Annotated in this window: 58 protein-coding genes and 1 pseudogene (2 of these 59 cut by a window edge); 42 read left to right on the top strand and 17 right to left on the bottom strand. The window is 67.7% G+C overall.

Annotation, left to right across the window (positions count from 1 at the left end; genetic code table 11):
• Positions 1-209, top strand: partial view of an alkyl hydroperoxide reductase AhpD gene (ahpD, locus tag A5650_RS17725; RefSeq protein WP_067294233.1) — the end only. It extends 325 nt beyond the left edge of the window; the window shows 209 of its 534 coding nt (coding positions 326-534); its start codon lies beyond the left edge, outside the window; it ends in the stop codon at positions 207-209.
• A 54-nt stretch (positions 210-263) separates the two neighbouring features.
• Here the strand turns inward: ahpD and A5650_RS17720 are convergent, their stop codons facing one another.
• The gene (locus tag A5650_RS17720) at positions 264-506 is read right to left on the bottom strand and encodes a hypothetical protein (RefSeq protein WP_067294167.1); all 243 of its coding nucleotides are present in this window, start codon (positions 504-506) and stop codon (positions 264-266) included.
• 178 nt (positions 507-684) lie between these two features.
• Here A5650_RS17720 and A5650_RS17715 point away from each other — a divergent pair, with 178 nt between their 5' ends.
• Together A5650_RS17715 and A5650_RS17710 are read left to right on the top strand one after the other, a co-directional pair.
• Positions 685-1,335 carry a response regulator gene (locus tag A5650_RS17715; RefSeq protein WP_197501907.1) on the top strand — a complete coding sequence of 217 codons (651 nt, stop codon included), beginning with the start codon at positions 685-687 and terminating at the stop codon, positions 1,333-1,335.
• A 64-nt stretch (positions 1,336-1,399) separates the two neighbouring features.
• A complete protein-coding gene (locus A5650_RS17710) occupies positions 1,400-2,548 on the top strand; it encodes a sensor histidine kinase (RefSeq protein ID WP_067294224.1) in 1,149 nt (382 codons plus the stop codon).
• A gap of 42 nt (positions 2,549-2,590) precedes the next feature.
• On the opposite strand, the gene A5650_RS17705 is transcribed toward A5650_RS17710, so the two are convergent.
• Both A5650_RS17705 and A5650_RS17700 read right to left on the bottom strand, forming a co-directional pair.
• The gene (locus A5650_RS17705) at positions 2,591-3,730 is read right to left on the bottom strand and encodes an acyl-CoA dehydrogenase family protein (protein WP_067294164.1); all 1,140 of its coding nucleotides are present in this window, start codon (positions 3,728-3,730) and stop codon (positions 2,591-2,593) included.
• A 55-nt stretch (positions 3,731-3,785) separates the two neighbouring features.
• Entirely contained in the window at positions 3,786-4,682 is an 897-nt protein-coding gene (locus A5650_RS17700) for a DUF4436 domain-containing protein (RefSeq protein ID WP_197500504.1), read from the bottom strand.
• A gap of 114 nt (positions 4,683-4,796) precedes the next feature.
• Here A5650_RS17700 and A5650_RS17695 point away from each other — a divergent pair, with 114 nt between their 5' ends.
• The 8 genes from A5650_RS17695 to A5650_RS17665 all read left to right on the top strand — a co-directional run bounded on the left by A5650_RS17695 (position 4,797) and on the right by A5650_RS17665 (position 11,371).
• Positions 4,797-5,909: a Re/Si-specific NAD(P)(+) transhydrogenase subunit alpha gene (locus A5650_RS17695; protein ID WP_067294161.1), complete on the top strand. Its 1,113-nt coding sequence runs from the start codon at positions 4,797-4,799 to the stop codon at positions 5,907-5,909.
• A complete protein-coding gene (locus A5650_RS17690; RefSeq protein ID WP_067080361.1) occupies positions 5,909-6,247 on the top strand; it encodes an NAD(P) transhydrogenase subunit alpha part 2 in 339 nt (112 codons plus the stop codon). Before A5650_RS17695 ends, A5650_RS17690 begins: the two co-directional genes overlap by 1 nt.
• Positions 6,244-7,677: an NAD(P)(+) transhydrogenase (Re/Si-specific) subunit beta gene (locus tag A5650_RS17685; protein WP_067294157.1), complete on the top strand. Its 1,434-nt coding sequence runs from the start codon at positions 6,244-6,246 to the stop codon at positions 7,675-7,677. The genes A5650_RS17690 and A5650_RS17685 overlap by 4 nt, the downstream gene beginning before the upstream one ends.
• Before the next feature lie 101 nt (positions 7,678-7,778).
• Complete coding sequence (locus A5650_RS26925) at positions 7,779-7,937, top strand: hypothetical protein (protein WP_156744182.1); 159 nt, start codon at positions 7,779-7,781, stop codon at positions 7,935-7,937.
• Between the two features lie 197 nt (positions 7,938-8,134).
• Positions 8,135-8,983 (top strand): ABC transporter permease, encoded by an 849-nt coding sequence (locus tag A5650_RS17680; RefSeq protein WP_067294153.1) that lies wholly within the window; start codon positions 8,135-8,137, stop codon positions 8,981-8,983.
• Positions 8,980-10,008 carry a taurine ABC transporter substrate-binding protein gene (locus tag A5650_RS17675; RefSeq protein ID WP_067294149.1) on the top strand — a complete coding sequence of 343 codons (1,029 nt, stop codon included), beginning with the start codon at positions 8,980-8,982 and terminating at the stop codon, positions 10,006-10,008. Before A5650_RS17680 ends, A5650_RS17675 begins: the two co-directional genes overlap by 4 nt.
• Positions 9,992-10,801, top strand: a complete 810-nt coding sequence (locus A5650_RS17670; protein ID WP_067080351.1) for an ABC transporter ATP-binding protein — start codon at positions 9,992-9,994, stop codon at positions 10,799-10,801. The genes A5650_RS17675 and A5650_RS17670 overlap by 17 nt, the downstream gene beginning before the upstream one ends.
• A gap of 42 nt (positions 10,802-10,843) precedes the next feature.
• The gene (locus A5650_RS17665) at positions 10,844-11,371 is read left to right on the top strand and encodes a DUF2231 domain-containing protein (protein WP_067080349.1); all 528 of its coding nucleotides are present in this window, start codon (positions 10,844-10,846) and stop codon (positions 11,369-11,371) included.
• On the opposite strand, the pseudogene A5650_RS27160 reads toward A5650_RS17665, so the two are convergent.
• Positions 11,368-11,481, bottom strand: a pseudogene (locus A5650_RS27160) (CAP domain-containing protein); the annotation flags it as partial. The gene A5650_RS17665 and the pseudogene A5650_RS27160 overlap by 4 nt on opposite strands.
• Before the next feature lie 134 nt (positions 11,482-11,615).
• Between A5650_RS27160 and A5650_RS17660 the strand changes: the two are divergent.
• Both A5650_RS17660 and A5650_RS17655 read left to right on the top strand, forming a co-directional pair.
• Positions 11,616-12,299 (top strand): TetR/AcrR family transcriptional regulator, encoded by a 684-nt coding sequence (locus tag A5650_RS17660; RefSeq protein WP_067294146.1) that lies wholly within the window; start codon positions 11,616-11,618, stop codon positions 12,297-12,299.
• Positions 12,296-14,092 carry an acyl-CoA dehydrogenase gene (locus tag A5650_RS17655; RefSeq protein WP_067294141.1) on the top strand — a complete coding sequence of 599 codons (1,797 nt, stop codon included), beginning with the start codon at positions 12,296-12,298 and terminating at the stop codon, positions 14,090-14,092. Before A5650_RS17660 ends, A5650_RS17655 begins: the two co-directional genes overlap by 4 nt.
• A 3-nt stretch (positions 14,093-14,095) precedes the next feature.
• On the opposite strand, the gene A5650_RS17650 is transcribed toward A5650_RS17655, so the two are convergent.
• Entirely contained in the window at positions 14,096-15,202 is a 1,107-nt protein-coding gene (locus tag A5650_RS17650; RefSeq protein ID WP_067294138.1) for an alcohol dehydrogenase catalytic domain-containing protein, read from the bottom strand.
• Positions 15,203-15,262: 60 nt separating this feature from the next.
• Here A5650_RS17650 and A5650_RS17645 point away from each other — a divergent pair, with 60 nt between their 5' ends.
• Together A5650_RS17645 and A5650_RS17640 are read left to right on the top strand one after the other, a co-directional pair.
• Positions 15,263-15,703: an acyl-CoA thioesterase gene (locus A5650_RS17645; protein WP_067294135.1), complete on the top strand. Its 441-nt coding sequence runs from the start codon at positions 15,263-15,265 to the stop codon at positions 15,701-15,703.
• 13 nt (positions 15,704-15,716) lie between these two features.
• The gene (locus tag A5650_RS17640) at positions 15,717-16,157 is read left to right on the top strand and encodes an SRPBCC family protein (RefSeq protein ID WP_067080334.1); all 441 of its coding nucleotides are present in this window, start codon (positions 15,717-15,719) and stop codon (positions 16,155-16,157) included.
• A gap of 5 nt (positions 16,158-16,162) precedes the next feature.
• On the opposite strand, the gene A5650_RS17635 is transcribed toward A5650_RS17640, so the two are convergent.
• Positions 16,163-16,855: a GntR family transcriptional regulator gene (locus A5650_RS17635; RefSeq protein WP_067294132.1), complete on the bottom strand. Its 693-nt coding sequence runs from the start codon at positions 16,853-16,855 to the stop codon at positions 16,163-16,165.
• A gap of 125 nt (positions 16,856-16,980) precedes the next feature.
• On the opposite strand from A5650_RS17635, the gene fadD5 reads away from it, so the two are divergent.
• The 17 genes from fadD5 (at position 16,981) to A5650_RS27155 (ending at position 36,680) form a co-directional block, all read left to right on the top strand.
• Entirely contained in the window at positions 16,981-18,648 is a 1,668-nt protein-coding gene (gene fadD5 / locus A5650_RS17630) for a fatty-acid--CoA ligase FadD5 (RefSeq protein WP_067294130.1), read from the top strand.
• 212 nt (positions 18,649-18,860) lie between these two features.
• Positions 18,861-19,658 (top strand): MlaE family ABC transporter permease, encoded by a 798-nt coding sequence (locus A5650_RS17625; RefSeq protein WP_067294127.1) that lies wholly within the window; start codon positions 18,861-18,863, stop codon positions 19,656-19,658.
• Between the two features lies 1 nt (position 19,659).
• Positions 19,660-20,529, top strand: coding sequence for an MlaE family ABC transporter permease (locus tag A5650_RS17620; protein ID WP_067080323.1), 870 nt, complete (start codon positions 19,660-19,662; stop codon positions 20,527-20,529).
• Positions 20,530-20,533: 4 nt separating this feature from the next.
• Positions 20,534-21,745 carry an MCE family protein gene (locus A5650_RS17615; protein ID WP_067294124.1) on the top strand — a complete coding sequence of 404 codons (1,212 nt, stop codon included), beginning with the start codon at positions 20,534-20,536 and terminating at the stop codon, positions 21,743-21,745.
• Complete coding sequence (locus A5650_RS17610) at positions 21,742-22,773, top strand: virulence factor Mce family protein (RefSeq protein ID WP_067080318.1); 1,032 nt, start codon at positions 21,742-21,744, stop codon at positions 22,771-22,773. The genes A5650_RS17615 and A5650_RS17610 overlap by 4 nt, the downstream gene beginning before the upstream one ends.
• On the top strand, positions 22,770-24,344 hold the full coding sequence (locus tag A5650_RS17605; protein ID WP_067080315.1) for an MCE family protein: 1,575 nt from the start codon (positions 22,770-22,772) through the stop codon (positions 24,342-24,344). Before A5650_RS17610 ends, A5650_RS17605 begins: the two co-directional genes overlap by 4 nt.
• A 3-nt stretch (positions 24,345-24,347) precedes the next feature.
• Positions 24,348-26,003 (top strand): virulence factor Mce family protein, encoded by a 1,656-nt coding sequence (locus A5650_RS17600; protein WP_067080312.1) that lies wholly within the window; start codon positions 24,348-24,350, stop codon positions 26,001-26,003.
• Positions 26,003-27,154, top strand: coding sequence for an MCE family protein (locus A5650_RS17595; protein ID WP_067080309.1), 1,152 nt, complete (start codon positions 26,003-26,005; stop codon positions 27,152-27,154). The genes A5650_RS17600 and A5650_RS17595 overlap by 1 nt, the downstream gene beginning before the upstream one ends.
• Before the next feature lie 3 nt (positions 27,155-27,157).
• On the top strand, positions 27,158-28,726 hold the full coding sequence (locus A5650_RS17590) for a virulence factor Mce family protein (protein ID WP_067080307.1): 1,569 nt from the start codon (positions 27,158-27,160) through the stop codon (positions 28,724-28,726).
• Positions 28,696-29,340, top strand: coding sequence for an Rv1363c family protein (locus tag A5650_RS17585; protein WP_067080306.1), 645 nt, complete (start codon positions 28,696-28,698; stop codon positions 29,338-29,340). Before A5650_RS17590 ends, A5650_RS17585 begins: the two co-directional genes overlap by 31 nt.
• Complete coding sequence (locus tag A5650_RS17580; RefSeq protein WP_067080303.1) at positions 29,337-30,320, top strand: RDD family protein; 984 nt, start codon at positions 29,337-29,339, stop codon at positions 30,318-30,320. Before A5650_RS17585 ends, A5650_RS17580 begins: the two co-directional genes overlap by 4 nt.
• Entirely contained in the window at positions 30,317-30,868 is a 552-nt protein-coding gene (locus A5650_RS17575) for an Rv1363c family protein (protein ID WP_067080300.1), read from the top strand. The genes A5650_RS17580 and A5650_RS17575 overlap by 4 nt, the downstream gene beginning before the upstream one ends.
• Entirely contained in the window at positions 30,835-31,725 is an 891-nt protein-coding gene (locus A5650_RS17570) for a mammalian cell entry protein (protein ID WP_067294122.1), read from the top strand. Before A5650_RS17575 ends, A5650_RS17570 begins: the two co-directional genes overlap by 34 nt.
• A gap of 15 nt (positions 31,726-31,740) precedes the next feature.
• The gene (locus A5650_RS17565; RefSeq protein WP_067080293.1) at positions 31,741-32,424 is read left to right on the top strand and encodes a YoaK family protein; all 684 of its coding nucleotides are present in this window, start codon (positions 31,741-31,743) and stop codon (positions 32,422-32,424) included.
• Positions 32,425-32,433: 9 nt separating this feature from the next.
• Positions 32,434-33,264, top strand: a complete 831-nt coding sequence (locus tag A5650_RS17560) for an SDR family NAD(P)-dependent oxidoreductase (RefSeq protein ID WP_067080288.1) — start codon at positions 32,434-32,436, stop codon at positions 33,262-33,264.
• A gap of 3 nt (positions 33,265-33,267) precedes the next feature.
• On the top strand, positions 33,268-34,035 hold the full coding sequence (locus A5650_RS17555; protein WP_067080284.1) for a fructosamine kinase family protein: 768 nt from the start codon (positions 33,268-33,270) through the stop codon (positions 34,033-34,035).
• Positions 34,036-34,319: 284 nt separating this feature from the next.
• Complete coding sequence (locus tag A5650_RS27155) at positions 34,320-36,680, top strand: hypothetical protein (protein ID WP_197501906.1); 2,361 nt, start codon at positions 34,320-34,322, stop codon at positions 36,678-36,680.
• On the opposite strand, the gene A5650_RS17545 is transcribed toward A5650_RS27155, so the two are convergent.
• Positions 36,677-37,750, bottom strand: coding sequence for a phosphodiester glycosidase family protein (locus A5650_RS17545; protein ID WP_067080279.1), 1,074 nt, complete (start codon positions 37,748-37,750; stop codon positions 36,677-36,679). The two genes, A5650_RS27155 and A5650_RS17545, sit on opposite strands and share 4 nt — an antisense overlap.
• A 272-nt stretch (positions 37,751-38,022) precedes the next feature.
• Between A5650_RS17545 and A5650_RS17540 the strand changes: the two genes are divergently transcribed.
• Positions 38,023-38,304 (top strand): GlsB/YeaQ/YmgE family stress response membrane protein, encoded by a 282-nt coding sequence (locus tag A5650_RS17540; protein WP_066841950.1) that lies wholly within the window; start codon positions 38,023-38,025, stop codon positions 38,302-38,304.
• Here the strand turns inward: A5650_RS17540 and A5650_RS17535 are convergent.
• Both A5650_RS17535 and A5650_RS17530 read right to left on the bottom strand, forming a co-directional pair.
• Positions 38,301-39,605, bottom strand: coding sequence for a PQQ-dependent sugar dehydrogenase (locus A5650_RS17535; protein ID WP_067080275.1), 1,305 nt, complete (start codon positions 39,603-39,605; stop codon positions 38,301-38,303). The genes A5650_RS17540 and A5650_RS17535 overlap by 4 nt on opposite strands.
• On the bottom strand, positions 39,583-40,374 hold the full coding sequence (locus A5650_RS17530) for a pirin family protein (protein ID WP_067080273.1): 792 nt from the start codon (positions 40,372-40,374) through the stop codon (positions 39,583-39,585). The genes A5650_RS17535 and A5650_RS17530 overlap by 23 nt, the downstream gene beginning before the upstream one ends.
• 67 nt (positions 40,375-40,441) lie before the next feature.
• Between A5650_RS17530 and A5650_RS17525 the strand changes: the two genes are divergently transcribed.
• Entirely contained in the window at positions 40,442-40,906 is a 465-nt protein-coding gene (locus A5650_RS17525; protein ID WP_067080270.1) for a MarR family winged helix-turn-helix transcriptional regulator, read from the top strand.
• On the opposite strand, the gene A5650_RS17520 is transcribed toward A5650_RS17525, so the two are convergent.
• Entirely contained in the window at positions 40,881-42,005 is a 1,125-nt protein-coding gene (locus A5650_RS17520; RefSeq protein ID WP_067080267.1) for an NDMA-dependent alcohol dehydrogenase, read from the bottom strand. The two genes, A5650_RS17525 and A5650_RS17520, sit on opposite strands and share 26 nt — an antisense overlap.
• 153 nt (positions 42,006-42,158) lie before the next feature.
• On the opposite strand from A5650_RS17520, the gene A5650_RS17515 reads away from it, so the two are divergent.
• Positions 42,159-43,079: a DUF8686 domain-containing protein gene (locus A5650_RS17515; RefSeq protein WP_082950806.1), complete on the top strand. Its 921-nt coding sequence runs from the start codon at positions 42,159-42,161 to the stop codon at positions 43,077-43,079.
• Position 43,080: 1 nt separating this feature from the next.
• Here the strand turns inward: A5650_RS17515 and A5650_RS17510 are convergent, their stop codons facing one another.
• A complete protein-coding gene (locus A5650_RS17510) occupies positions 43,081-44,103 on the bottom strand; it encodes a sigma-70 family RNA polymerase sigma factor (RefSeq protein WP_067080262.1) in 1,023 nt (340 codons plus the stop codon).
• Between the two features lie 16 nt (positions 44,104-44,119).
• Here A5650_RS17510 and A5650_RS17505 point away from each other — a divergent pair, with 16 nt between their 5' ends.
• From A5650_RS17505 to A5650_RS17490, 4 genes are read left to right on the top strand one after another with little or no spacing between them, the layout of a single operon-like run.
• Positions 44,120-44,959: an alpha/beta hydrolase gene (locus A5650_RS17505; RefSeq protein ID WP_067080258.1), complete on the top strand. Its 840-nt coding sequence runs from the start codon at positions 44,120-44,122 to the stop codon at positions 44,957-44,959.
• Between the two features lie 26 nt (positions 44,960-44,985).
• The gene (locus tag A5650_RS17500; RefSeq protein ID WP_502687079.1) at positions 44,986-45,948 is read left to right on the top strand and encodes an alpha/beta hydrolase family protein; all 963 of its coding nucleotides are present in this window, start codon (positions 44,986-44,988) and stop codon (positions 45,946-45,948) included.
• Between the two features lie 40 nt (positions 45,949-45,988).
• A complete protein-coding gene (locus tag A5650_RS17495; RefSeq protein WP_067080249.1) occupies positions 45,989-46,765 on the top strand; it encodes a DUF2786 domain-containing protein in 777 nt (258 codons plus the stop codon).
• Positions 46,762-47,256 (top strand): TIGR04338 family metallohydrolase, encoded by a 495-nt coding sequence (locus tag A5650_RS17490; RefSeq protein WP_067294116.1) that lies wholly within the window; start codon positions 46,762-46,764, stop codon positions 47,254-47,256. The genes A5650_RS17495 and A5650_RS17490 overlap by 4 nt, the downstream gene beginning before the upstream one ends.
• Here the strand turns inward: A5650_RS17490 and A5650_RS17485 are convergent.
• The 5 genes from A5650_RS17485 to A5650_RS17465 all read right to left on the bottom strand — a co-directional run bounded on the left by A5650_RS17485 (position 47,253) and on the right by A5650_RS17465 (position 52,516).
• Entirely contained in the window at positions 47,253-47,582 is a 330-nt protein-coding gene (locus A5650_RS17485; protein WP_156613480.1) for a YbaB/EbfC family nucleoid-associated protein, read from the bottom strand. The two genes, A5650_RS17490 and A5650_RS17485, sit on opposite strands and share 4 nt — an antisense overlap.
• Positions 47,579-49,114, bottom strand: coding sequence for a PPE domain-containing protein (locus tag A5650_RS27560; protein WP_067294112.1), 1,536 nt, complete (start codon positions 49,112-49,114; stop codon positions 47,579-47,581). Before A5650_RS27560 ends, A5650_RS17485 begins: the two co-directional genes overlap by 4 nt.
• 26 nt (positions 49,115-49,140) lie before the next feature.
• Entirely contained in the window at positions 49,141-50,538 is a 1,398-nt protein-coding gene (eccE, locus tag A5650_RS17475) for a type VII secretion protein EccE (protein WP_067080236.1), read from the bottom strand.
• Positions 50,535-51,866 carry a type VII secretion-associated serine protease mycosin gene (gene mycP / locus A5650_RS17470; RefSeq protein ID WP_418767586.1) on the bottom strand — a complete coding sequence of 444 codons (1,332 nt, stop codon included), beginning with the start codon at positions 51,864-51,866 and terminating at the stop codon, positions 50,535-50,537. The genes eccE and mycP overlap by 4 nt, the downstream gene beginning before the upstream one ends.
• Positions 51,867-52,114: 248 nt before the next feature.
• The gene (locus A5650_RS17465; protein WP_064395079.1) at positions 52,115-52,516 is read right to left on the bottom strand and encodes a DUF3224 domain-containing protein; all 402 of its coding nucleotides are present in this window, start codon (positions 52,514-52,516) and stop codon (positions 52,115-52,117) included.
• A 222-nt stretch (positions 52,517-52,738) separates the two neighbouring features.
• On the opposite strand from A5650_RS17465, the gene manT reads away from it, so the two are divergent.
• From manT to mmpH, 3 genes are read left to right on the top strand one after another with little or no spacing between them, the layout of a single operon-like run.
• The gene (manT, locus tag A5650_RS17460) at positions 52,739-53,974 is read left to right on the top strand and encodes an MMP alpha-(1->4)-mannosyltransferase (RefSeq protein ID WP_066841919.1); all 1,236 of its coding nucleotides are present in this window, start codon (positions 52,739-52,741) and stop codon (positions 53,972-53,974) included.
• A complete protein-coding gene (locus A5650_RS17455; protein ID WP_067080230.1) occupies positions 53,968-54,699 on the top strand; it encodes a class I SAM-dependent methyltransferase in 732 nt (243 codons plus the stop codon). The genes manT and A5650_RS17455 overlap by 7 nt, the downstream gene beginning before the upstream one ends.
• On the top strand, positions 54,686-55,765 hold the full coding sequence (gene mmpH / locus A5650_RS17450; protein WP_067080433.1) for an MMP endo-(1,4)-3-O-methyl-alpha-D-mannosidase: 1,080 nt from the start codon (positions 54,686-54,688) through the stop codon (positions 55,763-55,765). Before A5650_RS17455 ends, mmpH begins: the two co-directional genes overlap by 14 nt.
• Here mmpH and A5650_RS17445 read toward each other — a convergent pair.
• A protein-coding gene (locus A5650_RS17445) for a class I SAM-dependent methyltransferase (RefSeq protein WP_067080226.1) crosses the window boundary here: on the bottom strand, positions 55,762-56,177 show its 3' portion. 235 nt of this gene lie beyond the right edge of the window; 416 of the gene's 651 nt are visible here — the last part of the coding sequence; its start codon lies off the right edge, out of view; the stop codon is at positions 55,762-55,764. The two genes, mmpH and A5650_RS17445, sit on opposite strands and share 4 nt — an antisense overlap.

The raw sequence follows: 56,177 nt of genomic DNA, 5'->3' as shown, positions 1-56,177 counted from the left end.
ATCCCGGTGTGGCCAAGGAGGATTTCGAGCTGTGGTCGCTGGCGGTGTCGGCGATCAACGGATGCGGCCACTGCCTCGCGGCGCACGAGAAGACGCTGCGTGACGCGCAGGTGTCGCGGACGGTGATCTTCGAAGCGATCCGGCTTGCCTCGATCGTCTCGGGTGTGGCCCAGGCGCTGCAGACCGCCGACGTGCTGACGACCGTTTGACCGAACACGAAGAAGCGGGGGCACCGAATCGGTGCCCCCGCTCTCGTATCCGCGTCAGCGATGCCAGGTCGGCTGCTCGAACTCGATGTGATCGATGCGGTGACCGTGGGTCCCGGACTGGACTCCCGGCGCATGGATCTCGGGCGTCGCGACGATGCCCGGCCGCGGCGTCGGATCCTGCGTGTAGGTCCCGGCGCTGGCCGCACCGGCGAAACCGAGTGCCCCGGCGAGGATTCCGGCCGAGAGGACCGGCAGCGCGAAGAAGCGGGCGAAGCGGCGAGTGGTGTTGGTGTTCATCTGAATCTCCTTTGATGCTTCCCTTTTTGGTTTGACCGACCGGGCTGTTCCGGCGATGACTCAAGAGTGCTGCACCGCGACCTCGCTGTATGTCCGGCGAACGGCGGTCGAACCGGATGAATCTCGTGTCCTCCAAATGGGGGAAGCGAACGCGCCGCTGTGCCAAGCTGATCGCGTGGTGAGCAGCACAACCGGTGACAGGGTCCGCGTGGTGGTGGGCGACGATCACCCGATGTTTCGCGACGGCGTCGTCCGAGCCCTGGTCTCCAGCGGGCAGATCGACGTGGTCGCGGAGGCCGATGACGGGGTGACGGCGCTCGCCGCGATCCGTGAGCACAACCCGCAAGTGGCGCTGCTGGACTACCGGATGCCGGGGATGGACGGCTCGGAGGTGGCCGCCGCGGTGGTCCGCGACGAACTGCCCACCCGCGTGCTGTTGATCTCCGCACACGACGAATCCGCGATCGTCTATCAGGCGTTGCAGAACGGCGCCTCGGGCTTCCTGCCCAAGGAGTCCACCCGCTCCGAGCTCGTCAACGCCGTGCTCGACTGCGCCAAGGGCCGAGACATCGTCGCCCCGAGCCTGGCCGCCGGCCTCGCCGGTGAGATCCGCAAGCGCGCCGAGCCCGACGGTCCGACGCTCAGCCCACGCGAGCGCGAGGTGCTCAAGCTCATCGCGTCCGGCAGCAGCATCCCCGCGATGGCCAAACAACTCTTCCTCGCGCCCTCGACGGTGAAGACCCACGTGCAGCGGCTATACGAGAAGCTCGGGGTCAACGACCGCGGCGCCGCCGTCGCCGAGGCGATGCGCCGCAAGCTGTTGGACTGACGTCGCCGTGCTGGGTCGGATCGCGAACTTCTTCGCCACGGAACCCGTGCGCGTCTCCGCCGTGATGCGGCTGCCGTTGCTCGCACTGGTCGCGGTGCTGGTGCTGATCTGGGAGGTCGATCACTGGCTGCCACAGCTCTACGCAGTGGTGCTGGGAACGTGGGCGGTGGCGGCCGTGGTCTGGCTCGTCGCGGTGTTGCGTGGCCCGGTGCCCCGGTGGGGAGATTGGGCGTCCACCGGTGTCGACGTCCTGATGATCCTGGTGCTGTGTCTGGTGTCGGGAGGCGCCACGGCGGCGCTGCTCCCGGTCTTCTTCCTGCTGCCGATCGCGGTGGCGTTCCAGGACCGGCCGATGCTGACAGCGCTGCTCGGAGTCGGCACGGCGTGCGCCTATCTCGGGGCGTGGATCGTGTACTCGAAGCGGGACGACTCGGTCGGGTTGCCGGACGTCGTCTACACGCACTTCGGCTTTCTGCTGTGGGGCGCGGTGGCGATGACCGCACTGTGCGTCGTGCTGGTCCGCCGACAGGCACGCGTCGCGAGACTCCAGGCGGTGCGGCGCCAACTGGTGTCCGAGGCGATGCAGGCCGACGAGCGGCACAACCGCGAGGTCGCCGAGCACCTGCACGACGGACCGCTGCAGACGCTGCTCGCGGCGCGCCTCGACCTCGACGAGTTGCAGGAGAACAACGACGATCCGGCGCTGGAGGCGGTGCGCGAAGCGCTGCAGCAGACCGCCGCCGCGCTGCGCTCGACGGTGACCGAACTGCACCCGCAGGTGCTCGCACAACTGGGCCTCACACCGGCGGTGCGAGAGCTGGTGCGGCAGTTCGAATCCCGCGGCGGCTACGAGGTACACGCGGACCTCGACGAGGTCGGAAAGCCCGAATCACAGCAGCTGCTCTATCGCGCGGCTCGGGAACTGCTCGCCAACATCTACAAGCACGCCGGCGCGACGACCGTGCGGGTGGCGCTGACGCGGCAGGGGGATCGGGTCGTGCTGACGGTCTCCGACGACGGCAAGGGGTTCGACCCGGCAATCATCGAAAAGTATGTCGCCGACGGCCATATCGGACTGGGTTCGCTGCTGGCCCGATTCGACGCCATGGGCGGTTCGATGAAGGTGAACTCCGCCGACGGCGACGGCACGCAGGTCACGGTCACCTCGCCGCCGGAGCCGCCCCCGTCAACCGCCGAGCAGACGCAAAGCTGACCATTCCGCCGCGAAAATGGGCAGTTTGCCGTCTGCTCGCGGTCAGGAAGTGAGGCCGCGGGCGATGACGAGACGTTGAATCTGGTTGGTGCCCTCGAAGATCTGGGTGATCTTCGCTTCACGCATGTATCGCTCGACGCGGTAGTCGCGGGTGTAGCCGGCGCCGCCGAACACCTGCACCGCGTCGGTCGTCACCTTCATCGCGGCGTCGGTTGCGACCAGCTTGGCCACGCTGGCCTGCTGTGAGTACGGCCGGTCCTGATCACGCCGTCGGGCCGCGTCCAGGTACGTCGCCCTGGCCGTCGCCACGGCGGCCGCCATGTCGGCGAGCAAGAACCCGAGGCCCTGATGGTCGATGATCTTGCGCCCGAACGTGGTTCGTTCGTTCGCATAGGCGACGGCCTCGTCGAGCGCGGCCTGCGCCAACCCGGTGGCCACCGCGGCGATGCCCAACCGCCCGGAATCCAGTGCGGAGAAAGCGATCTGCAGGCCCTGACCCTCGCCGCCGATCAGCCGATCCGCCTCGATGTCGGCGTCTTCGTAGAACGCCGACGTCGTCGGAATCGCGTGCAGGCCCATCTTCTCCTCGGGCTTGCCGAAGGTCAGCCCCGGAAGGTCGCCGGGCACCAAGAAACACGAAATGCCCCGCGAGCCTTCGCCCGTCCGCGCGAACAATGTGTAGAAGTCGGCGCGCCCACCGTGGGTGATCCAAGACTTGGAGCCGTTGAGCCGGTATCCGCCATCGGTTTTGGTGGCCGCGCAGCGCAGCGCGGCCGCGTCGGAACCGGCCTGGGGTTCGGACAGGCTGTACGCGCCGATCTGCTCACCGGACAACATCCCGGGCAGCCAACGCCGCTTCTGCTCGTCGGTGCCGAAGGTCAGCAGGGGATGTGACGACAGGCTGTGCACGCTGACGGCCACCGCGACGGCCGCCCAGCGCGCCGCCAGTTCCTCGAGCACCTGCAGATAGACCTCATACGGCTGTCCACCGCCGCCCCATTCCTCGGGCTGGGGCAGGCTCAGCAGCCCGGCCGCGCCCAGCTGCGCCATCACGCCTTCTGGATAGCGCTCCGCCTTCTCGTGATCGTCGACGATCGGGTCGAGCACCTTGTCGGCGATCTCGCGGGTCAGCGCGATCAGGTCCTCGGCGTCCGGGGTGGGCAGCAGCCGGTCGACAGCCATCCGATGGCCTCCTGGTTGTGCGGGTCGAGACAACCATAGGCGGGCGCTGGCGCCGTCAGTCGCTGCGTCTCCACCAGGCGGTGAAGTACAGCACCATGGCCCCCGTCATCGCCAGCAGCACCCACAGGACGAGCACCTGGTCGATCCACGCGCCGGGCGGCGGAGCGCCGGGCATGAAGTTGCGGATCGGGATGATCGCGAACAACGACGCGGCATACCAGGTACCGAACGGCGGCAGGAAGTTGCGTCGTCCGCGCAGCATCTCGATGGACACGAAGAGCGCCAGCGCGGGCAGCGTGATCAACACCAGGCACAGGCCCACGTCGAACGCGAGCGGGCCCTTGGCTCGCCTCAACGTCACCGTCTCGTAGTCACCGTCCTTGGCCGACTGGGTGGCCGGGCCGCTGCGCGTGCTCGAGACGTCCCAGCCGTCCAGTCCGCCGGTCACCACCACCCGTGCGGGCTCGAACGTGCGGGCGTCACCGCTGCCGACGAGGATGTCGGCCCCCAGCGCGCCCAGCCTGTACGAGTCGAACGGCCACTTGTCGGCGTCGCCGCTGGCGGTGAGCGTGGTGCTGATCTCGGCGGGCAGCTGGCCCTTCGGTGTCTGCAGATCGTCGACGTCGATGTTGACCTCGTCGATGAACAGGCGCACCGCGATATCGGTGTTGACCACGTTGAGGTCGTCGTTCATGTGATCGTCGGACGGGAAGACGACGACTTTGACGTCGATCTGGTTGGCGACCGTGTGCAGCTCCGACAAGGTCACGCGCACGATGTTGTCGTCGTCGGTGCCGAGGTCGGGCGAACCGAGCGTCGAGGCCTGCCCGGAGAGGTAGTGATAGCCGACCAGCGAGGCGGCGTAGATCACCAGGATGATCAGGACGGTGGCTATGTCGTTCAACCGTGAGCGTCTGCGGCTGCGCAACCTCGACGGTTCTTCTTCCCCCACCACGCGGATGCTAGTTGCAGCGGCGCTGGATTCCGGCGCGCCGTGCCGGTGGAAATCCGCGACGACCCGTATCGATTTAGCTGTGACCAGCGGTAGCGGTTAAGGTGTTCCGTCATGACGGAGCACACGCATGCTGATGTCGCCGCCGCGGCGGCTCCGACGGTCGGGGTGGTCCGCGAATCCGGGGCGGACGAGCGCCGCGTCGCGCTGGTGCCGAAGGCCGTCGCGTCGCTGGTGAACAGCGGCGTCGCCGTCGTCGTGGAATCCGGGGCGGGCGAGCGGGCGCTGCTGCCCGACGATCTCTACACCGCTGCAGGCGCGACGATCGGCGACGCCTGGAGCGCCGACGTCGTGGTCAAGGTGGCGCCGCCGAGCGCCGACGAGGTGTCCAGGCTCAAGAGCGGGCAGACGCTGATCGGCTTCCTCGCACCGCGCAACGCGGACAACCAGATCGCGGCGCTGAAGGCTGCGGGCGTGCAGGCGTTCGCCGTGGAGGCGATCCCGCGCATCTCGCGCGCCCAGGTGATGGACGCGCTGTCGTCTCAGGCCAACGTCGCGGGCTACAAGGCCGTACTGCTGGCGGCTTCGGAGTCGACGCGGTTCTTCCCGATGCTCACCACCGCGGCCGGTACCGTGAAGCCGGCATCGGTGCTGGTGCTCGGCGTGGGTGTGGCCGGACTGCAGGCGCTCGCCACCGCCAAGCGGTTGGGCGCGCGCACCACCGGGTACGACGTGCGTCCCGAGGTGGCCGATCAGGTCCGCTCGGTCGGTGCGCAGTGGCTCGAACTGGGAATCGAGGCCGCGGGTGAGGGCGGCTACGCCCGGGAGCTCTCCGAGGAGGAGCGCGCACAGCAGCAGAAGGAGCTGGAACGCGCGATCACCGGGTTCGACGTCGTGATCACCACCGCCCTGGTCCCGGGACGCCCAGCGCCCCGGCTGGTGACGGCGGTCGCCGTCGAGGGGATGAAGCCGGGCAGCGTCGTCGTCGACCTCGCGGGTGAGACGGGCGGTAACTGCGAGCTGACCGAACCGGGGCAGACCGTCGTCAAGCACGGCGTCACCATCGCCTCGCCGCTGAACCTGCCCGCGACCATGCCCGAGCACGCCAGCGAGCTGTACTCGAAGAACCTGACCTCGCTGCTGGACCTGCTGATCACCGACGGTGCGCTGGCACCAGACTTCGACGACGAGGTCGTGGCGGCCTCCTGCGTCACCCGGGAGGGATGATGTACGACAATCTGTTGGCCAATCTCGCGATCCTGGTGCTCGCCGGGTTCGTCGGGTTCGCCGTCATCTCCAAGGTGCCCAACACCTTGCACACACCGCTGATGTCGGGCACCAACGCCATCCACGGCATCGTGGTGCTCGGTGCGCTGATCGTGCTGGGGGACCTGCCCGCCGACGCCCACTGGGGTGTGCGTGCGATCGCGTTCGTGGCCCTGATCTTCGGCACGCTCAACGTGATCGGCGGCTTCCTGGTCACCGACCGGATGCTGGGCATGTTCAAGTCCCGCAAGCCGGAACCGAAATCTATCGAGACGACGGAAGCGGCGGCCGACAAGTGAACTACCTCGTCACCGTCCTCTACATCGTCGCGTTCGCGCTGTTCATCCTCGGCCTCTCGGGGCTGACCGGGCCCAAGACCGCGGTGCGGGGCAACTGGATCGCCGCCACCGGTATGGCCATCGCCGTGATCGCCACCCTGATCAAGGTGCGTGACACCGCGCCGATCAACTGGATCCTGATCGTCGCCGGGTTGGCGCTGGGTGTGATTCTCGGTGTGCCGCCGGCCAAAAAGACCAAGATGACCGCGATGCCCCAGCTGGTGGCGCTGTTCAATGGCGTCGGCGGCGGCACCGTGGCGCTGATCGCGTGGGCGGAGTTCATCGAGACCGACGGCTTCGGACACTTCACCCCGGACCAGCACCCGACGGTGGCGCTGGTAGCCGGTTCGCTGTTCGCCGCGATCATCGGCTCGGTGTCGTTCTGGGGTTCTCTGGTGGCGTTCCTGAAACTTCAGGAATCGATACCCAAGAACGTCGAGAAGCGACTTGTCGCCTCGGCCAAGCTCTTTCAGGCCGCCAACGTGGTGCTGCTGCTCGGCGCGACCGCAGCGGCGATCTACATCGGGCTGAACGCCGGTACGGGCAGCCCGGACTGGACGATCGCGGTGGTGCTCGTGCTGGCCGGCCTGATGGGCCTGTTCGTGGTGTTCCCGATCGGCGGCGCCGACATGCCGGTCGTCATCTCGCTGCTCAACGCGCTGACCGGATTATCCGCGGCCGCAGCGGGTCTGGCGCTGAACAACACCGCGATGATCGTCGCGGGCATGATCGTCGGCGCATCGGGCTCGATCCTGACCAACCTGATGGCGGTGGCGATGAACCGGTCGATCCCGGCGATCGTGTTCGGCTCCTTCGGCGGTGGCGCCGCCGCGGCGGTCGGGCCCGGTGGGGACCAGGGCACCGTCAAGGCCACCTCGGCCGCGGACGCCGCGATCCAGATGGCCTATGCCAACCAGGTGATCGTCGTCCCGGGCTACGGACTGGCCGTCGCGCAGGCCCAGCACACCGTCAAGGAGATGGCCGATCTGCTGGAAAGCAAAGGCGTCGAGGTCAAGTACGCGATCCATCCCGTCGCCGGCCGCATGCCGGGGCACATGAACGTGCTGCTGGCCGAGGCCGACGTCGAGTACGACGCGATGAAGGAAATGGACGACATCAACGGCGAATTCGGCCGTACGGACGTCACGCTGGTCATCGGTGCCAACGACGTCACCAACCCGGCCGCGCGCAACGACCCGTCCAGCCCGATCCACGGCATGCCGATCCTCAACGTCGACGAGTCGCGGTCGGTGATCGTGCTCAAGCGTTCGATGAACGCCGGCTACGCCGGCATCGAGAACCCGCTGTTCTTCCTCGACCAGACTTCGATGCTGTTCGGCGACGCCAAGAAGTCGGTCACCTCCGTGATCGAGGAACTCAAGGCGCTCTAGCGATTACCTGCTAGCCGGTAGTGGGTTCTGCTGTCAGCGCCATTGGCGCGTGGTCGCGCCCGCGGTGAGATCGAAGCAACAGATTTCACCAAGGAGGCGGCATGTCCGGTCAGAACACTTCGAAGGCCGGCGTGCTGGCCACCGTGGCCGTCGCGATCGGGATGGTCGACCAGGCCGCCCAGGTCGCGGCCGCCCGGGTGACCGCCGCGCCGGTCCCGCCCGCCGCACAGCTCGCGTCGAACGTAAGCTCGGGCGGGTGACGGAGCGACGCTCGCCGTTCGAGGGGCTGCCGCGCGCCGCCTGAGCCGCTCGCGGAATTTCGCTCGCGCTGATCGCAGATATTCACCCCTTGCGCCAGCACCCGGTACGAATACCCGGGTGAGCGCGACACTGCCTGCCGACTGCTGCTGTCGCTGAACCCTTCTCGCCTCACTTCAGCCACAGAAAGCCGCAGACCGTGTCCGTATTCGTTGACATCGTGCCCGACGAGCCGATCGTCGAGACGCCCACTGGGAGGTGGCGCGGCCGTCTGACCCGTGCGGTGTTGCCGGTCTTGTCGGTGCTGGTGTTCTTCGCCGTCTGGCAGCTCGCCGCCGCGAGCGGGGTCTGGAACCAGACGTTCGTGCCCTATCCGAGCACGGTGTGGCGGGCGTTCGTCGACATCTCCACCACCCACGACGGGGTCCGCGGGTATGCGGGGTATCTGTTGTGGGAGCACCTCTACATGACGTTGCGCCGGGTGCTGGCCGGCGTCGCGATCGGGGTGGCCCTCGGCGTGCTGCTTGGCCTGGTGATGGGTTCAATCGGCTGGGTGCGCAGCGTCCTCGAACCGTGGCTGACATTCCTGCGCGCGCTGCCGCCGCTGGCGTACTTCTTCCTGCTGGTGATCTGGCTCGGCATCGACGAGGCCCCGAAGATCACCCTGCTGGCGCTGGCGGCCCTGCCGCCCGCCGCCGTCGCCACCACCGCTGCCGTGCTCGCCGCGCCGGTCGGATTACAGGAAGCCGCACGGGCATTGGGCGCGTCGCGGCGCGAGGTGATCCGCGACGTCGTCGTCCCGTCCGCACTGCCCGAAACGTTCACCGGCATCCGGCTCGCGGTGGGCATGGCCTACTCGTCGGTGGTCGCCGCCGAACTGTTCAACGGCATTCCGGGCATCGGCGGTCTGGTCAAGGACGCGAGCAACTACAACAACACCCCCGTCGTGCTGGTCGGCATCTTCGCCATCGGCATCTCCGGCCTGCTGATCGACGGTCTGCTTCGGGCGGCCGAACGGCGCGCCGTCCCGTGGAGAGGAAAGATATGAGAACCAAAGCTCTTCTGATAGCGCTTCTTTCGGCCGTCCTGGCCCTTGCCGGCTGCTCGGTGGACAAGTCCGACCAGGTGGCCGGCAAACCGACGATCCGGATCGGCTACCAGACCTTCCCGAGCGGCGACCTGATCGTCAAGAACAACCGCTGGCTCGAAGAGGCGCTGCCCGATTACAACATCAAGTGGACCAAGTTCGACTCCGGTGCCGACGTCAACACCGCGTTCATCGCGAAGGAACTCGACTTCGGCGCGCTGGGCTCGAGCCCCGTCGCGCGCGGCCTGTCCGCTCCGCTGAACATCCCCTACAAGGTCGCGTTCGTGCTCGACGTCGCGGGCGACAACGAGGCGCTGGTGGCCCGCAACGGCAGCGGTGTGAACACCATCGCCGACCTGCGCGGTAAGCGGGTGGGCACGCCGTTCGCCTCCACCGCGCACTACAGCCTGCTCGCCGCGTTGGCCCAGAACGGGCTGTCCGCCAACGACGTTGCGCTCGTCGACCTGCAACCGCAGGCCATTCTTGCGGCCTTCGACCGCGGCGACATCGACGCCGGGTACTCCTGGTTGCCGACGTTGGATCAGCTGCGCAAGAACGGCAAGGACCTCATCACCAGCCGGCAACTGGCCGAGGCGGGCAAGCCCACCCTCGACCTCGCCGTGGTGGCCGACGAATTCGCCGACGCACATCCCGACGTCGTCGACACCTGGCGCCAGCAGCAGGCCCGCGCGCTCGACGTCCTCCACAACGATCCCGACGCCGCGGCCAAGGCCATCGCTGCCGAAATCGGGCTCACTCCATCGGAAGTCGCCGGACAGCTCAAGCAGACGGTGTACCTGACCCCGCGGGAAGTCGCGTCCGCCGAATGGCTCGGCTCCGACGGCGAACCCGGCAACCTGGCCGTCAACCTGCAGAGCGCCTCGCAGTTCCTCGCCGACCAGAAGCAGATTCCCGAAGCCGCACCGCTGTCGACGTTCCAGGCCGCGCTCTACACCAAGGGTCTGCCGGGTGTCCTCACTTCGTGACGTCGAAACCGTTGCACAGCAACGGAACACCGACGGTATCCGGATCAGCGGCGTCTCACACCGGTACGGCCGCGGAGGCGACGCCGTGACCGCACTCGGCCCCGTCGACCTCACCGTGGAACCCGGGGCATTCCTGGTCCTGGTCGGGGCGTCGGGCTGCGGAAAGAGCACGCTGCTGCGGCTGCTGGCCGGGTTCGAGGCGCCGAGCGAGGGCTCGGTCCGGGTGGCGGGCGCCCCGCCTACGCCGGGCGTCACCGCGGGCGTCGTCTTCCAGCAGCCGCGGCTGTTCCCGTGGCGCACGGTCGGGGGAAACGTCGACCTGGCGCTGCGATACGCGGGAGTGCCGCGCGAGCGTCGCACCGATCGGCGCGACGAACTGCTGCGCCGGGTCGGGCTCGAAGGTACGGCGGGCCGCAAGATCTGGGAGATCAGCGGCGGGCAGCAGCAGCGGGTCGCGATCGCCAGGGCGCTGGCGGCCGAGACCCCGCTGTTCCTGCTCGACGAACCGTTCGCCGCGCTCGACGCCCTGACACGTGAGCTGCTGCAGGAGGACGTCCGCGCGGTCAGTGCCGAGACCGGGCGCACGACGGTGTTCGTCACGCACAGCGCCGACGAGGCCGCGTTCCTCGGCTCACGCATCGTGGTGCTCACCCGGCGGCCCGGCCAGGTGGCCTTGGACATTCCCGTCGACCTCCCCCGCACCGGCATCGACCCCGACGAGTTGCGGCGCTCGCCGGAGTACGCGGAACTGCGCGCGGAGGTGGGGGCAGCGGTGAAGGCGGCCGCGGCCTGACCTTGGGCGGTTCAGCCGACGGCGGTCGGGTAATCCGACGTCATGGACATGCACGCCCTTCTTCAGATCCCCGAATCGGCCGGCTCTCTCGACGCGGTCGCGGACCGGACGGCCGACGCGGTCGATCGGGTCCTCGGCGACGGCGCGTTGGCGCAGGGACTGCGCGGCTCCTGGCTCGGCCACCCGACGCATCCGTTGATGATCACGCTTCCGATAGGCGCATGGATGTCGTCGATGGTGCTGGACCTGATCTTCAAGGACCGCGACGCCGCGCGCCAGCTCATCGCGATCGGGTTGGCCGCGACGCCACCCGCGGTACTCGCGGGGCTTGCGGAGTTCCCGACGCTGGGAACGCGGCAGCGGCGGGTCGGGCTCGTGCACGCGGCAGGCAACACCGTCGCGGCGCTGGCGTTCTGGATGGCCTATCGGAAGTACAAGAGGGGGAAGCTGGGCGCGGCGCGCACGTTCAGCGTGCTCGGGTTGACCGCGGTTTCAGTGGGCGGTGCGCTCGGCGGGCACCTGTCCTATGCCCAAGGCGCAGGGGTACACCGCTGGCAGTTGACGGGTTAGACCGGCGGATAGGCGGGCGGCGGGTAGACCCCACGCAGAATCCAGGCGAACCAGTTCACGCCGTATTCCAGCTCGTCGCTCGCGTCATAGTCCGGATTCGGATCCATGGGGTCACCTCTCGAGTGCGGCCGGTAATGACCGAAGTCTAGACCCGCCCTGCGGAGTGCGACACCCCCAACACCTACACTTCCAACCAGTTGATTGACCGCCGGACGCGCTTCCGGCCTGCATATAGTGAGTCGCCATGCCCTCTTCGGACGCCGCCACCCAGAACGGGAGGACCCGTCGCGACGAGTTGTTGGCCGTAGCCACCAAGCTCTTCGCCGCGCGCGGCTACCACGGCACCCGGATGGACGATGTCGCCGACGCGGTCGGCCTGAACAAGGCGACCGTCTACCACTACTACTCCAGCAAGTCGCTGATCCTCTACGACATCTACAAGGGCGCGGCGGACTTCACGGTCGACGCGCTGCACGACGACCCCACGGCGTCGGCCCGCGAGACGATCTACCACTTCACCAGGCGCCTGCTCGTCGGCATCGCCAGCGACATCGAACGTGCGGCCGTGTACTTCCAGGAGGGCCCTTACATCGGCGAGTGGTTCACCGAGGAGCAGGTGGCCTACATCCGCGAGAAGGAGACGCAGGTCTACGAGCACGTGCGCGACGTCATCGACCGTGGCATCGCCAGCGGCGAGTTCTACGACTGCGACTCACACGTGCTGGCGCTGGGCTACATCGGCATGACGCTGGGCGCGTACCGCTGGCTGCGGCCCCACGGCAGGCGCACCGCCCAGGAGATCGCCGTCGAGTTCAGCACGGCGTTACTGCGCGGCCTGATCCGCGACGAGTCCGTGCGGGCGGAGTCCCCGCTGGGCATCGAGGTCGACGCGCTACCCGGCGAACCGGACACCGCGACCGCACCGTGAAGTCGCTGCTGCTGTCGCGTCGCGACCTCGACTTCCTGCTCTATGAGTGGCTGCGCGTCGAGCAGCTGACCGAACGCGAACGGTTCGCCGAGCATTCGCGCGAGACCTTCGACGCGGTGCTGGAACTCTGCGAGCAGCTGGCGACGCGGTACTTCGCGCCGCACAACAAGACCAGCGACGCCAACGAACCGACCTTCGATGGCGAGAAGGTCACCGTCATCCCCGAGGTCAAGGAGGCGTGGGATGCGTTCGCCGCCGCCGACCTGATCGCGATGTCGATGGAGCACCGTCTCGGCGGCGCGCAGCTGCCCGCGGCGGTGGCGCAGGCCGCATTCGCCTGGTTCTCGGCGGCCAACCTCAGCACGACCGGCTACCTCATGCTGACCATGGCCAACGCCAACCTGCTGGCCCGCTTCGGCACCGACCAGCAGATCGAGGGGTTCGTCAAACCGATGCTGGCGGGGCGGTTCTCGGGCACCATGGCGCTGTCGGAGACACAGGCGGGTTCGTCGCTGGCCGACATCACCACCCGCGCCGAACCCCGAGAAGACGGCACCTACCGGCTGTTCGGGTCGAAGATGTGGATCTCCGGCGCCGAACACGAACTGACCGACAACATCGTCAACCTGGTGCTCGCCAAGATTCCCGGTGGGCCACCGGGAACCAAGGGCATCTCGTTGTTCATCGTGCCCAAATACCTGCCCGGTGGCGACGGCGCGGTCGGCGAGCGAAACGACATCGTGCTGGCGGGGCTGAACCACAAGATGGGCCAGCGGGGCATCACGAACACGGTGCTCAACCTCGGCGAGGGCACGTACACGCCGGGCGGAAAGCCCGGAGCGGTCGGCTATCTCGTCGGCGAACCACACCGCGGCATCGCCTACATGTTCACCATGATGAACGAGGCCCGACTCGGCGTCGGGATGGGCGCGGTGGCGCTCGGCTACACCGGCTATCTCAAATCAGTGCAGTACGCCCGCGAGCGCCCGCAGGGCCGCCCGGTCAGCGCCAAGGATCCGTCGACGCCGCAGGTACCGATCATCGAGCACGCCGACGTCAAGCGGATGTTGTTGGCGCAGAAAGCGTATGCCGAGGGCGGGCTGGCGTTGCTGCTGTACTGCGCGAAGCTGGTCGACCTGCAGCACAGCGCGGTGTCGGACGAGGAGCGCGACGCAACCACCCTGCTGCTCGAGATGCTGACGCCCGTCGGCAAGAGTTGGCCGTCGCAGTGGTGTCTGGAGGCCAACAGCTTGGCGATCCAGGTGCACGGCGGATACGGCTACACCCGCGAGTATGACGTCGAACAGCACTACCGCGACAACCGGCTCAACCCGATCCACGAAGGCACGCACGGAATCCAGAGCCTGGACCTGTTGGGCCGCAAGGTCCCTGCGCGCGGCGGTGCGGGCCTGGCGGCGTTGGAAACCGCGATCGGGAAGACGGTCGTCGAGGCAGCCGCACTCGGGGGTCGGCCCGCCGAACACGCGAGCCTTCTGGACGCGGCGTGGCAACGCCTGACCGCCGTCACCGCCGACATGTTCGGCTCCGGTGACGTCGACGCGGCCATGGCCAACAGCGTGATCTACCTCGAGGCGTTCGGCCACATCGTCGTCGCCTGGATATGGCTACAGCAGGAGATCGCCGCGCACGGCCATACCGGCGATTTCTACGACGGCAAGCGCCAGGCCTCCCGCTACTTCTTCCGATACGAATTGCCCAGGACCGCACCGCAACTCGACCTGCTGGCCAGCCTGGATCGCACGACACTGGAGATGCGAGACGGCTGGTTCTGACGCCTAGTCGAACCGGATGACCTGCCGCACCGCCCGGCCGTCGGCCAACTCGTCCATACCGGAGTTGATCTCGTCGAGCGAGATCGTCGACGACACCAGCGATTCGACAGGCAACCGCCCCGCGCGCCACAGCTCGACGAACTGCGGAATCTCGCGCGACGGCACCGCCGAACCGAGATAGCTGCCGATCAGCGAACGACCCTCGGCGACAAAACCCAACGGAGACAGTGTCACTCGCGCATCGGGCCGGGGGAGACCCACCGTCACAGTGCGCCCACCCGCGGCGGTGAGATCGACCGCGGTCTCCAGTGCGCTCGGATGCCCGACGGCTTCGATCACGATGTGCGCCTTGACGCCGTTCTCGCGGGCGTCTTCCGGTGAGTAGGTGTCGTGCACCCCGAGACCGCGTGCCCGCTCGAGCTTTTCGGGAAGCCGATCGACGCCGACCACGCGGACGTCGTCCTGGGCCAGCGCCGTGAGCGCTGCGGCCATGCCCACCCCGCCGAGGCCGACGACGGCGACGGTGTCGCCCGGGCGGGGCCGCCCGGCGTTGACCACCGCACCGCCGCCGGTCAGCACGGCGCAGCCGAGAAGCGACGCCACCACCGCGGGCACGTCGTCGGGCACCGGCACGACAGACCGGCGGTCGACCACCGCGTGGGTCGCGAAACCGGAGACGCCGAGGTGGTGGTGCACGGGCTGCCCGTCGCGCGAGAGCCGGCGCTCGCCGGTCAACAGCGTGCCCGCGCCGTTGGCCGCGGAACCCGGCTCGCAGGGGGTGAGGCCGTCCGTCGCGCATGCCGCGCATTCGCCGCAGCGCGGCAGGAAGGTCATCACCACGCGGGTGCCGACTCCGATGTCGGATTCGCCGGGGCCGATCTCTTCGACCACGCCGGCCGCCTCATGGCCGAGGAGCATGGGCACCGGCCGGACGCGGTTGCCGTCGACCACCGACAGGTCCGAGTGGCACAGCCCCGCGGCCTCCACCCGCACGAGCAGTTCCCCGGACCCCGGCGCGGCGAGGTCGAGCTCGCCGACCGTCAGGGGTCGGGAGTCGGCATACGGCCGGTCGCGGCCGATCTCCTCCAGTACCGCTCCGCGAATCCTCATGGGACCAGCCTGCCGTCGCACCGCCCGAACCGGCAATCGCACGCCTGCCAGACTTGCGTCATGACCGAACGCGAGGCGGTCCCGGTCGCGGCCGATTTCCCGGTGCGCTGGCCGGTGACTACGCGGTGGGCCGACAACGACATGTTCGGACACCTCAACAATGCGGTGTACTACGCGCTTTTCGATTCGGCGATCAACGGATGGATCAACACCAGCCTCGGGCTCGACCCGCTGACCGCGCCCTGGCTGGGCGTGGTGGCCGAGTCCGGCTGCCGGTACCTGGCCGAGCTGCGCTTCCCGGATCCGCTGACGGTCGGCCTCGCGGTCACCCGGCTGGGCAACAGCAGCGTCACGTACCGGCTGGGGCTGTGGCAGCAGGACGGTCCGACCGCCGCCGTCGGGCACTGGGTACACGTCTACGTCGACCGGGCGGGACGCAAGCCGGTGCCGATCCCCGATGCGATCCGCGCACTGCTGGAAAAGGCCCGCACCGACCAATAGATATGCTCGTCGGATGCCGCTCGTGAGCAAGACAGTCGAGGTGGCGGCCTCCGCCGAAGCGATCATGGGGATCGTCGCGGACTTCGAGGCCTACCCCGAATGGAACGAGGAGATCAAGGGGTGCTGGGTGCTGGCCCGGTACAACGACGGCCGGCCCAGCCAGCTGCGACTCGACGTCGTGGTGCAGGGCCAGGCGGGCACCTTCATCACCGCGGTCTACTACCCCGGCGAGAACCAGATCTTCACCGTCCTGCAGCAGGGCGATCACTTCGAGAAACAGGAACAGAAGTTCTCCGTCGTGCCGCTGGGCGCGACCTCGCTGCTGACGGTCGACCTCGACGTCGAGACCAAGCTGCCCATCCCGAAGCCGATGGTGAAGAAGGCCATCGGTGACACGCTCGACTATCTGGCCGACAACCTCAAGGCCCGCGCCGAACAACTGGCTGCCACGTAGAGGGGTCAGCTCCACAACCCTGTTTCGTCGAGGCGCGCGATCAGGCGCTGGGCCCCGTCGGTGAACTCGCCGGCGGTCAGCGCGACGACGGTGTCGACGTCGCGGCGGCGCAGGGCGGCGATGAGCTCGCGGTGGCTGGCCACCGCGGCGACCCCCCACTGCGGGTCGCCGGCGTAGATCTGGCCCGGCAGGTAGCGGGCGACGTGGAGCAGGAACCAGGCCAGCTTGATGCGGCCGGTCGACCGGTTGAACGCTCGGTGGAACGCGAACTCCGCGGCGGCGATCTCGGCGATGTCGTGGTGGGCGACCGCGGTTTCCAACTCATCATTGAGCCGGTCCAACTCGTCGATCTCGGCGTCGGTGATGCGGGCGGTGGCCGTCGCCGCCAGCTCACGGGCGATAGCGGCCTGCAGCCAGAAGATGTCCTCGACGTCGGCGCGCGTCAGCGGCACCACCACGTGGCCGCGGTGCGGCTCGAGCTGGACCATGCCTTCGCCGCGCAGGGTGCGCAGCGCCTCGCGCACGGGCGTGATGCTGACCCCGAGCGCGGCGGCGGTCTCATCGAGCCGGATGAAGGTGCCCGGCCGCAGCACGCCGGTCATGATGTCGGCGCGCAACCGCGCCGCGACCTCGTCGGACAGCTGTTCGCGCCGCACGCTCCGGCGCGGCTTCGAGAGCCGTGCGGTCGGTGCGTTCACTGCGTTCTCCCGGTGCGATCCGGCCTTCGTTGACGAGGGCTTGTACCCGAGCGGCCGAGGCCATAGTGTGACCGGGGCAACACCATGTTTGATCAAATGTCAAACGCGCGCAACCCCGAGATCCGATGGAGCAACAAGTCTTGATCGAGCCGGACCCCACCGCCCAGCCCTATCTCGCTCGCAGACAGAACTGGACCAACCAGCTGGCCCGCCACGCACTGATGCAGCCGGACGCCACCGCGCTGCGCTACCTCGGCAAGACGACCACCTGGCGGGAGCTCGACGAGCGGGTCGGCGCCCTGGCCGGGGCGTTGAGCCGGCGCGGAGTGGGCTTCGGCGACCGGGTGCTGATCCTGATGCTCAACCGCACCGAGTACATCGAGTCGTTCCTCGCGGTCAACAAGCTCGGTGCGATCGCGGTCCCGGTCAACTTCCGCATGACCCCGCCCGAGATCGCCTTCCTGGTCAGCGACTGTCAGGCCGAGGTGGTCATCACCGAGGCGGTGCTGGCCGGCGTGGCCACCGCGGTGCGTGACATCGACCCGACGCTGACCACCGTCGTCGTAGCCGGCGGCAGCACCGAGAACGACCTGATCGGTTACGACGACCTGATCTCCGAGGCCGGCGCACCGGCGGCGGTCGTGGACATACCCAACGACTCCCCAGCGCTGATCATGTACACCTCGGGCACCACGGGCAGGCCGAAGGGCGCGGTGCTCACCCACACCAACATCGCCGGGCAGGCGCTGACCTTCCTGTTCACCAACGGCGCCGACATCAACAGCGACGTCGGCTTCATCGGTGTGCCGCTGTTCCACATCGCCGGGATCGGCAACATGATCCCCGGCCTGCTGCTGGGGCGGCCGACGGTCGTCTATCCGTTGGGCGCGTTCAACCCCGACGAGCTGCTCGACGTGCTCGAGGCCGAGCAGGTCACCGGCATCTTCCTGGTGCCCGCCCAGTGGCAGGCGGTGTGCGCGGCACAGCAGGCCCGCCCCCGCGATCTGCGGCTGCGCGTGCTGTCCTGGGGCGCGGCGCCCGCGTCGGACACGCTGCTGCGCCAGATGGCCGAGACGTTCCCCGGCACCCAGATCCTGGCCGCGTTCGGCCAGACCGAGATGTCACCGGTGACCTGCATGCTGTTGGGCGAGGACGCGATCCGCAAGCTCGGATCGGTCGGCAAGGTGATCCCCACCGTCGCGGCCCGCGTCGTCGACGAGGACATGAACGACGTCCCAATAGGACAGGTCGGTGAGATCGTCTATCGCGCACCGACTTTGATGGCCGGTTACTGGAACAACCCGAAGGCCACCGCGGAAGCGTTCGCCGGCGGTTGGTTCCACTCCGGCGACCTCGTCCGTCAGGACGAGGAGGGCTACGTCTGGGTGGTCGACCGCAAGAAGGACATGATCATCTCCGGCGGCGAGAACATCTACTGCGCCGAGGTCGAGAACGCGCTCGCGGCGCACCCGGCGATCGCCGAGGTCGCCGTGATCGGACGTCCCGACCAGAAGTGGGGCGAGGTGCCGGTGGCCGTCGTGGCGTTGGATGCCGCCCTCGGCGCGGCCGATCAGACCGATCTTGACCTGCGAGAGCTTGACGCTTTCCTCGACGAACGGCTGGCGCGGTACAAGCACCCGAAGGCCGTCGAGGTCGTTGATGCGTTGCCGCGCAACCCCGCCGGCAAAGTCCTCAAGACCGAACTGCGCGCACGATTTGGGGCTGCAAACCAGGTTGACGCCGGTGAAAGTTCTGCCGGCGCCGCGGTTTCCGCTGCGCCGCAGAGGAATTAGAGAACGGAATCGGGTTTGCTAACGGTTACAGGCACAATCCGGCCGATGCCCTGCACGGCGGGAATCGCATCGGGTACATTCCTGTGGTCTGTCTTACTACCGACCGGTAGCGAGACGGGGATAACAACAATCAGGTCGGGGCAAGGAGGGGTCGTGCGACAGGGGCTGCCGGTGCACCGCGACAGTCGCCGTTGCGCCACGGGAGCACACTGGTGACGGCGTCGACCGGCGTTGTCGGTTACGTACGCGATCAGGTCAGACCCGGCCTGGAAGCGGTCGGCGGCTTCGTGCGCATGTGCGTTCTCGTCGGTAAAGCACTGCTCAGGCCGCCGTTCCAGTGGCGCGAGTTCATTCTGCAGAGCTGGTTTCTGATGCGGGTGGCGTTCCTGCCGACGCTGGCGGTCTCCATCCCGCTGACCGTGCTCCTGATCTTCACGCTCAACATCCTGCTGGCCGAGTTCGGCGCCGCCGACGTCTCCGGTGCGGGGGCGGCGATCGGCGCCGTCACGCAGCTCGGGCCATTGGTCACGGTGCTCGTGGTCGCCGGGGCGGGCTCGACCGCCATCTGCGCAGACCTGGGAGCACGCACCATCCGCGAGGAGATCGACGCGCTCGAGGTCCTCGGCATCGACCCGATCCACCGCCTGGTGGTGCCTCGCGTCGTCGCCTCCACCTTCGTCGCGCTGCTGCTCAACGGCGCGGTGATCACGGTCGGCCTGGTTGGCGGCTTCATCTTCGGCGTCTACCTGCAGAACGTCTCGGCGGGCGCGTACGTCTCGACGCTGACCCTGATCACCGGACTGCCCGAGGTCGTCATCTCGATCATCAAAGCCATGACGTTCGGCCTGATCGCCGGCCTGGTCGGCTGCTACCGCGGCCTGACCGTCGCGGGCGGCGCGAAGGGCGTCGGCACCGCGGTCAACGAGACCCTGGTGCTCTGCGTCATCGCGCTGTTCGCGGTCAACGTGGTCCTGACCACGATCGGTGTCCGGTTCGGAACAGGGAGCTGACGTGTCGACGACAACGGTCCTGCGTTCTCGGTTTCCGCGGGCGTACGAGCGCACCAAAGGTGTGGCCAGCGCACCCGCACGGTTCCTCGACAGCGTCGGGCACGTCGCGTGGTTCGTCATCACCGCGGTCGGTTCGATCGGCCACGCACTGCGCTACTACCGCAAGGAGACGCTGCGCCTGATCGCCGAGATCGGCATGGGCACGGGCGCGATGGCCGTGATCGGCGGCACGGTCGCCATCGTCGGCTTCGTGACACTGTCCGGTTCGTCGCTGGTCGCGATCCAGGGCTTCGCCTCGCTCGGCAACATCGGTGTCGAGGCGTTCACCGGCTTCTTCGCCGCGCTGATCAATGTGCGCATCGCCGCGCCGGTCGTCGCGGGTCAGGCGCTGGCCGCCACCGTCGGCGCGGGCGCCACCGCCGAGTTGGGCGCCATGCGCATCAGCGAGGAGATCGACGCGCTCGAGGTGATGGGCATCAAGTCGATCTCGTACCTGGTGTCGACCCGGATCATGGCGGGCTTCATCGTGATCATCCCGCTGTACGCGATGGCGATCATCATGAGCTTCCTGTCCGCACAGGTGACCACCACGTTCTTCTACGGCCAGTCGATCGGCACCTACGAGCACTACTTCCGAACGTTCCTGCGTCCCGACGACGTCTTCTGGTCGTTCATCCAGGCAGTGATCATCTCGGTCATCGTGATGCTCAACCACTGCTACTACGGCTACTTCGCCAGCGGCGGCCCGGTCGGCGTCGGCGAGGCCGTCGGTCGCTCGATGCGCGCATCGCTGGTGGCGATCGTCTGTGTGGTCCTGTTCGCCTCGTTGGCGCTCTACGGCGTCGACCCGAACTTCAACCTGACGGTGTAGCGCCATGACCGCCCCACTGAACAATCCCCGCACCCCGCCGTACAAGCTGGCCGGTTTGGTGCTGAGCCTGCTGGCAGTCGTCGGGCTGGTGCTGGTGTACATGCAGTTCCGCGGCGACTTCCTGCCGCGCGAACAGCTGACGATCATCTCCGCGCGGTCGGGCCTGTCCATGGATCCCGGCGCCAAGGTCACCTACAACGGCGTCGAGATCGGCCGGGTGGCGGACGTGGAAGCGGTCAACGTCGGCGGTGAGCCGAGGGCCAAGATCCTCCTCGACGTGGATCCGAAGTACCTCGAGCTGATCCCGAAGAACGTCGATGCCAGCATCGATGCGACCACCGTCTTCGGCAACAAGTACATCAACTTCTCGTCACCGGAAAACCCGACACCGCAACGCATCACGTCGTCGGACGTGATCGACGTGACCACGGTGACAACGGAGTTCAACACCTTGTTCGAAACGGTCGTGTCGCTCTCCGAGCAGGTCGACCCGATCAAGCTGAACCAGACTCTGAGCGCAACGGCGGAGGCGCTCGACGGGCTGGGCGATCGCTTCGGCCAGTCGATCATCAACGGCAACGAGATCCTCACCGACGTCAACGCCAGGATGCCCGAACTCGCGCGGGACAACCGCCTGCTGGCCGACCTCGGCGAGGTGTACGCCGACGCGGCGCCCGACCTGTTCGACGGACTGGAGAACGCGGTCACCACCGCCCGCACGCTCAACGAGCAGCAGGGCAACATCGACCAGGCACTGATGGCGGCCGTCGGATTCGGCAACACCGGTGCGGACATCTTCGAGCGCAGTGCGCCGTACCTGATTCGCGGCACCGAAGACCTTCTGACGACATCGAAGACGCTCGACGAGTACAGCCCTGCGCTGTTCTGCACCATTCGAAATTTTCACGACGTGGAGCCAAAAGTCGCTGCATCCCTTGGCGGCAACGGGTATTCGCTGCAGACCCTGTCCACCATTGAAGGCGCCGGTAACCCCTATGTGTATCCGGACAACCTGCCGCGGGTGAACGCGCGCGGTGGCCCCGAGGGCCGGCCGGGCTGCTGGCAGCCGATCACGCGCGACCTGTATCCCGCGCCGTATCTTGTGGCGGACACGGGTGTTTCGATCGCGCCGTACAACCACTTCGAGTTGGGCCAGCCGATCCTGATCGAGTACGTCTGGGGTCGCCAGGTCGGGGAGAACACGATCAACCCATGAAAATCACCGGTACCGCCATCAAGCTCGGCGCCTTCTCAGTGGTGCTGCTGCTGTTCACCGCGATTATCGTGGTGGTGTTCGGACAGATGCGCTTCGACCGCACCACCAGCTACTCGGCGATCTTCTCGAGCGCCAGCGGGCTACGCGCCGGCCAGTTCGTCCGCGCGTCGGGCGTCGAGGTCGGCAAGGTTGACAGCGTCGAGTTGGTCAACGGCGGATCGCAGGCGAAGGTCGAATTCAATGTCGACCGATCGCTGCCGATGTTCGAGGGCACCACCGCCTCGGTGCGGTACCTGAACCTCATCGGCGACCGCTATCTGGAACTCAAGCGGGGTGACAGCGACAAGCGGCTGCCCAGCGGCGCAACGATCCCGCTCGAGCAGACCCAGCCCGCACTGGATCTCGACGCGCTGATCGGCGGCTTCCGGCCGGTGTTCCGCGCGCTGGACCCGGAGAAGGTCAACACCATCGCCGAGTCGATCATCACGGTCTTCCAGGGCCAGGGCGGCACGATCAACGACATCCTGGACCAGACCGCCTCGCTCACATCGGCGCTGGCCGACCGCGACCAGGCGATCGGCGAGGTGATCCGCAACCTGAACACCGTGCTGGACACCACGGTCAAGCATCAGGCCGAGTTCGACCAGACCGTGCAGGATTTCGAGAAGCTGATCACCGGCTTGAAGAACCGCGCGGATCCGATCGCCACCTCGGTCGGGGATATCAGCGACGCGGCGGGCACGGTCGCCGACCTGCTCGCCGACAACCGGCCGCTGCTGCAGAGCACCGTCGGACATCTCGAGGTCATCCAGCAACCGCTGATCGATCAGAAGGACGAGCTCAACGACTTGCTCACCAGGCTGCCCACCGCGTTCAAGATCATCGGCAGGGCCGGCGGTATCTACGGCGACTTCTTCAACTTCTACGCCTGCGATATCTCCTTGCGGCTCAACGGCCTTCAGCCGGGTGGGCCGGTCCGGACCGTCAAACTCTTCAGTCAGCCGTCGGGTAGGTGCACACCGCAATGAGGACGCTCGAAGGGTCGAACCGGGTCCGTGGCGGGTTGATGGGAATCATCATCCTGATCATCGTCATCGGCGTGGGACAGAGCTTCGCCAGTGTCCCGATGCTTTTCGCATCGCCCACCTACTATGCGTACTTCTCTGACACCGGTGGCATCGGCACGGGCGACAAGGTGCGCATCGCTGGCGTGGACGTCGGCGATGTGCGCAGCATGGAGATCGAGGGCGACAAGGTCAAGATCGGCTTCGGGCTTGGCGGGACGCAGATCGGCACCGACAGCCGCGCCGCCATCCGCACCGACACCATTCTCGGACGCCGCACCATGGAGATCGAGCCACGCGGTTCGGATCCGTTGCGCGCGAACGGCGTTCTGCCACTCGGCCAGACGACGACGCCGTACCAGATCTACGACGCGTTCTTCGACGTGACGAAGGCCGCCTCGGATTGGGACACCCAGACCGTGAAGCGTTCGCTGAACGTGCTCTCGGAGACCATCGACCAGACCTATCCACACCTGAGCGCCGCGCTCGACGGGGTGGCCCGGTTCTCCGACACCATCGGCAAGCGCGACGAGGACATCAAGAAGCTGCTGAGCAACGCCAACAAAATCGCGGGCATCCTGGGCAGCCGCAGTGAACAGATCAACCAATTGCTGGTCAACGCCCAGACCTTGCTCGGCGCGATCAATGAGCGCCAGTACGCGGTGAGCATGCTGCTCGAGCGCGTCGGCTCGTTCTCCGAACAGGTCAAGGGCTTGATCGACGACAACCCGAACCTCAACCGGGTGCTCGAACAACTCCGCGTGGTCAGCGGCGTGCTGGTCGACCGCAAGTACGACCTGATGGACACCCTGACCACGGTCGCAAGCTTCGTGGCGTCGCTCGGTGAAGCGGTCGCTTCGGGCCCGTACTTCAAGGTCATGCTGGTCAACCTGCTGCCGGGCCAGATCCTGCAGCCGTTCGTGGACGCCGCCTTCAAGAAGCGCGGTATCGACCCGCAGAAGTTCTGGCGCGACGCGGGCCTGCCCGCCTGGCGGTTCCCGGACCCGAACGCGCAGGGCTTCGAGAACGGCGCCCCGCCGCCGGGACCGGCCGTGCTCGAAGGCACCCCCGAGAACCCGGGACCCGGTGTGCTGAAGGGCTCACCGTGCTCGTACACGCCGCCGGCCGACGGTCTGCCGACACCAGGCGACCCGCTGCCCTGCGCGGATCTGTCCGTGGGGCCGTTCGGCGGTCCCGCGTACGGGCCACCCAATGTGGCGACCTCTGACCCGAATGTGCACGGCCCGCAGCCGTCTCCGGGCGTGCCGGCCGCGGCGATTCCGGGTCAGATCTCGCCGCCGGTGCCGGGTGCGGACATGCCGCTGCCGCCGGCCCCGCCAGGAGCGCGCACAGTGCCGGTCGGGCCGCAACCGCCGCTGCCGCCGGATTTCACGCCGGGCATCGCACCGTTGCCACCGGCGTTGCCCGCGCCGGCGGTCCCGGGCCCCGGTCAGCAGCTGCCACCCGCCAACACGCCACCGCTGCCGGGGAACCCACCGTTCCTGCCGCCACTCTCTCAGGGACAGGGGGGCTGATCGATGACAACGATCTTCAACATCCGAAACCTGAAGTTGCCCAAGGTTTCCCGGGTGACCGTCATCATCGGCGCGCTGGTCGTGGTGCTGGCGTTGGTGGCCGCCTTCGTCGGGTACAACCTGTACAAGAAGCTGACCACCAACACCGTCGTCGCCTATTTCACCGACACGCTGGCGCTGTATCCCGGCGACAAGGTGCAGATCATGGGGGTGAAGGTCGGCTCGATCGACGCGATCGAACCGGCCGGCGACAAGATGAAGGTCACCTTCCACTACGAGAACAAGTACAAGGTGCCCGCCAACGCCACCGCGTCGATCCTGAACCCGAGCCTGGTGGCGTCGCGCACCATCCAGCTGTCGCCGCCGTACACCGGCGGGCCGGTGATGGAGGACGGTGCGGTCATCCCGCTGGAGCGTACGCAGGTGCCGGTCGAGTACGACGAGCTGCGTGACTCGATCAACCGGATCCTGACCGATCTGGGGCCGACGCCGGAGCAGCCCATGGGCCCGTTCGGCGACATCATCGAATCCGCGGCCGACGGCTTCGCGGGCAAGGGCAAGCAGCTCAACGAGACGTTGAACAACCTGTCGGAGGCACTGTTCGCGCTCAACGAGGGCCGCGACGACTTCTTCAGCGTGGTGAAAAGCCTGGCGCTGTTCGTCAACGCGCTGCACCAGAGCGATCAGCAGTTCGTCGCGCTGAACGACGATCTCGCCGAGTTCACCAACGCGTTCACCAACACCGACCGCGAGGTCGCGAACGCACTGCAGGACCTCAACCAGCTGTTGACGACCACCCGCGGGTTCCTCGACGAGAACGCCGAGGTGCTCACCACCGACGTCAACAACCTGGCCGAAGCGACCACCGCGATCCTGCAACCAGAGCCGCGCAACGGTCTGGAGACCGCCCTACACGTGTTCCCGAATCTCGGCGCGAATCTCGTGAATATTGCTTCTCCGGTCACCGGTGGCATAAACAGCTACGCCGTCATAAACAACTTCGCCAATCCGCTGCAGTTTGTGTGCAGTGCAATCCAGGCGGGCAGCCGGCTGGGTTATCAGGAGTCGGCCGAGATGTGCGCGCAGTACCTAGCGCCGATCCTGGACGCGATCAAGTTCAACTTCCCGCCGTTCGGGATCAACCAGTTCAGCTCGGCGATGACGCTGCCCAAGCAGATCGCCTACTCCGAGCCGCGGCTGCAGCCGCCGCCGGGCTACAAGGACACGACCGTGCCGGGCATCTGGTCACGCGACACCTTGTTCTCGCACGGCAACCACGAACCGGGCTGGGTCGCCGCGCCGGGTATGCAGGGTGTCGACGTGCAACCGTTCACGGCGAACATGATGACCCCGGAGTGCCTGGCGGAACTGTTGGGCGGACCCAACTGTGTGGTCCCCGCGGCACCGCCGGCGTTCGGCACGACGCGCAACGGCAATCTGCCCGGTCCGCCGAATGCCTTCGACCAGAACAACCCGCTGCCGCCGCCGTGGTACCCGCAGCCGGGCCCGCCGCCGCCGCCGGCGCCGGGTGTGATCCCGGGCGATCCGGGCGGAGCGGCGATGGCCGGCCCGCTGCCGGCTCCCGGCCCGGGACCGGGGCCCGCTCCGGCCGCGCCCGCCCCGGCAGGGCCGCCGCTACCAGCAGAGGCAGGTCGGTGATGAGCGTTCGTAGGTGGAGCAGGTTCGCGCAGCGAGCCGTCGCGCTGGGCGCGGTCGCGCTCGTGCTGAGTTCCTGCGGTAACTGGAAGGGCATCGCGAACGTGCCGTTGCCGGGCGGTCCGGGCACGGGGCCGAACGCGACGACGATCTATGTGCAGATGCCGGACACCTTGGCGCTCAACGTGAACAGCCGGGTGCGGGTCGCCGACGTCTATGTCGGCCGGGTGCGCGCCATCGAGCTGAAGAACTGGGTCGCGACGCTGACGCTGGATCTGCAGCCCGACATCGAACTGCCCAGGAACGCCCTAGCCCGCATCGGCCAGACCAGCTTGTTGGGTTCACAGCATGTGGAGCTGGAGCCGCCGCCGAACCCGTCGCCGGAGCCGCTGCAAAGCGGTGACACGATCCCGCTCGCGAACTCGTCGGCCTACCCGAGCACCGAGCGGGTGCTGGCGAGCATCGCCACCATCCTGCAGGGCGGCGGGGTGCAGAACCTCGAGGTCATCCAGACCGAGATCTTCAACGTGCTCAACGGCCGGGCCGATGAGATCCGCGAGTTTTTCAACAAGCTGGACACGTTCACCGCCGAATTGAACCAGCAGCGCCAGGACATCACGCGCGCAATCGATTCCACCGACCGGCTACTCACGATCGTCGCGGAGCGCAACAACACGCTGGACCGGGTGTTGACCGAGTTCCCGCCGCTGATCAAGCATTTCGCGGAGACGCGCGATCTGTTCGCCGACGCGGTGGAGGCCGTCGGCCGGATCAGCCGGGCCGCAGACAACGCGTTGGCGCCGGCCAGCGACAATCTGCACACCAACCTGCAGAACCTGCAGCGGCCGCTCAAGCAGCTCGGGCGGGCGTCGCCGTACCTGATCGGCGCCCTCAAGCTCATGCTCACCGCGCCGTTCTCGATTGAGAACGTGCCGAAGGTGATCCGCGGCGACTACCTCAACGCGTCACTGATGGTGGACTTGACACTTTCGTCGCTCGACAATGCAGTACTGACGGGCACGGGCCTTTCCGGGATGCTGCGCGCGCTGGAGCAGGCGTGGGGTCGCGACCCGGCGACGATGATCCCGGATGTGCGGTTCGTGCCGAACGCGCACAACGCACCGAACGGCCCGCTGGTGGAAAGGGGTGAGTGAGCTGTGCTGACCAGGTTCATCAGGATCCAGCTGGTGCTGTTCACCATCCTGACGATCGTCGCGCTGGTGGTGCTGGGGTGGTACTACCTGCGCATCCCGAGCCTCGTCGGTATCGGCCAGTACGAGTTGAAGGCCGAACTCCCCCGCTCGGGCGGTCTGTACGCGACGGCCAACGTCACCTACCGCGGCACGCAGATCGGCAAGGTCACCTCGGTCGAGCCGACCCAGCGGGGCGCGCTCGCGGTGATGAGCATCGATGACCGCTACAAGATTCCCGCCGACGCGACGGCGAACGTGCACTCGGTGTCGGCGATCGGCGAGCAGTATCTGGACCTGGTGTCGACGGGCGACGCGGACCAGTACCTGTCGCCGGGTTCGACGATCACCGAGAGCACCGTGCCCAGCGAGGTCGGCCCGGCGCTGGACGCCGCGAACAGGGGTCTGGCGGTGCTGCCCAAGGAGAAGATCGACGCGCTGCTCACCGAGACGTCACAGGCGGTCGGCGGGCTGGGCCCGGCGCTGCAACGGCTGGTGGATTCGACGACCAACATCGCGCAGGGCTTCAAGGACCATCTGCCGCAGGTCAACGACATCATCGTCAACGCAGGCCCGATCCTGGACAGCCAGGTGCAGTCCGGCGACAACATCGAGCAGTGGTCGCGCAACCTGAACGTGATCGCCGCGCAGTCGGCCGAGCAGGATGCGGCGCTGCGGAGCGGCCTCCAGCAGGCCGCTCCGACAGCCGACCAGCTCAACGCAGTGTTCGGCGGGGTGCGCGAGTCGTTGCCGCAGACGCTAGCGAACCTCGCGATCGTCACCGACATGCTCAAGCGCTACAACAAGGGCCTCGAGCAGTCGCTAGTTCTCTTACCGCAGGGCGCGGCGGTGGCGCAAGCGGGCACGTTGTTTGAGGGCTACGGCCAACTGCCGCTCGCGTTAGGTGCACTCAACCAGCCGCCGCCATGTCTGACCGGCTTCCTGCCCGCGTCCGAGTGGCGCTCGCCGGCCGACACCAGCATGGCGCCGCTGCCGCGGGGCACCTACTGCAAGATCCCGAAGGACTACCAGGGCAACGTCGTTCGCGGCGCCCGCAACTATCCCTGCGTCGACGTCCCGGGCAAGCGGGCGGCGACGCCGATGGAGTGCCGCAGCGATGAGCCGTACGTTCCGCTGGGCACCAACCCGTGGTACGGCGACCCAAACCAGATCCTGTCCTGCCCGGCCCCTGGCGCGCGCTGCGATCAGGGCGTCAACCCGGGCCGCGGCGTCATCCAGGCGCCGTCGGTCAACAGCGGGATGAATCCTGCACCCGCGAGCGACCTGCCGCCGCCGAACTCGACGGCGCCGGTCAGCGATCCGCTGAGCCCGCCCGGACAGGGCAGCGTGACCTGCAGTGGACAACAACCCAACCCCTGCATCTACACTCCGGCACCAGGGCCACCCGGCTCCACGGCGGTGTACAGCCCGAGCAGCGGCCAGGTGGTCGGACCCGACGGCGTGAAATACAACGTCAGCAACTCGAGTAACCCAGGAGACGACGGATGGAAGGAGATGCTGGCACCCGCCAGCTGAACCCCACCGATGCTGATGAGACGCCCGACGAGTCGTTAGCAGTATCCCCAGGCCCAGCGCCCGCCGAGGATCCGGACACCACAGAAGAACAGGTTTCGGCCGATCCCCGCCGACCGTCGCGGATCGGTCGCGGCCTGGCTGTCAGTATCTGCGCGGCGCTGCTCGCGCTCGCCGTCGCCGGGGGTGTCGCGGGATTCCTGCTCTTCAAAAATGACCAACGGGTCGCGGCCAGCGAGCGCGCCGAAGCGGCGGCACTGCAGGCGGCGAAGGATTGTGTGGCCGCGACGCACGCGCCCGACACCGCCGCCATGACCGCGGCGCAGACCAAGATCATCGATTGCTCGACCGGCGACTTCGCCGTGCAGTCCTCGCTGTACGCAGGGGTGCTGGTCGACGCGTACCAGGCCGCCGACGTGCGGGTGCAGGTTTCGGATATGCGCGCGGCGGTGGAGAAGCACAACGACGACGGGTCTTTCGACATCCTGGTCGCGGTGCGGGTCAAGGTCACCAACTCCGACACCGCCGATGAGGAGCAGGGCTACCGGCTGCGGGTGCGGATGGCACCGGACGAAGGGACCTACAAGGTCGCCGAGTTGGATCAGGTCACATCGTGACATCGTCCACCCTGACACTCGACACGACCCCGGATTCGCCGGCCACCGACCAGGCCACCGTGGAGCCGGTGGCGTCGTGGCCGGCCAGGGCCGGCGCGTTCGCCGTCGACGTCCTGATCGGGCTCGCCGTGCTGGTGACGCTGGCATTGGTTTCGCTGACCGCGCCGCTGCGCAGTCCGCTGTGGTGGTGCTACATCGCCGCGGTGGTCGTCGTGGTGTTGGTGATCGCGGTCAATCGCCTCGTACTGCCTGGCATCGTCGGCTTCTCGCTGGGACGCGCCGTTTTCGGCATCGCGGTCAGGAAGCGGGACGGCTCACCGGTCGGAGTGTGGCGGCTGCTGATTCGTGACGGCGCGCACGTGCTCGACACCGCGGCGTTGTTCATCGGATGGCTATGGCCACTGTGGGATCGGCGCCACCGCACCTTCGCCGACCTTCTGCTGCGCACCGAGGTACGTCCGGTGCCGCCGCCCGAGCGCAACGTCAGCACGCTGACCGCCGTCGTGCTCATCGTCGCCACGGTGGCCTGCGCGGCGGCCGTCGCAGTGAACTACTGGGTGGTGTACCGGCACGAGCGCGCGGTCGAGGAGACCAGAGAACAGATCGCCGAACAGGGCCCGCGGATCGTCGAGCAGATGCTGAGCTTCAAGAGCGACACCATGCAGGAGGATTTCGCGCGGGCACAGTCGCTGGCCACCGACGGTTACCGGCAGCAGTTGATCGACCAGCAGAAGGCCGGACAGAGCGCGGGTGTCAGCTCCAACGAGTACTGGGCGGTCAGCAGCGCGGTGCTCGAAGCGACGCCGGACACCGCGGAGATGCTGCTGGCGCTGCAGGGCCAGCGGGGCGATGACCCCAACGAGCTGAAGTTCATCACCGCCACCGTGCAGGTCGAGTTGGCGAAATCCGGCGACGGCCAGTGGCGCGTCGCCAATCTCACCGTGCTGAAGCGACCCCAGATGAATACGCAGGGCCGATGAGTCCGCGGCGCAGAGTCGACGCCGATGAGCGAGACTTCTTCGAGGTGGAACCGAGGCCACCGCGCCGCTGGGGGCTTCCGATCATCGCCGCCGCGGCGTCACTTCTGATGGCGGCCGCGATCGCGGCGGGATCGCTGATGTTGGTCAGCCACGAGAACAACCGCCGCACGGTCGCCAATGACCACGCCGCGCTGGTGTACGTCAGCGAATTCATGACCGACTACACGTCGTTGGACCCCTTCAACGCCAACGCCTATGTGGACCGGATCCTGGCGCAGGGGACGGGTGATTTCGCGAAGATGTTCAAGGAGAAGCAGAACGAGATACTGATCCAGGTCGCGCAGGCTGAGCCCACCAGTGGAGCCGTGCTGGCCGCGGGTGTGCAGCGGTGGAACGACAACGGCAGCGCCGACATCCTGGTCGCGACCAAGGTCTCCACGAAAGGGCCGGACGGCAAATCGACAGTCGAGAGTGGAAGTCGTTGGATAGCAACGGCTATCAAGGAGGGACAGCAGTGGAAGATCAGCCAGCTGATCCAGGTGATCTGACCACCGGACCCCCGGCGGAATCCACCCCGGCGCCGAGCCGGCGTCGGTGGTCCTTCCTTCGGCGTCGGCAGAAGGAATCGGCGGAAGCCGCCCCGGATTCCGCCACGGCGGAGACGCCGGAGGCGGCACCCGCAGCGGATACGCCCGCGCGTCGGCCGGTCGGCAAGGCGAAACGCCAGGGCAGGACGCGCGTCGAGGAGGCCGACGACGACACCGTCGACGCCGCGGCGCAGGACGCAGCCGCCTCGGAACCCAAAGAGGCCGAAGCCGGGGCCGTCGAGCCTGACCCCACGGACGAGTCCGCCGTCGTGCCGCAGGAAGTGCGGTTCGTACCGCACCGGCCAGCAGGCAAGCGGCTCGTCGGGGCGATGGCGGCGGCCGCCGTGCTGTTCGTCGGTGCAGCCGCGTTCGCCGCGTCGACCCTGCAGCCCTACCTGTCGGAGCGAGCCGAGATCGACACCAAACTCGACGTGGCTCGCACCGCGGCCAGTGCGATCTCCACACTGTGGACCTACACGCCGGACAACATGGAGACGTTGCCGGACCGGTCGGCGGCGTTCCTCGGTGGCGACTTCGCCTATGAGTACCGCAAGTACATCGACGCGATCGTCGCGACGAACAAACAAGCGCAGGTCACCAACACCACGCAGGTGCTGGGCGCGGCGGTGGAAACCCTGACCCCCGACGAGGCCACCGCGATCGTCTACACCAACTCGGTGGCGACCAGCCCGATGAGCAAGAACATCCCTTCGCTGCGCTACCTGTCCTACCGGTTGACGATGGAACGCCGCGATGCCAAGTGGCTGATCACGAATATGTCGACCATCACGTCGCTGGACCTGACACCACAGCTGTAGTCGGGGAGCTGGCGCATGGCGGTCGAATCGCCTGTCTCGCAACGGTTGACGATCACCTGCCTGCTGTTGTTGACGTTCGCGACCGGCTTGGTCGATGCGGTCAGCGTGCTGAAGCTCGGTCACGTGTTCGTGGCGAACATGACCGGGAACGTGATCTTCCTGGGTTTCTGGCTGGTGCCGAACTCCGGGGTGGACGTGACCGCCGCGCTCGTCGCGTTCGCCGGCTTCGTCGCGGGTGCGGTGGTCAGTGGCCGGTTCACCCGCCACATCGGCACCGATGTCCGCCGGTGGCTGGCGATCACGCTGACGTTCGAGGTCGTGTTGCTCGCGGCCCTGTCGGTGCTTGCCGGGACCGGCGTGCTCGACTATCAGGACAACACCAAACTGCTGCTCATCGCCGGCCTGGCTGTGGCGTTCGGCGTCCAGAACTCCAGCGCCCAGCAGTTCGGCATCCAGGAGTTGTCGACCACGGTGTTGACGACGACGATCGTGCGGATCGGCTTCGACAGCCGGTTGGCCGGTGGCACCGGTGAGCGGGAGAAGTTGCGCTACAGCGTGGTTCTGACGATGTGCGGTGGGGCGGTCGTGGGGGCGACGATGAGCCGTTTCACCGTCGCGCCGATCATCGGCATCGCCGCGGCAATGGTGGCGCTGTCCGGAGTCTTGTTCTGGGTCGGGGACAGGCGCGGCCGAGGCTAGTCTTGCCGTATGCCTTCGGTACTCGTCACCGATGCGTCACGGGGAATTGGCCGGGCGATCGCCGTGCACCTGGCCGCGCGTGGATGGCAGGTGATTGCCGGTGTCCGCACGGAGCAGGATGCCGAGGCGGTCACCGGGCTGGATCCGGACCGTATCTCGGCGGTACTCCTCGACGTCACCGACGCCGGCCACATCGCCGCGTTGGCCGACGTCCTGCCTCCGCGACTGGACGCGGTGGTCAACAACGCCGGTGTGGTCGTCACCGGGCCCATGGAGACGGTGACATCGGATGAATGGCGAAAGCAGTTGGAGATCAATGTGATCGGCCAGCTCGCCGTCACCAGGGCGATACTGCCGCGGATGCGGGCAGCCCGCGGCCGGATCGTGTTCATCTCCAGCGTCAACGGTCGGATGTCGATGCCGTTGCTCGGAGCGTATGCCGCGAGCAAGTTCGCGCTCGAGGCCGCGGCCGATGCGTTGCGTATGGAGTTGCGGCCCTGGCAGATACCGGTTGTCGTCGTCGAGCCGGCGCAGACCGACACCGACATGTGGCGTACCGCCGACACCATGGTGGTCGAAGCCGAGGCCGCCCTTTCCCCGGAGCACCGCGCGCTGTACGCCGAACACATCGCGGGGATGAAGAAGATGGTGCCCGTCGCGCAACGAATGGCTGTCCCGACCGCGAAAGTCTCCGCCGTGGTCGAGGAGGCGCTCACCGCGCGCAGACCACGAGCTCGTTATGTGGTCGGGGTGGGGCCCAAACTGCAGGTTGCCGTGGTGCCGAAGTTGCCGACCCGCGTGCGCGACGCCGTGTTGCGCCGGGTGTCCGGCCAACCCTGACCGATGGGCGAGTTCGTCAAGCGCAACGCCTCCGCACCCCCAGGCTTCTTCGCCTGTGAAGCCGCTGGGCTGCAGTGGCTTTCGGCGGCCGACGGAGGGGTTCCGTGCGCGGCCGTGCTCGATTACGACGACCGCAGCCTCACCCTGGAACGGCTGCGAAGCGTTGGACCCAGCCGATCCGCCGCGCGCGAGTTCGGGTGCCGACTCGCTCGTACGCACGACGCCGGAGCCGGGGCGTTCGGAGCCCCGCCCGACGGATGGGAAGGGCCCGGGTTCTTCGGGCCGCTCCACGATCCGCTGCCCATGTCGTTGAGGGGACACGAGCGCTGGGGCGCCTTCTACGCGCGCGAGAGATTGGCCCCGATGGCGCGCGCAGCGGCCGATCGACTGGACGCGGAGTGCCGCGCTGCCATCGACACGGCGATGGTGAAGTGCGAAGAAGGCGATTTCGACGACGACGACCCACCCGCCCGCCTGCACGGCGACCTGTGGAGTGGCAACGTTATGTGGACACCGGGTGAAGTGGTGCTGATCGACCCGGCCGCCCACGGCGGCCACCGCGAGACCGATCTGGCCATGCTTGCACTGTTCGGCTGCCCCTACTTCGACGAGGTGATCGACGGCTACCAATCCGCGCGGACGTTGCGGGCGGGCTGGCGCGGCCGGGTCGGTCTGCATCAGCTCTATCCGCTGTTAGCCCACGTCGTCCTGTTCGGTGGCGGTTATGTACGGCAAACATCGGCGGCGGCGCGCAGCGTCCTCGTCGGGTGATCGAAACGATTCCGCTGGCTATGCGTCGGGTTCGATAAGTTAACTTATTTACCGTGCAAAGAAATTTGCTCAAACTGTGCTCTCGTGAGAGTCTGCCTGTTACGGTCACGTAAATTGCTGTTTCGTTCGAAAGGACCGGATCAGTGGCTGGCAGACGCGGCAGGCATGGCAAACGCAGCCGGAGCTCCAACAAAATCGCGGCGATCGGCGCGGTAACTGCGACAGCGACGGCGCTCACCATCGGTGCGGCACCCCTTCCGGAGCCCAGCGACGATGCGAAGGCTGTGGTAGATACCGACGTCAGCCTGGCCGCGGCGGTGAATCAGTGGCCCGGGCCCGACGAGATCCCCGACCTGACATTCGGCCTCGGCTCGGCGGTCTACGACCTCGGCCAGGTCGCCGCCGAGGTGCTGATCCGACTGGTGGTCGAGAATTTCAACCTGGCCGTGCTGGCGCAGGCGGCCGGCGCGGACCCGGAGTCGGTGCTCAACAACCTGCTCGGCGGGGTCCTGGGTGAGATTCCACCAGGTTTGCTCGAAGATGTGGTCGGCGCGATCCCGGTCGATGTACCCGGTGTCGTCGGTGCGCTGATCGATCCCCTCGGGGTACTCGCCCCCGACGTAGAGCAGCAGATCAGCAACCTATTGGCTGGCTCACTACCCGAAACCCTCGGTGGTCTGCTCGGACTGCTCGGCCTCGACCTCAGCGATCCGTTCAACCTCTCCAACCTCCCCGGCCCGGTCAACGTGATAACTGCGGGCCCGGTATTCACCCTGCTCAAGCTGTTGGGAGTCGACCTGGGCTGGGTGCCCGGCTTGCCGCGCGCCATCGCCGAGGAGGTCAACAAGACCCCGTACCTCGACGCTGAAGTCAGCCTCGAGTCAGTGCTTCGCGAGCTCGAGATCTTGAACCCGGTGCTGGACCTGCTCAACATTCCCATCCCCGACATCGACGCCGTCGAGGTCCGGGTCCCGGTGGTTCTGAGCATGGGGCTCGGTGCCTTCTCCGCCGGCGCGGCATACGAGCGAATCGTTGCCGATCTGGTGAATCAACCGGGCGGGGAGAACGCCGACGAGCATCCGCTCCTGGGCAGCATCACCATCCTCCCGATGATCCTGCTGCGTAATCCCGGACGGGCCAACGGCGGAATGTTCGCCCGCTTCTATCCCCTCTTCGGGCTTGCGGGCATCAAGACGGTCACGCCGGAGACCGAAGCCTCCTACAGCGGGGGCCTCCCGGTGCCCGGCACCGGCCTTTCCGTCGGCGGCGCGAACCTGATCCCGATCAAGCTCGACGCGACGGTCCAGTACGACCTGCTGAGCGACTTCGCCGCATGGCCGAACCCGTTCTCGTTGGCCAACAACCTCTTTGCGGGGCTGCTCCCCACCTACATGCTTCGCGGCGTCACGCTCGACCCCCAGCAGCTGCTGCAGCTCGACGATCTTGCGCAGCGCATCGCGAACGGCGACCCGCTCGCGGTCAACCTCTATCTCACGCTGCGCTCGGCGACCCTGCCTCTGCTCGAGCCACTGTATCTGGCCGCAGACGTGCTCAACCTTGTCACGCTCGGAGGCGTCGCGCGCTACAACCCGTTCAGCATGGTGGCCAACGCGCTTGCCCCGGCGTTGACCAGCCTGGTGAACCTCGGCTACACCGACGTCTACTACAACCCGCAGACGGGCGGTTACGAGCGGACACTGGACGAGGCCGGCGACCCGACGCCGTTCATGTCCTTTCCGAACGTCGACTGGGCCCAGGCGCCGGGCGTCATCCTCAACCAGTTGGTCCAGGGCATCTTCAAGGAGTTCTTCAGCGGCAACCCGACCGCAGGCACACCGAACGTCCTGACCAGTCTGCTCCGGTTCCTCACCGGCGGATCCCTGTGGGGCACAACGCCGACCAGTGTGCTGACCGGCATCGTCGATGAGGCCTTGGAACAGGCTACCGAAGGCATCCTCCCGGGCGCCACGCAGGAGGAGAGCGAACTTCCCTCGCCGACGGACCTGCCCGAATCCGGTGCGCGGATGCTCACCCTCGTGACGGGCGAACCGGGTGAGGAGCCCACCGACGAGATCGGCTCCCACGTCATCGACGAAGTCGTTACGGACAAGGCCGGCGACGAAGTCGTCGCAGACAAACTCGAGGGCGAAACCGTCGCGCAGACGCCCGACGGGCAGACGATTGTCACCGAAGAGACCGCGACCGGGGACGTGAAGGCCGACGAAGCTCCGGTGCGCGAGACCGAGGTCACCCAGACCAAGACCGGTGACACCAAGACCGGTGACACCAACACCGGTGACACCAACACCGGCGAAACGAAGACCGGCGACACCAACACCGGCGAAACGAAGACCGGCGACACGAAGACCGGCGACCCGAAGACCGGGGAAGCCAAGACCGGCACCGACAAGGACGGTGACACCGTCTCGTCGAAGAAGGGCTACAAGCCGGGCAACAAGTTCAGCCCGAACACGGGAGCCAAGTCCGGCCCGAAGCACGCCAAGCCGGACAACGGCGAACCGGTCAGCGCGATACCGGGATCGTCACCGCGACATGCCAAGCCGGACAACGACTCCTCGGCCACCAGCACCGGCGATACCGCCGGCGGCACATCCGGCGAAGGCTCCGACAGCGCCGCCGCCTAGTTGAATGCGAGCCAGCTCGGCAATCCGCGTTCGCGCGAATCGCAGAGCACCTGCCGTGTGTCACAGGATCCGCGGGGCACACCCGCACCGGTCCACATGCCGCCGGTGTCGCGACGCAGCACGATCGACGACGAACCGCCGCCGTCGAGCAGAATGGCGGTGTCACTGCCCAACCCGCGGAACAGATCCTGGATCTGGTCCGGGGTGTAGCTGCCGCCCTGGAAGACGTACATCTCGTCCTTGTCCTTGGCGTATGCCAGCGCGGTGCGCGCCGCGCTCGGCCCACCGTCGTTGAGCTGCCCGGTGTCCCCGGGGGCGAGCAGGCCGATGCCTGCGACCGCCACGAACCGCACGCCCTCGTCGACCAGCCGTTGCACCACCGGTGACGCCGCGTCGTAGTCGTCGGGGCTGGCAGGCGGCACCACGTACGGCGCTCCGCCCACCGGGAGAATCATGGTGGACAACGCTTTCCAGTGCTCGTTGCCGCCGGACAACCCCTGCTTACCCGCATAGGCGACGGTGCCGGTCACCGCCACGTTCGCCTTACCCTGGCCACGGGTGTTGTCGACATAGGCGCCCAGCGGTGAACTGCATCCAGTCGACTTCCACGAACCGCCTCGCTGACCGCGCACGTCGAAGAAGTTGGCGTTGATCGCGATCGTCGGCTGTCCGAGCGCCTGCCAGGCCTGCAGCGGAGTGAAGATCTCCGACGCCTGCAACAGCCCCTCCCCGGTGCGGGCGCGGGGATCGCGCTCGCAACGCGCTTGATAACCCCGGTGCGAGTCGACCAGCAGCCGCGGCGCAAGCCGGGTGGAGGCCGCCTTGATGATCATCAGACGCCCGCCGCTGGTGGTCTCGTACCAGCCGCCGCCCGCGTTGAGCATCGGGGCGGGATGGCCACCGCCGAAGTTGTAGACGAGATAGGACCCGCGGGTGTTGGCGATCGCGTTGGCGAGTTTCTCGCGTGCGCCGGCGGCATTGGCGGCAGGGGCCGTCGACAGCACCGCGCACAGCAACAGCGCCGCAGCCGAGGCCGCGAAGCGTTTGATGTTTGCTGTTCGCGCCGACACGTGAGGCTCCTTTGGCGTTGACTGCGGAACGAATGCCACATTATTCACAACAATCCCACTGTCAACATATGTCGCAGTTACATCACAGTTGAGTTGCTGGGAGGTCGCGATTCGATGCTCCGGCGCCGCTTGAGGTCCCGCAGGAGTCAAATCATTGTGTGCGACCACGCACCAGGAGACGAGTGGGAGGCCGAATCAAGGGGTTACGAACCGCTCAAGACGGGCACTGTGTGCTTAGCGGCACATAGTGCCGCCAACTGAAGGAGTCACATATGTGGACGATCATTGTTGCGCTCGTCGTCGGCGCAATCCTCGGCGCACTGGCGCGCCTGATTCTGCCCGGTAAGCAGAACGTCGGTGTTCTCATCACCGTGCTGCTCGGTGCAGTGGGAGCCCTGCTCGGCTCGTGGATTTCGAATGAGATGTTCGGCACCGGGGACAAGATGTTCTCCCCGATCCCATTCGTCATCGGGCTGGTAGTGGCCATCATCCTCATCGGCATCTACGTAGCGATCACCGGACGGCGGGGCACGGGAGCGCCGAGAACGCGCTAACGCTCCGGCGGGGCCAACCGGTAAACCGCGTCGGCGTAGTCATCGGTGATGTAGACGGCGCCGTCGGGCCCGACGACCGCGGCGACCGGGCGGCCCCACCGTGAGCCGTCTTCGGACTGGAACCCGCCGACCAGCGTCTGCTTGTCGGCGAGTTCTCCGTTGCGCCAGCCGAAGAACGCCACCTCGGGGGCATACGGCGGCTCCCGGTTCCACGACCCGTGCACGCCGACGAGCGCACCGCTCGAGTACGGAGCAGGTAACGCGCCGTCGGTGAAGCTCATCCCGAGCGGGGCGGCATGCGCGCCGAGGCTCTGTTCGATCGGCGGCAGGGCCGCACAGTCGAGGCGGCTGCCGTCGGCGTTGGTCTGCACGTCGCGGATCAACGGCAGCCGCGCCGGGCCACCCTCGGGATTGCAGAAGGGCCAGCCCAGTTCGCGGCCGGGCGTCAGTCGCGCCACCGATTCCGGCGGATGCAGGCTGACGTAGTCCTGGCGGACCTCGCCGGTGCGCGGGTCGGCGACGTTGTCGCGGTTGTTGACGGCGGTCCACACCGCTCCGTCCGGCGCGATCGCCAGGCCGGTCCCGTTGCGGACCCCGGTCGCGAACGGCTCGGCGGGGCCACCTCCCGGCGGGACCCGCATGATCGTGGCGCGCGGCGGATCGGCGTCGCGATCGGCGGCAGTGATGTTGCCCGTCGAACCGATCGAGAAGTAGACGCTGCCATCAGAGCCGATCGCGACGGATTTGAGGGCGTGGGCATACGCGCCGCGCAGGTCCGGACTTCCCGCGTCGGGCAGATCCCCCGCGACGGTGCGCCGAACGGTGGCCGCGCCGTTGGCGTAGGCGTAGGCGTCGACCTGGTCGCTTTCGGCGACGTAGAGCGTGTCGCCTTCGAACGCCAGCCCGTGCGGCTGGTCAAGTCCTGACAGCAGGGTCGACTGGCGGGGTTGCGCATCGCTGGGCTGCAGGCGCAACACCTCGCCCGTGCTCGGCTGCGACACGAGGAGCGCACCGTCGGGTGCCCACGCGGCCAGCCTCGCCTTCGGGATGCGCGCCCACACCGACATCGACCAACCGGCGGGAACGAGCGCCTGACGCGGCTCGTCGAACGGCGCCTGCGCCAGGGCCGGGTCGACGGCGACGGTCACCTCGGACAGGTCCGAGGTCGCTTCCGCGGTGGTCGAGGGTTCGCTCGTGGACGGGTCCGGCGCAGGCGCGCTCCCGGAATCCGACGAGCAGCCCGTCGCCAGCATCACACCTGCGATGCAGGCGATCGCGTTATGCCGCAGCCAAACTCGCATGCATCTCCCAGACCAGAATTTCGGCCGACGTCGTGGCGGTGACGCGCTGGCCACCCGCACCCGTGAAACGAACGGCGTCGCCCTCACCCAAGGGGCCCGCGCCCTCGAGCGTGACCTCGCCGCGGGGCACGAACAGGTGGAGATACGGGGCGTGCGGCAACTCGACGCTGTCACCGGGCTGCATGCGCGCTCCGTGTAGGGCGGCGTACTTGTTGCGGATGAAGATCGCGGTCTGGTCCCGGTGTGCGGGCATACCGCTGGCGATCGTGATCAGACCGCCGCGCAGCAGTTCGTCATCGATTTCGAGCTGCTGGTAGCCGGGGTCGATTCCGGACTCGTCGGGGACCACCCACATCTGGACGAAATGCACCGGCTCGTCCCCCTGCCCTTCGGGCGGGAGGTGCCCCCAGCGGGATTCGGCGCCCGTCAGCGTCCACGAGTCGTTCTTTTCCGAGTGCAAGATGCCGCGGCCGGCCGACATCCGTTGCGCCAGGCCGGGATAGATCACGCCGGAGTGGCCGGTGGAGTCCTGGTGCACCAGCGATCCGCGCAGCACCCAGGTGACGATCTCCATGTCCCGGTGCGGATGGGTGTCGAACCCCGTACCCGGTTTGACGATGTCGTCGTTGTTGACGAGCAGCAGGCCGTGATGGGTGTTGTCCGGCTCGTAGTGGCTGCCGAAGGAGAACGAGTGCTTGGAGTCCAGCCAGGAGATCGCGGTCTTCGCGCGATCGTCTGCCCGGCGGATGTCGACGGTGGGGGCGGTCATGGCTTACCTCTCGCTCGGCGCCCAGCCTAAATGGGGCTACTGGACGCGACAACATAGATGATGTGTCATGTATTCCGTGTGGCTGACGAGGCACGAACAAGAGGTCTGGCGGAAGTTCCTGACGGTCACGAGCCGTCTGCAGACGGCCATGCACCGGCAACTACAACGTGACTGCGAGTTGTCGCTGGCGGACTACGAGGTCCTCGTGGCGCTGAACGAGCGCGGTCCGCAGCGCATCAACGACCTGGCCGAGACGCTCGGGTGGGAGCAGAGCAGGTTGTCACACCAGCTGCGGCGGATGCGCGGGCGCGCACTGCTCGAGCGGCACGGCAGCGACGACGACCGGCGGGGCGCCAGCGTCTCGATCACCGACGGTGGGCTCGAAGCGCTGCAGAGGGCTGCTCCCGGGCACGCAGAACTCGTGCGCAGCACGGTGTTCGAGGGGTTGACACCACAACAGCTTCAGGCGTTCGACGAGGTTTTGGACGCGGTGCTGGACCGGCTGGCTACCAGTCCGCCTCGTCGTAGGTGACGACGCCGCGGATGTTCTTGCCGTCGAGCATGTCCGCATAGCCGGAATTGATGTCCTCGAGGCGGTAGGTCCTGGTGACCATGTCGTCGATGTTCAGCAAGCCCGCCTTGTACAGGCCGACCAGTTTCGGGGTCTCGATGTGCGAACTGCCGCCGCCGAAAATGTTGCCCTTCAACGTCTTCTGCAACATCGTGAACAAGAACAGGTTGAGCTTGACGTCGACGTCCATCATCGAGCCCATGCCCGTCACGACGCAGGTGCCGGTCTTGGTGGTCAGCGTCAGCGCCTCTTCGATGTACTCGCCCTTCATATCGCCGACGGCGATGATCGTCTTGTCGGCCATCACGCCGTGGGTGAGGTCGATGACGGGTGCGATCGCCTCGGCCATCGACGGGTAGACGTGGGTGGCGCCGAACTTGATCGCCTGTTCGCGCTTCCACTCGTTCGGGTCGATCGCGACGACGTGGCGGGCCCCGGCGATGACCGCTCCCTGCAGTGCGCTCATGCCGATACCGCCGACGCCGACGATCACGACGGTCTCGCCCGGGTTCACCTCGGCCACGTTGGTGGCCGACCCGAAGCCCGTCGGGACCGCGCAGCCCAGCAGGGCCGCCGACTCGAACGGAATGTCTTTGTCGATCTTGACGACGGAGTCCTTGTGCACCGTCATGTGCGGCGCGAACGTGCCGAGCAGGTTCATCGGCGAGACCTCGGTGCTACCGGCATGCACGCGGGAGGTGCCGTCGGCGATCGCCTTGCCGCCGAGCAGTACCGCGCCGCGGTCGCACAGCGAGCGATAACCCTTGAGGCATGGTGCGCATTGCCCGCACGCCGGGATGAACGCGAGGATGACGTGGTCGCCCTCCTCGAGGCCGGTGACGTTCCTGCCGACCTTCGTGATCACGCCGGCGCCCTCGTGTCCGCCGAGCGCAGGCAGCCCGATCGGGGTGGCGCCGGTGGTCAGGTGGTAGTCCGAATGGCACATGCCCGCGGCGTGCATTCGGATCTGTACCTCGTCGGCGACGGGGTCACCGATCTCTATCTCGTCGATGCGGAACGGTGAGTTGAGCTCCCACAGCAGCGCGCCCTTGGTCTTCATGGCCGCTGACTATAGAACACGTTGCAGAACAGGTGTCAAGTCCGCCTTGAACTGCGTAGATAGGGGCTTCGGGCCGTCGCAGGCACCGCTGTCGGCCAGCCACCTGCGCGTCGAGCCGCTTTTGCGCGCCCCCCTCGTAATACGCTGCCCGCGATGAGCACACCTTCGCCGCGATGGCGCGCTGTGCGGGCGCTTGCCGTCTTCGCTGTGGCACTTGTGCTGCTGATGGCGGGCAACCTCGCGCTGTATGCATCCAGCAGGCACTGGGCTGAGGACGGTCTGCAACTCGGCGACTTCGACAAGCCCGACCGGATCGACCTCACCGTGTGGGTGAACCGGGTCGACACCGAGACGACGACGGTGGCGGCGACGATCACCGACATCGAGGCCAACGGGAAGTACGCCGATGAAAGCGGCCATCTCAACCTGGACACCAAGCTGCTGAGCAATTCCTTCACAAATCCCTCGGTGAACCTGCCGAGCGGAGAGACGGTGCCCGTCATCGAGCAGAAATTCGGGATGGTCGGGATCCCGACCGACTACCCCTTCGATCGCTACACCGCCTTCCTCGGGCTCAACATCGCGGCCGACGACGGCACCGCGCTGCCCACCACGCTCACCGTGTTCAACAACGACTCGTTCTTCCGGGTCGCGCTGGGGCCCGACCCGGATGTCGAAGGCGACAGCGTCGACGCGGATCTCTACCTGCACCGCAGCGCCCCGACGCTGGTGTTCGCCGTGTTCGTGATGCTGCTCATGCTCGGGTTGGCCGCGGCGGCCGTCACGGCGTCCTACTACGCGCTGCGGTGGCGCAGAGGTCTTGTCCTGCCGGCCTGCTCGATGATGGCTGCGATCCTGTTCGCACTGATTCCTCTTCGCAACGCCGTGCCCGGCGGCCCGCCGATCGGCTCGCTCATCGACTTTGCGGCGTTCTTCATCGCTGAGGGCGTCATCTCGATCGCGTTGATCACCAGCGTCGTGCTCGGCTACCGGCACGACATCGCCTATGAGCGCGCCGAAGCGGAAAGGGCGGGCCTGAGCATCGACGAGTACGCGCTGGGCCGCAAGCCGTAGGTCAGGCGGTATCGGCGAGCCCGAACGGGGCAAAGGTCGAGGCGTGGAACGCCACGACATGCGCGATGCCGCCGGCCGTCACGTCGAGCACATGGAGTTGAAAGGCCTCGTGAACGCCGGTCTCCCGGTTGAGCATGTACAACGCCGCGGCCGGCTGACCGTTGGCCGTGGTCCGGATGAACCGCATATCCCCGGGCCCCTCGGCGGGGCAGTGGGTCTTCGACAATTGCACGATGTTCTCCGGGCCCTGGTACCAGCCGTCGAACGGCGGCATTTCCCACACGGCATCCGCGGTGAACAACTCGACGAGCTTGTCGATGTCGTAGCTCTCGAACGCGGCGATATAGCGCGTCAGCAGGTCCTGGGCCTCCGGGGACTCCGGCGGGCGCAGCTCGTCGTCCTCGCTCGGGCCGACGGCATCCAGCTGCGCACGCGCACGCTGCAGCAGGCTGTTCACCGCTGCCGTCGACGCGCCGACCGCGTCGGCGACCTCGGACGCCTTCCACTGCAGCACGTCGCGCATCACCAGTACGGCGCGTTGCCGCGGTGAGAGGTGCTGAAGTGCCGCGACGAACGCCAGCCGCACCGATTCGCGTGAGCCCACGATGACTGACGGGTCGGCCGGGTCATCCGCCTGATCGGGCAGCGGCTCGAGCCACGGCACTTCCTCGCGGGCGACGATGTCGTCGAGCGGATCGGAACTCGGGGCCCCGAGGCCCGTCGGCAGCGGCCTGCGCTGCCTGCTCTCCAGCGCCGTCAGGCAGGTGTTGGTGGCGATCCGGTACAGCCACGTGCGCACCGACGATTTGCCCTCGAAGCCTTTGTACGACTTCCACGCCCGCAGATAGGTTTCCTGCACCAGATCCTCGGCGTCGTGCAGGGAACCGGTCATCCGGTAGCAGTGCGCGAGCAGTTCACGGCGATACCGCTGGGCATCGGCCAGGAAGGCATCCTCAGCGCTGCTGTCGTCGAGATCGTGGGCCAGGACCGTCACTCCGCCGAGCTTAATCAGTGGGTCCGACAACGGATAGTCTCGCTGCGTGGCCACGACCCGCAGCGAACGCAGCTTCGACGGTATCGGCGGTGTGCGCATCGTCTACGACGTCTGGACTCCCGAGCGCGATCCGCGCGGCGTGGTCGTGCTGTGCCACGGATACGCCGAGCACGCCCGCCGGTACGACCACGTCGCGCAGCGGTTCGGCGAGGCCGGCCTGCTCACCTATGCGCTGGACCTACGCGGCCACGGGCGCTCCGGCGGCAAACGGGTTTATCTGCGTCACATCGGCGAGTACACCGGCGACTTCGGAACCCTGGTGACGATCGCCGCCGACGAGCACCCGCGGCTGCCGCGCATCGTTCTCGGCCACAGCATGGGCGGCGGCGTCGTCTTCACCTACGGCGTCGAGCACCCCGACGACTACACCGCGATGGTGCTGTCGGGGCCCGCGGTCTACGCCCAGGACGCGGTGTCTCCGGTCATGATCACGGTCGCCAAGGTCCTCGGCAGCATCCTGCCGGGCCTGCCCGTTGAGCAACTGCCCACCGAAGCGGTGTCGCGGGACCCCGACGTGGTGGCCGCGTACATGGCCGACCCGATGGTGCACCACGGCAAGCTTCCCGCCGGGGTGGCCAAGGCGCTGATCAAGGTCGGCGAGACGATGCCGCAGCGGGCGTCCGCGCTCACCGCGCCGCTGCTGGTGGTGCACGGCGAGCAGGACAAGTTGATCCCCGTCGCGGGCAGCCGCCACCTGCTGTCGTGTGTCGCATCGACCGACGCTCACCTGAAGGTCTATCCGGAGCTCTACCACGAGGTGTTCAACGAGCCCGAGCGTGAACTCGTGCTCGACGACGTTACCTCGTGGATCGAGGCCAAGCTTTGAAAGCGGTTGTCGCCGGGGCGCTTTCACTGATCGTCGTGCTGTCGGGATGTTCGTCCGAGGGCGATGTCCAGTGGGTCGACGAGGACGTCAGCTTCACCGCCGACGAGCTGACCATCCACGGCACATACCGGCACGAGACCGGCGACGCGGTGGAGCCCGCCGCGCTGCTGATCTCCGAGAGCGGCGCCACCGACCGCAACGGCGACAACCAGGTCGCCGGGCCGGTCGGCAACATGCGCCAACTCGCCGAACTGTTGTCGGATCGCGACGTGGCCAGCCTGCGCTACGACAAGGTCGGCACCGGCCAGACCGGCCTCGGCCCGTACGCGCAGCGGCCCACCGAGGTGGTCAGTGCGGTCTACACCACGGGCGCGAAGGCCGCGGTGCGCTACCTGGCCGATCAGCCGCGGACCGACGACTCCCGCATCTCGGTCTACGCGGTGGGCGAAGGCACCATCCACGCGATGACGCTGGCCGGCGACACCGACGCCGGGGCGCCAAAGATCCACGCGCTCGGTCTCTTTCAGCCCCTGCCGGGTCGCTACCTCGACATCATCACCAACCGGGTGCGCGCCAACGCCACTCCCGAGGCCCTGTCCGCGTGGTTGGCTGCTGTCGAGCAGGTCCGGACCACGGCGACGGTGCCTGCGAACCTGCCCGAGGGCCTGGGCGCGATGCTGAACCCGGGCAATGTCAACGCGGTCGTCGAAGCCGACAAGATCGACCCGCTGACGCTGGCGGCCAAAGTGTCCGCGGGCACGCCGGTGCTGCTGACCTGTTCGGACTCCGACGCGCAGGCGTCGTGCGACTCGATCAGGCCCCTCGCCGACGCGCTTGGGCATACCGCGCTGACGGTCGTGGAGCTCAAGGGCGTCAACCACGTGCTGCGCGACGACCCGAGCGACAACGTCGCCAATTACGCCTCCCAAGATCCGCTCTCTCCACAAGTTGTCGAAGCGCTGGACCGCTTTGTCGCCGAGCAGCCCTAATCTGGCGCCATGAGGTGGGAGAGGACGAAGTGGATCGCGCATGAGTGACGACAAGATGCTGGCCCGTATCGCCGCCCTGCTGCGGCAGGCCGAGGGCACCGACAATCCGCACGAGGCGGACGCGTTCATGGCCGCTGCGCAGCGCTTGGCGACGGCCACCTCCATCGACCTGGCCGTGGCGCGGTCGCACTCCGATCAGCGCACGAAGGCGCAGATGCCGGTGCAGCGCACGATCACGATCGGCAACGCCGGCACTCGAGGGCTGCGGACGTATGTGCAGTTGTTCACGGTGATCGCACACGCCAACGACGTGAAATGCGATATCGCGTCGAATTCGACATTCGTCTACGCCTACGGGTTTCCCGAGGACATCGACGCCAGCCATGCGCTGTACGCGAGTTTGGTCATGCAGATGGTCAGGGCGTCGCAGGCCTATATCGAGTCGGGTGCTCACCGCCCCACGCCCACCATCACCGCGCGGATCAACTTCCAGTTGGCGTTCGGCGCCCGCATCGGTCAACGACTGGTCGAGGCGCGGGAGGAGGCACGCCGGGAGGCCACGAACAGCCGCAACAGCCAGCCGGGCACCGCGATTGCGTTGCGGGACAAGGATCTCGAACTGCGCGACTTCTACCGCGAGACCTCGGAGGCGCGTGGGACGTGGCGGGCGACCAGCGCGACGGCCGGCTACTCCTCGGCCGCCCGCCGTGCGGGTGACCGCGCGGGCCGCAAGGCCAGGCTCGGGCCCAGCCCGGAACTGGCGAATGCGCGTTCGGCGCTGCCGGGGAACGGGCGCCGCGCCTCCGGGGAGACGTGACGCCGCGCGACAGCCAGCGGGCGAAGGTGTACGCCGCCGAGGAGTTCGTCCGGACGTTGTTCGACCGGGCAGCCGAGCACGGCAACCGCGTCATCGACTTCTTCGGGACGACGTTGACGCTGCCGCCCGAGGCGCGGTTCGCATCGGTGGAGTCGGTGCAGCGGTATGTCGACGAGGTGCTGGCGCTGCCCGCCGTGCGGCGACGGTGGCCACGGGGGGCTCCGCTCGGCGTGCGGCCCAGGCGGGGAGCCAGCGCCGCTCACTACGAACTCGACGACGACGGCGCCGTCATCGCGGTGCCGGAAGTCCGGACCCGTTGGGCATTGCGCGAATTGGTGGTGCTGCACGAGATCGCACACCACCTGTGTGAGGCGGCGCCGCCGCACGGGCCGGAGTTCGTGGGCACCTTCTGTGAACTCGCCGACACGGTGATGGGGCCAGAGGTGGCCCATGTGTTACGCGTGGTGTACGCGAAAGAGGGTGTGCGCTAGTGGTTCCCGTCGGTGATGTCGGCGACGGCGGCGTCGATCCGGTCCCGGTCGGCCTCCAGCGACGCGGTGGCCGCGGCCGTCGCGGAGTCCAGCGCCTCGTTGAGCCGCTTCTGGACCTCCTCGACGCCCAGACTCAGCAGGCCGTCCTCGATGGCCACGCCCGTCAGCTGGTGGTGACCGTCCAACGTCACCTGTACAGTCTCGGATTCGTCGGTGCCGGTGAAGGTTTGAGAATTCATCCGGTCCAGCTGGTCGTCCATCAGGGACTGCAACTGCTGCGCCTGCCGCAACACGGCGGCGACGTCGGGGTGCATCTCGTCGCTCACGTGTCGTCTCGGCTCTCGCCGTCGGCGACCGCCCTGCGCCTGCGAATGCCGACGACCGCCTCGGTCCACGGCCGGTCCTCGGTGTAGAGGTCCTCGTCGGGCGCGACTCGGGGATCGCGCCGCTTCTCCTTGCCATGCTGGGCGCCCGCACCGTGCGCCATCGGGGCCATACCCCCGGCCATGGTCGTACCCGCGCGCCCCTCCGTCGAGGATCCCGGTGCGGCACCCGCCGCGGCAGGCACGGTCGGCGCGGGAGCGACCGTCTCCGCGGTGACCGGCGCCGACATCGGCGTCGCAGGCATGCCACCGCCGCCTGCGGCACCACCGCCCCTGCCACCGCCTGCCGCGGCACCGCCGACAGCGGCGGGGCGCACGTGCGGTTCGGTCGACTTCGGGCCTGACGTCGAAGCCCCAGCCGGCGCACTACCGCCAGCCGGCGCAGCACCGCCCGAGGGCGCGCCACCGCCCGTGGGCGCACCACCGCCGGCCGGAGCGCGACCTCCGGCCCGAGCACCACCCGAACGCCCCGCACCAACGGTCCTGTCCGCTATCCCGGACGGCTGCGGGCCGTACAACGGCACACCCGCGCGACCGCCGCCGGGTTGCGACTCGGTGCCGCCGGGGCCACCGACGACGGCAGCGCTGTCGGCGTCCGGGCCGGACGGCATCGCGGGCCGCACGGGTGAGAAGGTCGCCCCGCTCGCATAGTCCTGGCGCACGTCGTCGGACTGCTGCTGCAGCTCCTGCATCCGCCTCTGGATCTTCGCCATATCGTTGGAAGTCGCGACCGAGTTACCCACGGTCGCCCGGGCCGCGAGCTCACGCAACTGCGTCTCCAATGCCGCGTACTCAGTGTGGATGCCCGCATGCTCGGCCTTTGCGGCGTCATGTGCCGCAATGATTTTCGCCGCCGCCTCCGCGAGGTCGTGCCACCCCTCGGCGAGTTGTTCCAGCCAGCCGCTGAACTCGGCCATCCTGGCGTACGCGGCGTCGGCGGCCCGTCCCTCCCAATCGCCGCTGGGCGGGCGCGGCGCGGCGTCCCTGGCCCGGTTACTGGCCAAACCCCATTGCAGCATGGCCATTTTCAGCGATGCGCCGTTGTCCCCGGCGACCAGGTCGGCCTGCGTCTCGTGCACGTCGCTGTAGCCGGCCGCATCGAGTGGCTGCGGAGTGCCGACCGGATGGGGAAGCGCGGGCGGTGGCGTCGCCGGGGCGGGCACCGCGATCGCATCGACCGCTGCCCGTCGGTTGGGGTTCTCGATGGCTCGCCCGCAGGTTTCGTCGACCTCGGTGTAGGCGTCGGCGGCGATCTGCAGCATTTCGGCGACGCGTTGGTTCTCCGTCTCGGCCCACCGCTGAAACTCCAGCAGCGACTGCGCGTTCGCGTTCAGGTTGGCGACCGCGGCCGCCGAGGACGGCAACGCATCCGGCGGCACCACCGCTTCGGCGACGGGGCTGTGCCACTGCGTCCCGTGCATCTCTGCGGACTGCTTGGTGAGCTCCGCCGGTTCGACCCGCTGGATCTCGCCCATCGTTACCCCTGCGCCCGCATGTCGGCTCAGCCCTCGAGGACCATCTGGTAGCGGCTTTCCTCGCGCGGATTGATCAGCCTTATCGGCAGTTGGCGATGACGGGGCGTCTCGATGTGGTTGTTGCGCAACGTCACCCGGCCGAGGCCCGGGTGCGGGCCCAGGTACGTCGTCGCATGCGGCCACGCCACCTTGGCCTCGTCTCCGATCCTGGCGTTGACGTATCCGGCGAACTCGTTGAACTGCGGCGTCAGAGTGACCACGGCGCCTGCCGCCGCCGACCGCACGATGAACTGGGTGAACAGTCGGGAGTCGCCGAGGTTGATGCTCACGTCGACGTCGTCGAACGGTATGTAGACGGGGTAGCGGTCGGCGGTCTCGCCGACCAGCACCCCCGCCGACCCGATCGGCAGCTCGTAGTGGCGGTCGCCGACCGGGCTGATGCCGTGCAGAGCCGCCCGCTGCCCGCCGAACAGGCACGAAAAGCCGCGCGGTGTAGCGGGATTGGCCAAAGTGGTCAGCAGCACCGTCGAGCGTGGTGCCTCACCGGGCCGGATGCGGACCCGGGTGATCGTATGGTCGGCGCGTGCCGACCACCACACGTCCGGTCCACCCGGCGCGGTGTAGGCCGCGGTGAACGTGCTGCGGCCCTTGATCGCCGACCACGTCTCACGCTCGAAACTGATCTCGGTGGCCCGATCGAGATCGTCGAAACTGCGCGCGGGGCGGGCATCGATTCCGTTGCCGGCCAACTGATCCGCGATTCGGGTGGCCGAGGCCACCAGGTACCGCGCCAGCCCGGCGACCCCGGACTCGCGGCGCTGCGACGACTTGCGCGTGGACTCGGGATCGGCGCGCAGCACGATCCAGGTGCGCCGGCTTGCCGGAGCCGGATACGGGCCGACAACCTGTTCGTACAGCGAAATCAGCGTGGCTGGAGCGGTTTTGCCCACGCGATACCCCGACGACACCACGTCGGCCTCGAGGTCAGGGCAGTGCGCGGCCACGAGGTGTTCGACGAGCCGGGTGTCGACGACGTCGTCGGTGAACGCCGCGCCGTTGACGATCACCGTCGGGGTGAACGGACGCGGCACCAGTTCGATGGCCGCCGTCAGGTGCTCGTCCTGCCATCGCACGGCGACGTGATCGCCCGGCATCACGGTCGCGCCCACCCCGGGTTCGGACGGACGCTGCGGAACGTCGCGGTGCCTGCGCCGCCACGCGAACACAGCCGCCACCCAACCGGTGATCCGCAGCCCACGAATCGTCACCACCGAGCCCAGCCCGATCAGCACGGCGAGCGTGATCCCGAGCCACAACAGGTTCAGCTCGGCGAACACCAGGACCGTCGCGGGGATCAGCGCCGCCGCCCAGATCGCGTGGCCCGTCGTGAAGCGCAGGCCGAACATGCCGACAATTCTGTTCATCGGCGCCTCAATGCGCGACGGGCCAGCGCGCCGAGCCCGAGCGCGGCCGCCAGCCCGGCTCCGACGACGACCACCGCGGTGATCGGCCCGCGATCCGGCGGTGGGGTGAACACCGGCGGGGGAAGCTCCTTGACCCGGTACTGCACCTGCTCCGGCCCCGGGGGCACATCCCACGTCAACGCGGCGACGGGGTCGACGGCCCCGGCGCCCACATAGTTGTCGACGCCACCGCCCGGGTGACGCGCCGTCGCGGTGATCCGGTTCATGATCTGGGCCGGCGTGAGCGCGGGGAAGCGCTGCTTGAGCAGCGCAGCCAGCCCGGAGACATAGGCCGCGGCGAACGACGTGCCGCTGATCGGAATCGGGCCGTCCTGGCCCTGCAACGCGTTGACCGGATTGCCGTCGTAACCGAGCGCGACGAGGTTCTCGGCAGGCGCCGCGGCGCCGAGCCACGGGCCCGACATCGAGAACGTGCTCGGTTGTCCGTTCGGCGCGATTCCGCCGACCGTCAGCACGAGCGGTGAGTACCACGCCGGGCTGACGATCGTCTGTACCTGTTTCCAGCCGCGCGGATCGGTCGGAACCGCGGGATCGGCGGGCGGGTTCTGCGCGCAATCCTGGCCGGTGTTGCCCGCGGCGACGACGATGACCGCGCCCTTGACGTTGACCGCGTAGTTGATCGCGGCGCCCAGGCTGGTCTCGTTGATCGGGCGGGTGACCTTGTAGCAGGCCGCCTCGCTGATGTTGATGACCTGTGCGCCGAGATTGGCTGCGTGCACCACCGCCCGCGCGAGGCTGCGCAGCGATCCGGCGGTCTGGGTGGCGTTTGGGTCGTTGGGGTCCTGGCGCGTACCCACCGTCTGGAACGCCTCGGAGGTCTGTCGCAGCGACAGTATGCGGGCGTCGGGCGCGACACCGACGAAGCCGTCGTTCGGCGCGGGCCGCCCCGCGATGATCGACGCGGTCAACGTGCCGTGCGCATCGCAGTCCGACATGCCGTTTCCGGCCTGGTCGACGAAGTCTCCACCCGGTTCGGCGGGCACCCGCGGTGAGCCGACGACACCGGTGTCGATCACTGCGACCGTCACGCCCGCGCCCGTCGCGAACTTCTGCGCCTCGGACAACCGCAGGTAGTCGTTCGCCCACGGCCGGTCGGCGAAGTTCGCGTTCGGAAACACCGTCGGCGCCGAGCAGACCCGGCGCTGCTCCATCGGCTGATCCGGCCCGGTCTCGTCCGGGGGCACGGCCGCGGGATCAATCGTCGGTGGCTCGATCGCCGTCGCCGGAGGGGCGGCGATCAATGTCAGCAACAGCGCAGCCGTCAGCACGCCGACGCGTTCGAAGAAGCGCCGCACGCGCTACGCCCCTCCGCGGCGGCCGGACTGGTCGGCGGGGTGCCACGACACCGGCAGCAAACTCAAATCTGCCCGCTGCGCAGGGCAAACGCTCACGTCACGCCGATGGGCCGATTGCACGCAGCCAATCTTAAGGGGCCGCTCGGGGGAGTCATGCCACTATCTGGTGGCATACGCCCGCCACCAGGGGCTGCCCCGTCGGTTACCGCAGCGCCTGCGACCTAGGTGACCGCGATGTCCAGACCGTCGACGTCGAGGGTAAGTGCCCCCGCGGGGTCGGCGCGGAACTTCCCGTTGCCGGCCGCCTCGGCCAGCCCGCCGGTGCCCGATGCGATCCGCACCTCTCCACTGGCCACGCCGTCTCGGTAGGCGCCGTCGTGCAGCAACACCAAGCCGCCGGTCGCGCCCGCGATGGTGCCGGTGACGTGCTCGATGCCGACGAACAACGCGCTCTTGTCCGGTCCGTAGGCCAACAGCCACTTGGTCGTCGACGTGCCCTGGATGTCGCCCTCGTAGCGTTTCGAGACCAGGGCCTCGGTGAGCTTGGTGGCCTCGTCGCCGTTCTCGAACGGCGTCTCATCCCAGCTGGCGATCTGGAAGGTCGCCTCGATGTGTCTGCTCATGACCGGCGGATACCCGGTCACCGGAGCGCGGAACCGAGAGGCCGACGGGCAGCACCCCCGGTCACTGTGATAGTCAAGGCATCACGGCCGCGTTGCGTCCGCTAGCACGTCAAACTATAGTCTGGACACATGTCCAGAAGGTTCGGAGTTGTTGCGTGACACGATTTGTCCAGCTCACCGGCCCTGGATTCAGCCGCTTCTGCGCATCGTCTTGAGTTGAACATGCGCATCGCACTTCTGTCGTACCGGAGCAAGACCCACTGTGGTGGGCAGGGCGTCTATGTCCGCTACCTGTCCCGCGGCCTCGCGGACCTGGGCCACGAGGTCGAGGTGTTCTCGGGCCAGCCATATCCGGAGGAACTCGATCCCCGCGTTCGGCTGACCGAGGTGCCCAGCCTGGACCTCTACCGGGAACCCGATCCGTTCCGGATCCCGTGGCCCAACGAGATCAAGACGTCGATCGACCTGCTCGAGCTGCTGACCACGTGGACGGCGGGCTTCCCCGAACCCCGCACGTTCAGCCTGCGCGCCGCGCGGGTGCTGGCCGAACGTCGCCACGAGTTCGACGTCGTGCACGACAACCAGTGCCTGGGCACCGGGCTGCGCAAGATCGCAGGCCTCGGCCTTCCGGTGGTCGCCACCGTGCATCACCCGATCACCCGCGACAAGGTGGTCGACGTCGCCGCCGCCAAGTGGTGGCGCAAACCGCTGGTGAGACGGTGGTACGGCTTCGCCGAAATGCAGAAGCAGGTGGCATGCGAGATCCCCGAACTGCTGACCGTGTCGTCGACGTCGGCGGCTGACATCGCCGAGGACTTCGGCGTCGCGCCCAGCCAGCTGCACGTCGTGCCGCTGGGCGTGGACACGGCGATGTTCAAGCCCGCTGAGCGACGGGTGCGCAACCGCATCATCGCGATCGCCAGCGCCGATGTTCCCCTCAAAGGCGTCAGGCACCTGCTGCACGCAGTGGCCCGCCTGCGCGTCGAACGCGATCTCGAACTGCAGCTCGTCGCCAAGCTGGAACCGAACGGTCCGACCGAAAAGCTGATCGCCGAGCTCGGCATCTCCGACATCGTGCACAGCTCAAGCGGGTTGTCCGACAGCGAGCTGGCCGACCTGCTGGCCTCGGCCGAAGTCGCTTGCATCCCATCGCTTTACGAAGGGTTCTCGTTGCCGGCGGTGGAGGCCATGGCCAGCGGCACGCCCATCGTGGCCAGCCGCGCCGGTGCGCTGCCCGAGGTGGTGGGCGCCGACGGCGATTGCGCCCGGCTGGTCAAGCCCGCCGACGTCGACGAATTGACCGCGGTGCTCGGCGAACTGCTCGACTCACCGCGTGAGCTGGCCCGCCTCGGCGCGAACGGACGCAAGCGCGCGGTAGAGGTGTTCAGCTGGCAATCGGTTGCCGCGCAGACGGTTGCGGTCTACGAGATGGCGCGCGAACGGGTCGGCGCATGCTGACGGTCGACTTCGACCGGCTCGGCGTCGGCGAGGGCACGAAGGTGATCGACGTGGGTTGCGGCGCGGGCCGGCACAGCTTCGAGGCCTTCCGGCGCGGAGCGGACGTCGTCGCGTTCGACCAGAGCGCCGCCGATCTCAACGACGTCGACGAGATCCTGACAGCCATGCGCGAGCAGGGTGAGGCGCCGCCGACGGCCAAGGCCGAGGCGGTCAAGGGTGACGCGCTCGATCTGCCTTATGCCGACGGCACTTTCGATTGCGTGATCGCTTCGGAAATTCTCGAACACGTGCCCCAGGACGAAAAGGCGATCGCCGAGCTGGTCCGGGTGCTCAAGCCCGGCGGAACGCTCGCCGTCACGGTGCCGCGGTGGCTCCCCGAGAAGCTCTGCTGGGTGCTGTCCGACGAGTACCACGCCAACGAGGGCGGGCACGTGCGGATCTATCACGCCGACCGGCTGCGCGACAAAGTGCTCGCCCATGGCCTTCGACTCGAGCACACCCATCATGCGCACGCCTTGCACTCCCCGTACTGGTGGCTCAAATGCGCGGTGGGAACCGAGAATTCGGATCACGTCGCGGTGAAGGCATACCACCGGATGTTGGTGTGGGACATGATGAGCCGCCCGTGGCTGACCAAGACGGCCGAGTCGCTGCTCAACCCGCTGATCGGCAAGAGCGTCGCGTTGTACTTCACGAAACCGGTGGGTGCAGGTGCTGACGCCTAAACTCGACGGCGTCCCGGGCGTTCCCGGGGTGCTGACACCCGAACAGTGCCGTCAGACCGCGAAATCGATTGCCGCTACCCAGGAATCCTCGGGTGCGCTGCCGTGGTTCGACGGAGGCCACACTGATCCGTGGGATCACATCGAGAACGCGATGGCACTGACGGTCGCCGGGTTGCTGGAGCCGGCACGCGCGGCGTTCGAATGGTCGCGCACGCACCAGCGCCGCGACGGATCGTGGCCCATCCAGTTGCGCAACGGCGTCATCGAGGACGCCAACAGCGACAGCAACTTCTGCGCCTACATCGCCACCGGCGTGTGGCACCACGTGCTGGTCACCGGTGACCGCCGTTTCGCTGAGACGATGTGGCCGGTGGTCACCAAGGCGATCGACTTCGTGCTCGGCATGCAGCTCAGTGGCGGTGAGATCGCCTGGGCGAGAAGTCCTTCGGCCATCGAACCCGAAGCCCTGCTGACGGGGTGCGCGAGCATCTACCACAGCATCCGGTGTGCGCTGGCGCTCGCGGACTACTTCGACGACCCGCAGCCGGAATGGGAGGTCGCGGTCGGCAGGCTCGGCCACGCGATCGCCCACCATCCCGAGGCGTTCACGGTGAAGGACCGCTGGTCGATGGAGTGGTACTACCCGGTGCTGACCGGCGCGGTGCGCGGTCCCGCTGCGCGGATGCGGATCGACGAGCGGTGGCACGACTTCGTGGTTCCCGGCCTGGGTATCCGCTGCGTAGACGACCGGCCGTGGGTGACCGGGGCCGAAACCTGTGAACTGGTACTGGCTTTGGACGCGATGGGTGACGCGGTGCGCGCCAGGGAGCAGTTCGCCGCGATGCACCATCTACGTGAGGACGACGGCTCCTACTGGACGGGTCTGGTGTTCGCCGACGGCAAGCGCTGGCCGGAGGAACGCACCACGTGGACCGGCGCGGCGATGATTCTGGCCGCCGACGCGCTGTCGTCGACGTCGGCCGCCAGCGGCATCTTCCGGGGCGCGGACCTTCCGCGCGGCCTCGAAGGCGAGTACGACTGCGAGTGTGCGACCAGCGACCGCTAGTCCAGCGGCTCGCCGACGACGCCGTCCGTGCGCTCGAGCACGCGCATGGATCCGGTTGCCGAAACCTCGCGAAAATGGTTGGTGTTCAACGCCCGTTGGTAGATGTGGAACGGCGCCTGCCCGCCCTCGTCGGGGTTGGGAAACACGTCGTGGATGACGAGCGCCGCGCCCACCTCCACCCATTTGGCCCAGCCGTCGAAGTCGCGCTGTGCGGCTTCCTCGGTGTGGCCGCCGTCGATGAACAGAAAGCGCAACGAAGTTCGCCATCCCCGCGCCACCACCGGTGACCGGCCGACGATCGCGACGACGTGGTCGTCGAGGCCGGCGGCGTCGAGCGTGTGCCGCGCCGTCGGCAACGTGTCGAACAGGCCGGTGACGGGATCAACCATCGACTCGTCGTGGTACTCCCACC

Origin of the sequence: Mycobacterium sp. 1164985.4 (assembly GCF_001668575.1) — a bacterium.
GTDB lineage: Bacteria > Actinomycetota > Actinomycetes > Mycobacteriales > Mycobacteriaceae > Mycobacterium.
The sequence above is the reverse complement of the archived record's forward strand: the minus strand, read 5'-3'. Positions and strand labels throughout refer to the sequence as shown.

Excerpts from the sequence above, each read along its gene's own strand:
- A5650_RS17595 (WP_067080309.1), top strand. The coding sequence starts at position 26,003 with ATGAGCGTTCGTAGGTGGAGCAGGTTCGCGCAGCGAGCCGTCGCGCTG.
- A5650_RS17660 (WP_067294146.1), top strand. The coding sequence starts at position 11,616 with ATGCCCTCTTCGGACGCCGCCACCCAGAACGGGAGGACCCGTCGCGAC.
- eccE (WP_067080236.1), bottom strand. The coding sequence starts at position 50,538 with ATGAACAGAATTGTCGGCATGTTCGGCCTGCGCTTCACGACGGGCCAC.
- manT (WP_066841919.1), top strand. The coding sequence starts at position 52,739 with ATGCGCATCGCACTTCTGTCGTACCGGAGCAAGACCCACTGTGGTGGG.
- A5650_RS17575 (WP_067080300.1), top strand. The coding sequence starts at position 30,317 with ATGAGTCCGCGGCGCAGAGTCGACGCCGATGAGCGAGACTTCTTCGAG.
- A5650_RS17535 (WP_067080275.1), bottom strand. The coding sequence starts at position 39,605 with ATGCGAGTTTGGCTGCGGCATAACGCGATCGCCTGCATCGCAGGTGTG.
- A5650_RS17610 (WP_067080318.1), top strand. The coding sequence starts at position 21,742 with ATGAAAATCACCGGTACCGCCATCAAGCTCGGCGCCTTCTCAGTGGTG.
- A5650_RS17530 (WP_067080273.1), bottom strand. The coding sequence starts at position 40,374 with ATGACCGCCCCCACCGTCGACATCCGCCGGGCAGACGATCGCGCGAAG.
- A5650_RS17675 (WP_067294149.1), top strand. The coding sequence starts at position 8,980 with ATGAGAACCAAAGCTCTTCTGATAGCGCTTCTTTCGGCCGTCCTGGCC.
- A5650_RS17515 (WP_082950806.1), top strand. The coding sequence starts at position 42,159 with ATGAGCACACCTTCGCCGCGATGGCGCGCTGTGCGGGCGCTTGCCGTC.
- A5650_RS17520 (WP_067080267.1), bottom strand. The coding sequence starts at position 42,005 with ATGAAGACCAAGGGCGCGCTGCTGTGGGAGCTCAACTCACCGTTCCGC.
- A5650_RS17525 (WP_067080270.1), top strand. The coding sequence starts at position 40,442 with ATGTATTCCGTGTGGCTGACGAGGCACGAACAAGAGGTCTGGCGGAAG.
- A5650_RS17565 (WP_067080293.1), top strand. The coding sequence starts at position 31,741 with ATGGCGGTCGAATCGCCTGTCTCGCAACGGTTGACGATCACCTGCCTG.
- fadD5 (WP_067294130.1), top strand. The coding sequence starts at position 16,981 with ATGGAGCAACAAGTCTTGATCGAGCCGGACCCCACCGCCCAGCCCTAT.
- A5650_RS17695 (WP_067294161.1), top strand. The coding sequence starts at position 4,797 with ATGACGGAGCACACGCATGCTGATGTCGCCGCCGCGGCGGCTCCGACG.
- A5650_RS17705 (WP_067294164.1), bottom strand. The coding sequence starts at position 3,730 with ATGGCTGTCGACCGGCTGCTGCCCACCCCGGACGCCGAGGACCTGATC.
- A5650_RS17585 (WP_067080306.1), top strand. The coding sequence starts at position 28,696 with ATGGAAGGAGATGCTGGCACCCGCCAGCTGAACCCCACCGATGCTGAT.
- A5650_RS26925 (WP_156744182.1), top strand. The coding sequence starts at position 7,779 with ATGTCCGGTCAGAACACTTCGAAGGCCGGCGTGCTGGCCACCGTGGCC.
- A5650_RS17605 (WP_067080315.1), top strand. The coding sequence starts at position 22,770 with ATGAGGACGCTCGAAGGGTCGAACCGGGTCCGTGGCGGGTTGATGGGA.
- A5650_RS27560 (WP_067294112.1), bottom strand. The coding sequence starts at position 49,114 with ATGGGCGAGATCCAGCGGGTCGAACCGGCGGAGCTCACCAAGCAGTCC.
- A5650_RS17600 (WP_067080312.1), top strand. The coding sequence starts at position 24,348 with ATGACAACGATCTTCAACATCCGAAACCTGAAGTTGCCCAAGGTTTCC.
- A5650_RS17650 (WP_067294138.1), bottom strand. The coding sequence starts at position 15,202 with ATGAGGATTCGCGGAGCGGTACTGGAGGAGATCGGCCGCGACCGGCCG.
- A5650_RS17710 (WP_067294224.1), top strand. The coding sequence starts at position 1,400 with ATGCGGCTGCCGTTGCTCGCACTGGTCGCGGTGCTGGTGCTGATCTGG.
- A5650_RS17560 (WP_067080288.1), top strand. The coding sequence starts at position 32,434 with ATGCCTTCGGTACTCGTCACCGATGCGTCACGGGGAATTGGCCGGGCG.
- A5650_RS17615 (WP_067294124.1), top strand. The coding sequence starts at position 20,534 with ATGACCGCCCCACTGAACAATCCCCGCACCCCGCCGTACAAGCTGGCC.
- A5650_RS17455 (WP_067080230.1), top strand. The coding sequence starts at position 53,968 with ATGCTGACGGTCGACTTCGACCGGCTCGGCGTCGGCGAGGGCACGAAG.
- A5650_RS17465 (WP_064395079.1), bottom strand. The coding sequence starts at position 52,516 with ATGAGCAGACACATCGAGGCGACCTTCCAGATCGCCAGCTGGGATGAG.
- A5650_RS17645 (WP_067294135.1), top strand. The coding sequence starts at position 15,263 with ATGACCGAACGCGAGGCGGTCCCGGTCGCGGCCGATTTCCCGGTGCGC.
- A5650_RS17665 (WP_067080349.1), top strand. The coding sequence starts at position 10,844 with ATGGACATGCACGCCCTTCTTCAGATCCCCGAATCGGCCGGCTCTCTC.
- A5650_RS17690 (WP_067080361.1), top strand. The coding sequence starts at position 5,909 with ATGTACGACAATCTGTTGGCCAATCTCGCGATCCTGGTGCTCGCCGGG.
- A5650_RS17720 (WP_067294167.1), bottom strand. The coding sequence starts at position 506 with ATGAACACCAACACCACTCGCCGCTTCGCCCGCTTCTTCGCGCTGCCG.
- A5650_RS17540 (WP_066841950.1), top strand. The coding sequence starts at position 38,023 with ATGTGGACGATCATTGTTGCGCTCGTCGTCGGCGCAATCCTCGGCGCA.
- A5650_RS17495 (WP_067080249.1), top strand. The coding sequence starts at position 45,989 with ATGAGTGACGACAAGATGCTGGCCCGTATCGCCGCCCTGCTGCGGCAG.
- A5650_RS17555 (WP_067080284.1), top strand. The coding sequence starts at position 33,268 with ATGGGCGAGTTCGTCAAGCGCAACGCCTCCGCACCCCCAGGCTTCTTC.
- A5650_RS17640 (WP_067080334.1), top strand. The coding sequence starts at position 15,717 with ATGCCGCTCGTGAGCAAGACAGTCGAGGTGGCGGCCTCCGCCGAAGCG.